This window comes from Microvirga sp. KLBC 81, from assembly GCF_003075415.1.
Taxonomy (GTDB): domain Bacteria; phylum Pseudomonadota; class Alphaproteobacteria; order Rhizobiales; family Beijerinckiaceae; genus Microvirga.
On sequence record NZ_QDAH01000008.1, the window covers coordinates 56,975 to 114,645 of the forward strand.

At 60.8% G+C, this 57,671-nt stretch carries 50 protein-coding genes and 1 pseudogene (1 of these 51 cut by a window edge); 24 read left to right on the forward strand and 27 right to left on the reverse strand.

The window, feature by feature from the left end; translation table 11 throughout:
- Positions 1-804: 804 nt before the first annotated feature.
- The 10 genes from DC522_RS08115 to DC522_RS08160 form a co-directional block, all read right to left on the reverse strand.
- Complete coding sequence (locus DC522_RS08115; RefSeq protein ID WP_116528199.1) at positions 805-1,575, reverse strand: SDR family NAD(P)-dependent oxidoreductase; 771 nt, start codon at positions 1,573-1,575, stop codon at positions 805-807.
- Positions 1,576-1,620: 45 nt separating this feature from the next.
- On the reverse strand, positions 1,621-3,099 hold the full coding sequence (locus tag DC522_RS08120) for an FAD-dependent oxidoreductase (RefSeq protein ID WP_116528200.1): 1,479 nt from the start codon (positions 3,097-3,099) through the stop codon (positions 1,621-1,623).
- A 24-nt stretch (positions 3,100-3,123) separates the two neighbouring features.
- Positions 3,124-3,582 carry a nuclear transport factor 2 family protein gene (locus tag DC522_RS08125; protein WP_116528201.1) on the reverse strand — a complete coding sequence of 153 codons (459 nt, stop codon included), beginning with the start codon at positions 3,580-3,582 and terminating at the stop codon, positions 3,124-3,126.
- A 99-nt stretch (positions 3,583-3,681) separates the two neighbouring features.
- Positions 3,682-5,160 carry an aldehyde dehydrogenase gene (locus tag DC522_RS08130; protein ID WP_116528202.1) on the reverse strand — a complete coding sequence of 493 codons (1,479 nt, stop codon included), beginning with the start codon at positions 5,158-5,160 and terminating at the stop codon, positions 3,682-3,684.
- A 54-nt stretch (positions 5,161-5,214) separates the two neighbouring features.
- Complete coding sequence (locus DC522_RS08135; RefSeq protein ID WP_116528203.1) at positions 5,215-6,351, reverse strand: zinc-dependent alcohol dehydrogenase family protein; 1,137 nt, start codon at positions 6,349-6,351, stop codon at positions 5,215-5,217.
- A 30-nt stretch (positions 6,352-6,381) separates the two neighbouring features.
- Positions 6,382-7,197 (reverse strand): N-acyl homoserine lactonase family protein, encoded by an 816-nt coding sequence (locus tag DC522_RS08140; RefSeq protein ID WP_116528204.1) that lies wholly within the window; start codon positions 7,195-7,197, stop codon positions 6,382-6,384.
- 83 nt (positions 7,198-7,280) lie between these two features.
- Entirely contained in the window at positions 7,281-8,591 is a 1,311-nt protein-coding gene (locus DC522_RS08145; RefSeq protein ID WP_165820092.1) for a TRAP transporter large permease, read from the reverse strand.
- Positions 8,591-9,088: a TRAP transporter small permease gene (locus DC522_RS08150; protein ID WP_133239254.1), complete on the reverse strand. Its 498-nt coding sequence runs from the start codon at positions 9,086-9,088 to the stop codon at positions 8,591-8,593. The genes DC522_RS08145 and DC522_RS08150 overlap by 1 nt, the downstream gene beginning before the upstream one ends.
- A 113-nt stretch (positions 9,089-9,201) precedes the next feature.
- Entirely contained in the window at positions 9,202-10,242 is a 1,041-nt protein-coding gene (locus tag DC522_RS08155) for a C4-dicarboxylate TRAP transporter substrate-binding protein (RefSeq protein ID WP_116528207.1), read from the reverse strand.
- Positions 10,243-10,517: 275 nt separating this feature from the next.
- A complete protein-coding gene (locus tag DC522_RS08160; RefSeq protein ID WP_116528208.1) occupies positions 10,518-11,408 on the reverse strand; it encodes an alpha/beta fold hydrolase in 891 nt (296 codons plus the stop codon).
- Between the two features lie 127 nt (positions 11,409-11,535).
- On the opposite strand from DC522_RS08160, the gene DC522_RS08165 reads away from it, so the two are divergent.
- Complete coding sequence (locus DC522_RS08165; protein ID WP_116528209.1) at positions 11,536-12,546, forward strand: Ldh family oxidoreductase; 1,011 nt, start codon at positions 11,536-11,538, stop codon at positions 12,544-12,546.
- A 127-nt stretch (positions 12,547-12,673) separates the two neighbouring features.
- Entirely contained in the window at positions 12,674-13,861 is a 1,188-nt protein-coding gene (locus tag DC522_RS08170; RefSeq protein ID WP_116528210.1) for a 2-methylaconitate cis-trans isomerase PrpF family protein, read from the forward strand.
- A gap of 96 nt (positions 13,862-13,957) precedes the next feature.
- On the opposite strand, the gene DC522_RS08175 is transcribed toward DC522_RS08170, so the two are convergent.
- The 6 genes from DC522_RS08175 to DC522_RS08200 form a co-directional block, all read right to left on the reverse strand.
- A complete protein-coding gene (locus DC522_RS08175; protein WP_116528211.1) occupies positions 13,958-15,052 on the reverse strand; it encodes an Ldh family oxidoreductase in 1,095 nt (364 codons plus the stop codon).
- Positions 15,053-15,097: 45 nt separating this feature from the next.
- Positions 15,098-15,628: a chromate transporter gene (locus DC522_RS08180; protein WP_116528212.1), complete on the reverse strand. Its 531-nt coding sequence runs from the start codon at positions 15,626-15,628 to the stop codon at positions 15,098-15,100.
- Positions 15,625-16,194 carry a chromate transporter gene (locus DC522_RS08185; protein WP_116528213.1) on the reverse strand — a complete coding sequence of 190 codons (570 nt, stop codon included), beginning with the start codon at positions 16,192-16,194 and terminating at the stop codon, positions 15,625-15,627. The genes DC522_RS08180 and DC522_RS08185 overlap by 4 nt, the downstream gene beginning before the upstream one ends.
- A gap of 7 nt (positions 16,195-16,201) precedes the next feature.
- Positions 16,202-17,656, reverse strand: a complete 1,455-nt coding sequence (locus DC522_RS08190) for an MmgE/PrpD family protein (RefSeq protein WP_116528214.1) — start codon at positions 17,654-17,656, stop codon at positions 16,202-16,204.
- Between the two features lie 2 nt (positions 17,657-17,658).
- Entirely contained in the window at positions 17,659-18,810 is a 1,152-nt protein-coding gene (locus DC522_RS08195; RefSeq protein ID WP_116528215.1) for a 2-methylaconitate cis-trans isomerase PrpF family protein, read from the reverse strand.
- Between the two features lie 86 nt (positions 18,811-18,896).
- Entirely contained in the window at positions 18,897-19,793 is an 897-nt protein-coding gene (locus DC522_RS08200; protein ID WP_116528288.1) for an oxaloacetate decarboxylase, read from the reverse strand.
- 174 nt (positions 19,794-19,967) lie between these two features.
- Here DC522_RS08200 and DC522_RS08205 point away from each other — a divergent pair, with 174 nt between their 5' ends.
- The 6 genes from DC522_RS08205 (at position 19,968) to DC522_RS08230 (ending at position 26,744) form a co-directional block, all read left to right on the forward strand.
- Positions 19,968-21,026 carry an ABC transporter substrate-binding protein gene (locus tag DC522_RS08205; protein WP_116528216.1) on the forward strand — a complete coding sequence of 353 codons (1,059 nt, stop codon included), beginning with the start codon at positions 19,968-19,970 and terminating at the stop codon, positions 21,024-21,026.
- A 75-nt stretch (positions 21,027-21,101) separates the two neighbouring features.
- A complete protein-coding gene (locus DC522_RS08210; RefSeq protein ID WP_116528217.1) occupies positions 21,102-22,835 on the forward strand; it encodes an iron ABC transporter permease in 1,734 nt (577 codons plus the stop codon).
- Between the two features lie 20 nt (positions 22,836-22,855).
- A complete protein-coding gene (locus DC522_RS08215; RefSeq protein WP_165820093.1) occupies positions 22,856-23,953 on the forward strand; it encodes an ABC transporter ATP-binding protein in 1,098 nt (365 codons plus the stop codon).
- Positions 23,954-24,056: 103 nt separating this feature from the next.
- Positions 24,057-24,359: a DUF4387 domain-containing protein gene (locus DC522_RS08220; protein WP_116528218.1), complete on the forward strand. Its 303-nt coding sequence runs from the start codon at positions 24,057-24,059 to the stop codon at positions 24,357-24,359.
- Positions 24,356-25,753, forward strand: coding sequence for an acyclic terpene utilization AtuA family protein (locus DC522_RS08225; protein ID WP_116528219.1), 1,398 nt, complete (start codon positions 24,356-24,358; stop codon positions 25,751-25,753). The genes DC522_RS08220 and DC522_RS08225 overlap by 4 nt, the downstream gene beginning before the upstream one ends.
- 28 nt (positions 25,754-25,781) lie before the next feature.
- Entirely contained in the window at positions 25,782-26,744 is a 963-nt protein-coding gene (locus tag DC522_RS08230; RefSeq protein ID WP_116528220.1) for a D-2-hydroxyacid dehydrogenase family protein, read from the forward strand.
- 123 nt (positions 26,745-26,867) lie between these two features.
- Here DC522_RS08230 and DC522_RS08235 read toward each other — a convergent pair whose 3' ends face one another.
- Positions 26,868-28,286 carry an MmgE/PrpD family protein gene (locus DC522_RS08235; RefSeq protein WP_116528221.1) on the reverse strand — a complete coding sequence of 473 codons (1,419 nt, stop codon included), beginning with the start codon at positions 28,284-28,286 and terminating at the stop codon, positions 26,868-26,870.
- Positions 28,287-28,619: 333 nt separating this feature from the next.
- Here DC522_RS08235 and DC522_RS08240 point away from each other — a divergent pair, with 333 nt between their 5' ends.
- The 6 genes from DC522_RS08240 (at position 28,620) to tam (ending at position 35,680) form a co-directional block, all read left to right on the forward strand.
- Positions 28,620-29,384, forward strand: coding sequence for a GntR family transcriptional regulator (locus DC522_RS08240; protein WP_116528222.1), 765 nt, complete (start codon positions 28,620-28,622; stop codon positions 29,382-29,384).
- A gap of 288 nt (positions 29,385-29,672) precedes the next feature.
- Positions 29,673-31,157, forward strand: a complete 1,485-nt coding sequence (gene tcuA, locus DC522_RS08245; RefSeq protein ID WP_116528223.1) for an FAD-dependent tricarballylate dehydrogenase TcuA — start codon at positions 29,673-29,675, stop codon at positions 31,155-31,157.
- 10 nt (positions 31,158-31,167) lie between these two features.
- Positions 31,168-32,649 (forward strand): MmgE/PrpD family protein, encoded by a 1,482-nt coding sequence (locus DC522_RS08250; protein WP_116528224.1) that lies wholly within the window; start codon positions 31,168-31,170, stop codon positions 32,647-32,649.
- 403 nt (positions 32,650-33,052) lie between these two features.
- A complete protein-coding gene (locus DC522_RS08260; protein WP_116528226.1) occupies positions 33,053-34,000 on the forward strand; it encodes a D-2-hydroxyacid dehydrogenase family protein in 948 nt (315 codons plus the stop codon).
- 59 nt (positions 34,001-34,059) lie between these two features.
- Positions 34,060-34,812 carry a transporter substrate-binding domain-containing protein gene (locus DC522_RS08265; RefSeq protein WP_165820094.1) on the forward strand — a complete coding sequence of 251 codons (753 nt, stop codon included), beginning with the start codon at positions 34,060-34,062 and terminating at the stop codon, positions 34,810-34,812.
- Between the two features lie 94 nt (positions 34,813-34,906).
- Positions 34,907-35,680, forward strand: a complete 774-nt coding sequence (gene tam / locus DC522_RS08270; protein WP_116528228.1) for a trans-aconitate 2-methyltransferase — start codon at positions 34,907-34,909, stop codon at positions 35,678-35,680.
- A gap of 146 nt (positions 35,681-35,826) precedes the next feature.
- Here the strand turns inward: tam and DC522_RS08275 are convergent, their stop codons facing one another.
- Positions 35,827-36,930 (reverse strand): hypothetical protein, encoded by a 1,104-nt coding sequence (locus DC522_RS08275; protein ID WP_245444047.1) that lies wholly within the window; start codon positions 36,928-36,930, stop codon positions 35,827-35,829.
- Between the two features lie 200 nt (positions 36,931-37,130).
- On the opposite strand from DC522_RS08275, the gene DC522_RS08280 reads away from it, so the two are divergent.
- Together DC522_RS08280 and DC522_RS37195 are read left to right on the forward strand one after the other, a co-directional pair.
- Positions 37,131-37,484, forward strand: coding sequence for a carboxymuconolactone decarboxylase family protein (locus tag DC522_RS08280; protein WP_116528229.1), 354 nt, complete (start codon positions 37,131-37,133; stop codon positions 37,482-37,484).
- Between the two features lie 241 nt (positions 37,485-37,725).
- The gene (locus DC522_RS37195; RefSeq protein ID WP_371679126.1) at positions 37,726-38,064 is read left to right on the forward strand and encodes a hypothetical protein; all 339 of its coding nucleotides are present in this window, start codon (positions 37,726-37,728) and stop codon (positions 38,062-38,064) included.
- Between the two features lie 61 nt (positions 38,065-38,125).
- On the opposite strand, the gene DC522_RS08290 is transcribed toward DC522_RS37195, so the two are convergent.
- Together DC522_RS08290 and DC522_RS08295 are read right to left on the reverse strand one after the other, a co-directional pair.
- Positions 38,126-40,579: a type IA DNA topoisomerase gene (locus DC522_RS08290; RefSeq protein WP_116528230.1), complete on the reverse strand. Its 2,454-nt coding sequence runs from the start codon at positions 40,577-40,579 to the stop codon at positions 38,126-38,128.
- A 332-nt stretch (positions 40,580-40,911) separates the two neighbouring features.
- Positions 40,912-41,217 (reverse strand): hypothetical protein, encoded by a 306-nt coding sequence (locus DC522_RS08295; protein WP_116528231.1) that lies wholly within the window; start codon positions 41,215-41,217, stop codon positions 40,912-40,914.
- A 303-nt stretch (positions 41,218-41,520) separates the two neighbouring features.
- Between DC522_RS08295 and DC522_RS08300 the strand changes: the two genes are divergently transcribed.
- Both DC522_RS08300 and DC522_RS36825 read left to right on the forward strand, forming a co-directional pair.
- Complete coding sequence (locus tag DC522_RS08300; protein ID WP_116528232.1) at positions 41,521-42,330, forward strand: hypothetical protein; 810 nt, start codon at positions 41,521-41,523, stop codon at positions 42,328-42,330.
- 425 nt (positions 42,331-42,755) lie between these two features.
- A pseudogene (locus DC522_RS36825) lies at positions 42,756-43,142 on the forward strand (PilZ domain-containing protein); the annotation flags it as partial.
- A gap of 586 nt (positions 43,143-43,728) precedes the next feature.
- Here DC522_RS36825 and DC522_RS08315 read toward each other — a convergent pair.
- Complete coding sequence (locus DC522_RS08315) at positions 43,729-44,022, reverse strand: hypothetical protein (RefSeq protein WP_205769542.1); 294 nt, start codon at positions 44,020-44,022, stop codon at positions 43,729-43,731.
- Between the two features lie 161 nt (positions 44,023-44,183).
- Here DC522_RS08315 and DC522_RS08320 point away from each other — a divergent pair, with 161 nt between their 5' ends.
- Complete coding sequence (locus DC522_RS08320; RefSeq protein ID WP_116528236.1) at positions 44,184-44,846, forward strand: response regulator transcription factor; 663 nt, start codon at positions 44,184-44,186, stop codon at positions 44,844-44,846.
- 422 nt (positions 44,847-45,268) lie between these two features.
- Entirely contained in the window at positions 45,269-45,487 is a 219-nt protein-coding gene (locus tag DC522_RS08325; RefSeq protein ID WP_116528237.1) for a dodecin, read from the forward strand.
- Positions 45,488-46,220: 733 nt separating this feature from the next.
- On the opposite strand, the gene DC522_RS08335 is transcribed toward DC522_RS08325, so the two are convergent.
- The 5 genes from DC522_RS08335 to hutI are packed head-to-tail and all read right to left on the reverse strand — an operon-like array spanning position 46,221 to position 52,061.
- A complete protein-coding gene (locus tag DC522_RS08335; RefSeq protein WP_116528239.1) occupies positions 46,221-46,802 on the reverse strand; it encodes a HutD family protein in 582 nt (193 codons plus the stop codon).
- Positions 46,802-48,466 carry a urocanate hydratase gene (hutU, locus tag DC522_RS08340; protein ID WP_116528240.1) on the reverse strand — a complete coding sequence of 555 codons (1,665 nt, stop codon included), beginning with the start codon at positions 48,464-48,466 and terminating at the stop codon, positions 46,802-46,804. The genes DC522_RS08335 and hutU overlap by 1 nt, the downstream gene beginning before the upstream one ends.
- 15 nt (positions 48,467-48,481) lie before the next feature.
- Positions 48,482-49,315, reverse strand: coding sequence for an N-formylglutamate deformylase (gene hutG / locus DC522_RS08345; protein WP_116528241.1), 834 nt, complete (start codon positions 49,313-49,315; stop codon positions 48,482-48,484).
- On the reverse strand, positions 49,312-50,847 hold the full coding sequence (gene hutH, locus DC522_RS08350) for a histidine ammonia-lyase (protein ID WP_116528242.1): 1,536 nt from the start codon (positions 50,845-50,847) through the stop codon (positions 49,312-49,314). Before hutH ends, hutG begins: the two co-directional genes overlap by 4 nt.
- Positions 50,848-50,858: 11 nt before the next feature.
- A complete protein-coding gene (hutI, locus tag DC522_RS08355) occupies positions 50,859-52,061 on the reverse strand; it encodes an imidazolonepropionase (protein ID WP_116528243.1) in 1,203 nt (400 codons plus the stop codon).
- Positions 52,062-52,224: 163 nt separating this feature from the next.
- Here hutI and DC522_RS08360 point away from each other — a divergent pair, with 163 nt between their 5' ends.
- Both DC522_RS08360 and hutC read left to right on the forward strand, forming a co-directional pair.
- Entirely contained in the window at positions 52,225-53,583 is a 1,359-nt protein-coding gene (locus DC522_RS08360; RefSeq protein ID WP_116528244.1) for a formimidoylglutamate deiminase, read from the forward strand.
- Positions 53,584-53,600: 17 nt separating this feature from the next.
- Entirely contained in the window at positions 53,601-54,335 is a 735-nt protein-coding gene (gene hutC / locus DC522_RS08365) for a histidine utilization repressor (protein WP_116528245.1), read from the forward strand.
- 209 nt (positions 54,336-54,544) lie between these two features.
- Here the strand turns inward: hutC and DC522_RS08370 are convergent, their stop codons facing one another.
- The gene (locus tag DC522_RS08370) at positions 54,545-55,444 is read right to left on the reverse strand and encodes a LysR family transcriptional regulator (RefSeq protein WP_116528246.1); all 900 of its coding nucleotides are present in this window, start codon (positions 55,442-55,444) and stop codon (positions 54,545-54,547) included.
- 128 nt (positions 55,445-55,572) lie between these two features.
- On the opposite strand from DC522_RS08370, the gene DC522_RS08375 reads away from it, so the two are divergent.
- On the forward strand, positions 55,573-56,970 hold the full coding sequence (locus DC522_RS08375) for a VOC family protein (protein WP_116528247.1): 1,398 nt from the start codon (positions 55,573-55,575) through the stop codon (positions 56,968-56,970).
- 32 nt (positions 56,971-57,002) lie between these two features.
- A protein-coding gene (locus DC522_RS08380) for an FAD-binding oxidoreductase (RefSeq protein WP_116528248.1) crosses the window boundary here: on the forward strand, positions 57,003-57,671 show its 5' portion. 615 nt of this gene lie beyond the right edge of the window; 669 of the gene's 1,284 nt are visible here — the first part of the coding sequence; its start codon is at positions 57,003-57,005; its stop codon lies off the right edge, out of view.

The following is a 57,671-nucleotide window of genomic DNA, read 5'->3' on the forward strand; positions in this document are numbered from 1 at the left end:
CTAAAACTCCCCTGACAGACCCACAGATCAGTCAACCCTCTCAGATGCGGTCGCTAGTTTCCGAGAGGGTAGCAAAGGGTCTAGCCCTGATCTTCTGCGCCTATCCTGGGCCTACTTCTGCCCCATCATAATTTGGAACGTCAGTAGGTGGCGGCTCAATAGGGCTTGGATAGCCGTACTGCGGAGGCGCTCGGCGCGACCAAGGCTCTGCGGTTGATACTTCGCCCGTAGGACCACAAATGCGATCGCGCCTCACAACCTCATCGCCATAGGTGTTGACCCGCCGTCTGACAACGGTTCGACACCTCTCGCTTTCAATCCCATGGGCAGGGTCTGAGTAGATGTTATGCTCATAGCTACGCTCAGTCCCGCCATAACGGTCATATTGATACTCACTGTATGAGACTTCGGTACCTGTGACGCAGCCGCCAAGCGAACTTGCAAGAGCTATCAAAGCGGCAGTGGAGCTTACTCGTTTGGACCAGCCCAACATGGGGAGCCTCCTGTGCTGACTGGCGACGCAGAAAGCATCGTCCAGCATGACAAGAAGGTTCCGGCGGTACGATTGAACCGTATCTGAACGGTTCGCTGGCCGTGGCAGATTAGGCATCTTGACCTGTGGATGGAGATAGGCGTCAAGAACCTTTATCGGGATAGCCGCTATCTCACCCTTCGAGCGTGCCGAGGCGCCTCAGCGGCCCTCTGAGAATTAACTGAGGCCGATCTCAACAAGCTGGGAGTGCTTCCGGATGAAACTTCCGTAGCAGGTCGCTTTAGTTTCGGCTTTGAGCAGGCAAGCCTCAATCAGCGGAATCCTCCCCCGCCACTGACATAGACCGTATCGGCTGTCATGAATTGACATGCATCCGAGCACAGGAAGAGGACCAGTTCACCGATTTCGTCCGCTTCGGCGTTCCTCTTCATCGGAATGTCGTTCATCAGCCGCTCGGCCATCTCCTTCGACGTTCCCGATGCGGCTTGAAAACCCGTGTTGACCGCTGCCGGCGAGATTGAAAGGCACCGGATCCCGCGATCCGCGAACTCGCGCGCCACGCCCATGGTCATCGTTACCACGGCGCCCTTTGCCGAGGCGTAATGGACCGATGTTCCCGGGCCGCCCCGCTTGTGCGCCATGCTAGCCACATTCACGATGGTACCGCCGCCATTCTCCAGCATGTGCGGAAGCACCTCCTGCATGCCGTAGAAAGTGCCTTTCACGTTCAGGTCAAAGCTTAGATCAAACAGCTCGTCGTCGATCTCAAGGAAGCCGCAGCGCTTCAATGCCGATCCGGCCGAGTTGAAGAGGAAGTGAATGCGCCCGAAGCGTTCCACGCCCGCTTGAACGAAGTTTCGGACGTCCGTGCGCCTGGTTACGTCGGTCTTGACGAAAATCGCCTCGCTTCCTTCGGCCTCGACAGCCCGCACGGTCTCAGCGCCGCCCGCATCATCGATATCGCCGCAAACGACCCGTGCGCCCTCGCGAGCGAAGATCACAGCCGCAGCCCGGCCGAGGCCACTTGCGGCTCCCGTTATCGCGATTGTCTTTCCTTTGAAATAGTTCGGTGTTCTCGCCATCTTGTTCTCTTGAAGAAGCTGTTTGTTGCCACTCCCGCCGCACGCTTACGGAAGGGCTTCAGGAATCGCCGCGCTTTGGGCTTTGCAGTTCTCAGCCGCGTGAATGCCCGCGATGCGACCATAGACGGCACCGCGCAATACCGAAGTGGCGCCCGTGTACCGGCCGTAGTAGATGCCCATGGTCTCGCCGGCTGCATACAGGCCGGGTATCGCACGCCCATCATGGTCAACGACCTGCGCCGAGGTGTTGCAGCGAAGTCCGCCGAATGTGAAGCAGTTGGCGGAGCTGATCGGCCATGCGCGGTAGGGCGGCCTCGCGATGGGACGGGCCCAGTTGGATTTGGGCGGCTGTAGGCCGCGGGTCGCAAGCCCATCCTTCTCCAGCGGCTTGAATTCGCCTGGCGCGGTCGCGGCGTTGAACTCGGCTACCGTTCGTTCCAGGCTGTCGGCAGACACGCCGATCTGCTCAGCGAGTTGAGCCAGCGTATCCGCCTGATAGGGTTTCTCGTCCGTTCTGACCGTCCGCTGCCAGTTCGGCACATCGTCGAGACCCGCGTCGGAGATTGCGTACGCGATACCGCCCGGCAGGCGATTGATGACCCGTGAGATGTTCTCGTAAATCGCGTCGACGGCGTCCGAGGCTTCGTCGATGAAGCGCCTGCCGTTCTGATCGACGAGAATGCCGTAGGGAAACATGAACACGATCGGCTCGGAAACGCCGGACCGCGGATCGATCGGCTCCGCGTGGTACTCGGTGAAGTCACCGCACGGTGCAGCGCCGACCGCCAGCCCCATCCGTATTCCTTCGCCCCTGTTGTAGTACCCGCCGCGCGCCACCGGCCGAACATAGCGCGACGCCGGGCCCAGATAACGGGCCTGCATCTCGGCGTTACCCTCGAAGCCGCCGCACGCAAGCACGACGGCTCCCATGAAGCGGTGATTGCGGCTCTCGCGCGATGTTGCACGCAAACCTACAATTCGACCGTCCTCGTTCTGAAGCAGTTCCTCCGCCGTCGTTTCGTAGAAGAACTCGACCCCGAGCTCGTCGGCTCCTTTTGCAAGTGCCTCCAGCAGTGCCCATCCGCCGCCGACCGGGCTGATGCGTGTCGTTGACTGCGTGATCAGGTAGCTCGCCATGTCCGAATAGGTGATGCCGAACTGCTTCATCCATTGCAGTGTCGGCCCTGCTTGCGCGGCAAGGGTCGCGATGATCTCGGGATCGGTGAACGACAGCGATTTTACAATGGACGGCCATTGTTCATAAGGGCCCGCCGTTTCCTGAACCAAGCTCGGATCGAGGTGGAAGCCCGAGTTCGCCATGAAGTGCTCCTCGAAGTCGTCCGACACCTCATTCTCGTTTTTCATCCGCAAGAATGCCTCGGTCCACCGCGTATTGCCGCCACGCTCTTCGAAAGGCGCGCGCTCAAGCACCGCGACCTTCGCGCCTGCTTGGGCTGCCGAGACCGCCGCTGACAGGCCGGCGATTCCGCAACCAGCAACAACGACATCATATGTCCGTATCATGGTGTCCTCTGTGATAAAGCTTGCTCACGCTTTCGTTTCCCAGCGGGTGAAGCCGAGCTGGGACGGATCAGGCCGCATGTCCGCGTTCGACTGGCGCTCTTGAAGGACCCAGCGGCCTTCCTCCTGGATCAGCTTGTCGGTATAGACGGTTTGCAGGTATAGTTTCGGGGCTTCCCCCTTGCTTACTCCTGCCAGCAGGAGATAAACGGAGCTGGAAACCGTTCCATCGCCGTTGCGTTCGACAAGCACTTGGTTGTTCCAGTGTCGTGTCTGGATTCCCTTGTCGCTCCAACGCTTGAAATGGTCCGATGCGAAGACCTCCAGTTCGGCCCGGCCATTGCACTCGCCAAACGTGGACGAGAGATACCGCCCATCCTTCGCATAGCATTGTGCCCAGCCGCGGCCATCGCCCGAGTCGATCGCCCTCGCGTAGCGTGCGTAGAGTTGCATGATTTCAAAATAGTCGTTGGCCGATATGTCCATTGGACGCCCTCCCGCGCCGCGTCGTTGTTCTGGCGTTTTTCCTTTCGCAGTGCCCGAACTGCGTCCGGGCACTGCCTTTTCGGGGTGAAGTGCTGGGAATCAGACCTTGATGGCGAACGGGTCGCGCTCCTCGTCCGAAAAGTCGATCATGACGTTCTTCGTCTGGAGGAACTCTTCCAACGCAATAACGCCGCGTTCCTTTCCATAGCCGGAGTCCTTGAACCCGCCGAATGGCGCCATGACCGATGCCGCACGATAGGTGTTCACCCAAACCGTTCCGGCATGGATCGCGCGGGACATGCGCAGCGCACGTGAAAGGTTCGTTGTCCAGACGCCTGATGCGAGACCGTACTTCGTGTCGTTTGCAATGCTGATTGCCTCTTCTTCCGTGTCGAACGGAATGATCGAGAGCACCGGACCGAACACCTCCTCTTGAGCTAGCGTCATGGAGTTGTGGACATCGGTGAATATCGTCGGCTCGATAAAGAAGCCTTTCGCGAGATTTTCGCCGGTCGCAGCCTTTCCTCCGCAGGTGAGGGTCGCGCCCTCTTTTACGGCGTTGTCGATCGAGCCGAGGATCCGCTTGAACTGGGGCTCATTGGCGGCAGTGCCCATTTCAGTGCTCTTGTCGAGCGGGTTGCCCAGCTTGATCTTTCTCGCCCGCTCGACAAGCCGTTCAGAGACCTGCTTATAGACGCCACGCTGTACGAGGAGTCGTGACCCGGCGATGCAGGTCTGCCCCGTTGCGGCAAAGATTCCAGCCAGTGCACCGACAACAGCCCGGTCGAGTTCGGCATCGTCGAAGATGATGTTCGGGGACTTGCCGCCCAGCTCCAGAGTCACCGGCACCAGGGCTCTTCCCGCATCGGATGCGATCTGCCGACCGACAGCCGGACTTCCGGTGAAACTTACGCGGTCGACGCGGCCGCTCGTCAGAAGTGCCTGGCCCGCACGGTAATCGCCCGTGACGACGTTAACGACACCCGGTGGAAATCCGGCTTCCTTGATGAAGTTAGCGAATTCGAGCGTGGTGACTGAAGCGTGCTCAGATGGCTTGATGACCACGCAGTTGCCTGCGGCGAGCGCCGGTGCAAGCTTGTTGGACAGAAGGCCCATCGGCGAATTCCACGCCGTAATGAGCACGGCGACTCCCACCGGCTCGCGACGGGTGAAGTCGAATACATTCCGCTGGTCGAGCGGAATGGTATCACCGAAGATCTTGTCGGCGCAGCCGGCGAAGAAACGGTACGCACGCGCCGCAAAGCCCATCTGGCTGTAGGTTTCACGGATCACCTTTCCGTTGTCGGTGGTTTCCATGATGGCCATGCGTTCGGCATTCGCATCCAGAATGTCGGCGAGCCTGTGAAGAAGCTTGGCGCGATCATAGCCGGAGGTCTTGCTCCAGACGGTGTCATAGGCATGACGCGCGGCGGCAATGGCATCAGCCACCTGGGCAGTGCTCGCCTGTGGGATCGATGCCCACTCTTCGCGCGTGTACGGATTGATGGCGGGGAAATACTCCTGGTTCTCGGTCCTCACCCGTTCGTTGTTGATGAAGAGATCATAAGTCGTAGCCATGGCCGTTGCCTTCCTGGGTCAAGATCTAAGCGTGGATGGAGCCTGATGACGTGTTCAGGCCGCGATTCTCGGCCGCAAGGTCTGACGAACGACCTTTCCGGCTGAGAGGAGATCGAATCCCTTGTTGAGGGTAGAAAAACTGACATCGCCGCTACGGAGTCGGTCGACGGGAAGGCGTCCCGCCAGATAAAGCTCCATGAACCGGGGGATATCGCGCTGCGGAACACAACTCCCCATGTAGCTGCCCTTGATGGTCCGCTCGTCAGACACCATCGGTGCATGCGCGTAGGCGACTGTCTTCGTCGGATTGGGCAGACCGGCGCTGATGGTCGTGCCGCCTCGGCCCGTGATGGCATAGGCGGTCTCCATTGCCGGGATCGAGCCCGCCATTTCGAAGGCGAAATCGACGCCTCCGTCGGTTAGATTGCGCACCTCGTCCACCGTCCTGTCCGTGCCGGCGAGGACGGCGTGAGTGGCGCCGAGCGATATGGCCAACTCCAGCTTCTCGGTGCTGAGGTCTACGGCAATGATCGGATAGGCTCCGGAGGCGACAAGGCCGATCAATGCGTTCAAACCGACACCTCCGAGCCCCACCACCGCCGCGCTATCACCCGGACGGACCCTGCCCGTGTTCATCACGGCGCCGACGCCCGTCACTACGGCACAACCGAACAGGGCTGCCACTTCCAACGGAACGCCCTTGTCGATCTTGACAAGCGAATTTTCCGCGACGACTGCATATTCCGCGAAGGTCGATAGTCCAGAGTAATGATGGATTTCGGCACCGTCGCACGAGATGCGCCGCGCCCCGGACTGGAGCGTTCCTTCCGCGCGCGCCTGCCAGGACCGTGTGCAGAGATTGGGGCGGCTGTTGGAGCAGTGGCGGCACTCGCCGCAACTGGCGACAAAGACAGCCACGACATGATCGCCAGGGCTGAACCGGCGCACACCTGCCCCGACTTCCCGCACGATGCCGGCCGCTTCGTGCCCCATCACAGTCGGAACCCTGCGCGGGCGCAGCCCCTCAATGGTCGACAGGTCGGAATGGCAGAGTCCGGCCGCCTCCACCTCGATCAGAACTTCGCCCTCGCCGGGAGGATCGAGCTTGACCTCCTGGATGCGGAGTGGGAGCGATCTTTCATAGGGTTGCGGCAATCCTTGCTCGAAGAGAACAGCAGCTTTCATCAGCATGGTACTTGCATCCTGTTGATCTTACGGTGGTCAGGCGGCAGCGGGATCGACATCAAGACGCACGACATCTCCCTCGAGACTGCTGGACATCGCGGGATAGCGCTTGAGAACCAGCGGATCGTGTCCTGGAATGACATGATCTGGGCTATCGGCAAGCGAGAGGCACATCTGGTAGCCACGCACCGTGTCCTGGAAATTGTAGAGCACTGGGAAAGGGTTGTTCTGCTGGAAGTTGACGTAGAAATGCGAGGCATCGGACGCCAGCACGACCCAGCCGCGCCGGGTGTAGACACGCACCACTTGCATGCCGGCAGAATGACCCCCGACCTCATGAATGCTGACGCCTGGCGCGATCTCGCTCGACTTCTCATGGAAGGTGACGCTACCTTCGAACAAGCGCTTCACGACCGTGCAGACGTCGTCGACCAGGAAAAAGTTATTTAGCGCAGGTATGCCCATGTCCTGGCTAGTGACATTGCGCATCTCGGCGACCTGCAGATGCACCTTGGCATTGACGAACTTGTCTATGTTGCCGGCATGGTCCCAGTGCATGTGAGTGATGACGACGTCCTCCACGCCCGCAGGATCGATTCCGATTGCCTTCAAGCCGTCAGTGGGGCAGCGGATAAACTCATGCCCGCGCTGCTTGCATTTCCAATCGCGCGATCCGGTGTCGACGACAATGATCCGCTGCTTATTGCGGATCACCCACACGAAGAAATCCATTGGCATGAGAGCATCATGCGCATCCTTGCCATGGCAGAACAGGCAGTTGTGGAACCGCATCCGATAGGGGCTCGTGGCGTAGCGTATCGCATAGATTTCATAAGGCTCTGGCGTGCTCATTGGCCCATCTTCCTTGTCTCGTTACTCTGCGGAAGTGATGTGCGCAGCCGGATCTGCGTCTTGTGAGCGGATCCGGCTGGTCATCAGCGCATCATGACGGTCGGTAGCCATAGGGTGATCTCCGGGTAGGCCAGCAGGAGGCCTAGCGTGATCAGCTCCAGGAAAACGAATGGAATTGCGCCCGTATAGACCTGTCTCGTGGTCACCTTTCCTCGTCCTGCCCCGGCAACCACGAAGAGGTTGAGCCCCACCGGCGGCGTAATGCAGGACAGCTCGATCAGTTTCACCATGATGATGGCGAACCAGATCGCGTCGTATCCGAGCCCGGTGACGATGGGATGCACCACCGGCACGGTCATGACCATCATGGAGATCGGGTCCATCAGCATGCCGAGCACGATGTAAAGCGCGACCAGAGCCATCAGCAGCACCCAGGCCGGCAGCCCGAGGTCCTGGATCACGCCCAATGTGTCACCGATGAAACCGGTAACCAGCAGCAGCCGGGAAAAGGCAAGACCGCCGATCACGATGAAGAACATCACCGCAGTGGTCGTGGCGGCCTCGGACATGCTGCTGGTGATCGTGTGTCGGCTCATGCGACCCGTCACCATGATGACGACGATGGCTCCGACTGCGCCGACCGCGCCAGCCGCCGAAGGAGACACCAGTCCGGAATAGATGCCGCCGACAACGATGAGTGCGATAAAGGCAATTGGCCAGACGGACTTCAGGCTTGCAATCCGCGTCTTGAGCGGAAAATGACGCTGTGTCGGCGGTGCCCAATCGGGCCAAATACGCACGAAGATAGCGATTCCCACGAGATAGACCAAGGCAGTGAGAATGCCTGGGACAATACCCGCGATCAGGATCTGTCCGATCGACTCGCTCGTGAGCACGCCGTAGAGCACCATGGTGATTGACGGCGGGATCATGGCCGCGAAGGTGCCGGCGGCCGCGATGCAGCCAGCCGAGGCTGCCTTATCATAGCCAAGCTTGATCATCTCGGGTAAGGCGATGCGCGTGAACAGCGCCGCACCGACGATTGTGGAGCCATTGACGGCGCCGAATGCCGCCGAGGCGCAGGTGGTCGCCATGTAGAGACCGCCCCTCACTCGGGCAAGCCACATGTCGGCCGAGCGATAGACGTCAGCAACGATACCGGACGATCCGGCAATCACGCCCATGGCCACGAACATCGGGACGGCCGCGAAGGTGTAGGAACTGGCAGTGGCGAAAGGCAGTGTACGGAAGGTGGTGAGCGTGAAGCCAGAGCCGGCGGTGAGATACATCCCCACTGCGGATGCGGTGATCATCGCGACCGCGACAGGCAGTCCGATGGCGATCATCAGGAGCATTCCGACGATACACAGGCAGGCGATTGTAAAAGGATCCATCAGTCTTGCTCCAGATGAACCGCTTCTGCGCTCGCAGCGCCGCGGTGCGACAGGGCATCTTTCGGCCAGAGGATCGTCCAAACGATCTGACGAGCGGTTTCGAGGACTGCGATGATCAAGCCAGCAGCCGACAGGAGCTTGGCGAGCCAAATGGGCACGGGCACGTAACCGGCGGATACCTCCGACGCCAACCATGCGGAGTGAGCACCATCGACGGCCTCAATCGCGAGCAACAGGAAAGACAAGAAGGTGAGTACGAGCGCGAAGAAGAAAGCGATGAGCTGCCACCGTGTGGAGAAACTATGAACGATGATGTCGACGACGACATGCTGGGCATGTCGCTGCGCATGCGGCAGCGCGAGAAAGATGGTCGTTGCCAACAAGGACTCGGTCAGCTCGACCGCGCCCATCAGCGGACTGTTCATGACGGCGCGGCCGAAAGTGTCGACGGTGCCGATAATAATGATGAGCGCGACGCAGATGCTGGCGATCACCATGGCAATGAAGCACAATCCACCAGATACGTGGTCGATCACGGCTGCTAGTCCCTGCGGCCTTGAAGCCGCAGGGACGATGTTGTGGTCAAGATGATGAGAGCCGGAGGCATTGCTCACTTGGCAGCCTCCATGACCTTGCGAGTGTCGGCGACCACGCTCTTGGCCTGCTCGCAGAGATTCTTGCTGCACATCGTTTCTTCCCAGGTCTTGAGCATGTCCGGGAAGGTTGCGTTAAGTTTGTCCTGCTCTTCGAAATGGATGACCTTGGCGCCGGCCTTTTCGGCGTCGGCCAGATGCTTCTTCTCAGCCACTTCGAAGTTCTCCTTCTCCCAAGCAACCGCAACGTCATAGGCCTCCTTGAAGATCTTCTTCAGGCTTTCCGGATAAGCCGCGAACTTTTCTGCATTGGCGAAGGACGAATAGGCGGCGATCGCACCGAAGTTGATGTCGCTCCAGTTCTTGGCGACCTCATAGAGCTTCAGGAAGCCCGAGTTTTCAATGGGATTGTAGCCACAGTCGAGACTGCCGCGCTGCAGGCCCTCGTAAATCTCGCCGAGCGGGACGTTGACCGGCACGGCGCCGATCTTCTGCATCACATAAGGAGGCCAGTCGCCGAAGGTGCGGATACGCTTGCCCTTCAGGTCCTCCATGGTCTTGATAGGCGTGGTGCACTGAAGCCTGTAGGGAGGAAGCCCGTGTATCAGGACGACCTTCAGCTTGTTCTTAGCCAGCTCGTCCTGGATCGCCTTGTTGTTCGCGATCTGATATTCCTGGATGTCCATCGCGAGCTTCGGATCCTGCCAAGTCATGGGCAAGCTGTTGATCAGGCCCATCATCGGCCACTGCGCTGGATAGTAGGTGGGCGGGAAACTGGCGAAATCGACCGCGCCGCTTGCGACAAGGTCCATCAATTCGCTTGGCCCGCCGAGAGCGCCGGACCAGAAGAACTGGATCTTGACCTTGCCGTTCGTACGCTTCTCGATTTCTTTGGCGAAGAGCTGTTCAGCCTGCGCTGACCCCCATGCTGGCGGTGCGAAATGCGCCCACCGCAGGTTCATCCTCTTGATATCGTCCTGCGCACTCGCGGTGCCAGAAAAGGCGACAGCGGTCATGGTCAGCGCGAATGCACCGGATACTAGTTTCGAAAGTTTCATTTCGTTCCTCCTGATCGTTATTTCGATGCCTGAAGCCGTCGCATATCTGCGTTGATGGCTGGCATCTCCAGCGTTCTGGCGCTTTTTTGATCTCGCTCTCTGGCGCCGGATGTCAGAGGAGCGAGTTCTCGATCAACCGCAGCCTGCTCCGAAGCGCAGCTGGGGCAGCCAATCAACGACAATCGCCGCTCGGAATCGTATCGTCGCATCGAAACGAGGCGCGAGAAACGCGCCGGCAAGATGCGCGGATGTCGCCATGTCCAGAGTGACGGCGTTCAATGTTGGACAGCTCCTTTGATCTGCGAGGGGCGATTGTCTGAAAGAAACGGGATAAGAATTTCTCCAAGCTCGCGGGCGCGTCCTTCAAGGGTGATGCCGTCACCATCCTCGTGCTCAATCTCTGCCAACTCCGAATTTCGGATCAGGGCGCATACCGCACCGCCTTGCCTGCCGATGAGCGCATCCTCTTCAGGTGTGACGATTTCCAGGACGAGCGTCTCGACGGGGATTGCGCGGAAACCTGAAGCGAGGTCGTAATCGAGGTTGGCGGAATAGAGCTTCGCTGATCCGTCTGCTGCTTGAAGTGTGTCAAGCACCTGCGCGTAGGCAAGAGCCTCTGCATGAGACGTGGGATCGCTGAGAATCCCAGGCTGCCACCATACCGATGATATGGTGCGGTAGGTCAGAGCCCATTTCTCGAGCTTGAGAGCTCGTGCATCGCGCATCTCGGCGATCTGGCGATAGGGCCTTACAAACTTGTCAATGGCCTTGTTGCGGGCGACCTGATCCGGGATGATGCTGTGACTTTGCCCAGCCAGCACGAGGCGCTTGACTTTGTCCGGGTGGCGTCCGGCGAGGGCCGTCGCTATCTTGTTTCCCGAATGATGTCCATAGACATGGGCTGCGCCTGCGCCGAGCGCAACGATGACCTCTGCGCAAAGATCAGCGAGGTCATCGATGGTGATGCCGTCCTCCGCGGGCGCGGAGTTTCCGAAGCCTGGAAGATCGATGGCAACGGCCCGGAAGCGATCGCTCAGCACGCCAACAAGATCCAGAAACATCCGCGATGAGCGGCCGGATTGATGGATCAGCAGGACGATATCGCCATCTCCACCGGCAGTGTAGTGGATTTGGCCGAACCGCGTTGAAAGGTATCCCCGTTCCAAGACAGCGCCTCCAGTCAACGTGACAACTGTAGACAGTTAATCGATTTACAGTCAACATATGTTTTCGGAAAAGGGCTGGCACCGCTCTGTCGCCTCTTTGCCGCATCGAGCCGATCAAGGACATCCTATGAAACTGACCGTTAGAGGGGCCTACGCTCTCGCTTTCCAGGCGATGAGGGCCGTGGGCCATTCGGAAGAAGACGCAGGAATCATTGCCGATCATCTGATCGATTGTGAACTGCGGGGGATCGGGTATGGAGGGCTTGCCAGGGCGCTGTCGGTCGTCGAGCGTATCCGAAAACGTCCCGAGGGTCGCCGCCCAATTTCCGTCGTCAGGGAAACCCCCGTCTCGGTGCTCCTCGATGGTGGCGATCAGGCAGGTTATCTCGTTGGATACCGCGCAACAGTGATGGGGATCGAGAAGGCGAAGGCAAATGGCATTGCCGTCGCGGGAATGCACAACACGTGGTATACGGGGATGTTCGCCTATTACATGGAGATGGCGACAAAGGAGGGGCTGGTCGGCATGGCGGCTGGCGCCTCTGATTGGCGGGTCGCCCCTGCCGGCAGCAATCAGGCGCGGTTCGGCACGAACCCTATTGCCTTCGGATTTCCCTCGTCAGGAGACCCGATCATCATTGATGCGGGCCTCTCGTCTGTGATGATCAGCGAGGCGACGCTGGCGAAGCGTCTTGGGCAGGAATTGGCTGATGGTGTCGCCTATGATGCCGATGGGTTCCCCACGAAGGATCCTGCAAAAGGACTCGAAGGGGCGTTCACCGTGTGGGGAGGGCACAAGGGCTCTGCCTTAGCCACCGCCGTTCAGATGTTCGGACTCCTATGCGGCAGTGCTCTCAAACCGGATCCTCTCTCCGATTGCGCCCTGTTCCTCATGTTCATGAGGCCGGATCTCCTCATTGAGGAAGACATTCTGCGCAGCCAGATTTCAGCCTATGCGGAAGCCGTTCGCTCCGCGCAGTCCATCGATGCACTTGATCCGCCGAGAATGCCCTTCGACCGCTCCGCAGACGAGCGTCGCCGTCGTCTCGCTGAGGATTCCATAGACGTTTCCGATCACGTTGTTCAGAGCCTTGAGGCTATCGTCACGGAATCGGAGCGTATGGACGCCGCAATTTGAAGCCTGTGGCTGCGTCTCCCTGATGACAAGGTCTAGGAAATCGAGGTTGACGGCGGCTACTAGAGCATCGGACGTGGAAGTGGATTTGCACTTTTAGGATTCATCCGATGCTTTTGGGAGGAAGAGAATGGATCGTGCAATCCGTTGTGTTCTCATGCGGGGTGGGACGAGCAAAGCCGTCATCCTCAAGGAGGCCGACCTGCCAGTGGATCCGGCCGAGAGAGACCGGACCATCCTGTCCATTTTCGGATCTCCGGACCGCCGTCAGATCAATGGGCTCGGCGGAGCCGATCCCTTGACGAGCAAGGTCGCGCTCATCGGTCCTCCACGGGCTGGCGTGCCCAGCGCTGCCGGCGCACATATCACCTACACATTCGGCCAGGTTGGAATCGCACATCCTGAAATCGATTGGCTCAGTCTTTGCGGCAACATATCGGCCGCGGTTGGCGCCTTTGCCATTTACGAGGGGTATGTCGAGCCGGCTTCACCGATCACGCAGGTCAGAGTCTACAATTCCAATCTCGACCGGATTCTCTCAATCGAGGTTCCGGTCAAGGACGGGCGCCCGATCGAGAAGGGTACTTATATCGTGCCAGGGGTTCCGGGATCCGGCGCCAGGATCGTGGTCGATTTCGCCCAGACGGCAGGGGCCACGACAGGTGCATTGCTGCCGACCGGAAACCCGATCGATTGCCTGGAGGTGGAAGGCTTCGGCAATCTTGCGGTCTCTCTCGTCGATATCGGCAACGCGCATGTCTTCGTGAGAGCGCGGGACCTCGGCCTCAAAGGCACTGAGACGGCGGCCGAGATCGATCGAGACACGGAGCTTGCAACGGTCCTTGAGCGAATCCGAGGCGCCGCCGCCGCCCGCATGGGCATGGTTTCGACTCCTCATCTGGCGCGCGAGGAGAGCCCGGCGACGCCTTTGCTCGCCATCATAAGCCCGCCGGCATATTATCGTGACGTAATAGGGGACAGGAACATCTCCGCTGGCGATGTCGATCTTGTCTCCCGACTCATGTTCATGCAGCAGATGCACAAGACCTACGCGGCGACGAGTACGGCCTGCACTGGTGTGGCGAGCCAGATTCCGGGATCGATCGTCCATGAGGCGACCCGGCCGGAGGCCCGCACGGCACTGCGCAACAGGCGTGAGGTGAGGATCGGACATCCGGCCGGCGTCATCGAGACGGAGGTCGAACTGGAGTACGCCAACGACACCTATTCGGTGCAGCGTGCGACAGTTGGCCGGACAGCCCGGCGGATCATGGAAGGATACGTCTTCGTGCCGGAAGCTGACGGGCAACTGGCTTGATCCGTTTAGGATTCGCGTCCAGAGGCTCAGTGCTCCCCCAATGATCCGTCCGGTTCCGCAGGAGAGGTGCTGAACCCGGTTTTCACGCCTATCATGTTATTGAAACGGCAGGGTGGAGGTCGTCAGAGGTTCGACGTGGACCGCCTGCGCTTCCTTCAGCAAAGGATCCAGATCAGCCCTGTGATAGGGAATGCCCGTCGCCAAACGTAGTTTCTCCTGTCGTGCCTCAGGCTCGCCCGGCATCAGGACCTCATCGAAACCTTCTGCGCGTGGAGTGGAATGAATGCGCTCGCCGAGCACATCCATGCGAGCCCGATATTCGTCGATGCCGATGAAGAGGTCCGGCCTCATGGCCAGGAAGAAGTGACCGACGTTCTGGGGCTTCTCGAAATTCTTGTATTGATCCTCCACGTCTCCTGCGAACGCAGCGCCTGATATGACGCCGCTGAGGATATCCATCAACATCGAGAGACCCGATCCCTTGGGACCTCCCATCGGCAGGACGACGCCCGCGAGCGCGCGCGCCGGATCGGTTGTCGGCCGGCCCTTTGCATCCAGGGCATAATCCGGTGGGATCGGCTGTCCCAGCCGGAGAGCCTTGCGGATCTTGCCGCGAGCCGCGACGCTCGGAGCCATATCCAGAATGAACGGGCCATGGTCACCGCCTGGGGCGCCGGCTCCGAACGGACTCGTTCCCAGCAACGCTTCACGACCACCCCATGGGGGCATGGACCGGGATGCATTTGTGAAGACCAGCGCGATGAACCCGGCCTCCACCGCCTGAAGGAGGTAGTTCGCGGCCATGCCGAAATGAGTGCTCCGCTTGACGGAGACCAGCCCAAGGCCTGTTGCCCGTGCGATCTCCATGGCCTCCTGCATCGCGCGTGTGGCCACCACGAAACCGAATCCGTTGTCACCGTCGAGATGAGACGCGACAGGAGAGACCCGTTTCGGCTGAAGCACGGGACGCGGATTGATCAGATTTCGTCGGACACGATCAAGATAACCTGGCAGTCGTGCAATGCCATGAGTATCGACACCGCGGAGATCAGATCTCACGAGACACTCCGCGACGATCCGGGCATCATCTGGAGGAACACCATTGCCGGCAATCAGCGCCGTGACGAAACGCCGAACGTCCTCGGCTCTCGCATAAACTGTTCCTTCATGGGCTGACATATCGCTTGGCATGTTTCGTCCTGTGAAACGATTGATTGCAGATATCAAGGTCGTGGCTCAGATCATTCCGGTGAGGCCCAGCAGAGCCGCTCCCGAGAGGGCGATCAGCGGGTTTATCCGTGTGAACAGAACACAGGCCACCGTCGCCGCCGTGATGAGATAGTTCACCAGGCTGAATCCCGATGCGCTTGTCAGGAGCCACCCGCTCGCAGCGATGAGCCCGACCGTGATCGGTACGACACCGCGCTCGAAGGTCTTGTACCATTGAACCCTGTGCCATCGCTCCCAGACCTGCGCGGCTCCATAGGCAACAATGAAAGCGGGTCCTGTCATGGCGGTTGTCGCCACCAATGCACCTGGAACGCCGGCCACATGCCAGCCGATCAGGGTGACGACGATCACATTGGGGCCGGGTGCCGCTTGAGCCAGAGCGAACAGGTTCGCAAAGGTCTCGCTCGACATCCAGCCATGAACGTCGACCACGGCTCTGTGCATCTCGGGCAAGACCGCGGCGGCACCGCCGATGCTGACCAAGGAGATCAGCGCAAACTGGATCGCAAGCTCGGTCAGAATGCCACGTTCGTTCATCGGCGCATCATCCAGGCAACGACGATGCTTGGCGGCACCAGCACCAGGAGGATCCAGATGAGCGGCAACTTCAAGACCAGAACCGCCCCGATGGTAAGGGCCATGAACGTTATGGCGCGAAAACTGCGGCGCATAGGATAGGCCATCTTGATGGCCATGCCGACGATCAGGCCCGCAGCTGCCGAGGATATGCCGCGAAATGCATCCTGAACCGGCTTGATGTGCCCATAAGCGTCATACAGCATGGCCAGCAGAATGACGATGATGACCGGCACGGCGAGAATGCCGGAAAGAGCCGAAAGGGATCCGCGGAATCCGGCGAAACGGGCCCCGACGCAAATCGACACGTTGGTGATGTTGGGGCCCGGAAGAAACTGGCAGAGGGACACGATATTGGTGAACTCCTCATCCGTCAGCCAGCGTCTTTGTTCCACCAGCATGCGCCTCGCCCACGGCAGGACGCCTCCGAAGCCTGAAAGCCCGACTGAGCAGAACGCCATAAAGAGTTCAAGGCATTCGACGTGAAGCTTGAGAGGGGCCGCTTCGGAGGAGGGGACTTGCAGCATCGCTATTCTACGTTTTACGTCCAGCCGGGGTTGCCAGGATGTCGAGCATCGACAGAACATCGTCGATGGCCAGTTCGTCGAAGCGGCTCGCCTTCTCGATGATTGTTTCAACCTGGTCGGGGTCGAGGACGGCGCTGAGGCAATCCCGTGCCTTGCCGACGAGGCGCTCGGGCTCGGCGGGGCGCCCCCAAATTCCCGGAGGGCCATCGCAGAAGCCGCTGACGGTCCGACCATCGTCGAGCTCAACCTCGACATCGAGACTCATCTGGTCGAAGCGTCCCTTCCGATCAGGGTCGACCTGGATCTCAACCCGTTCGAGCAACGCGCAGACGTCAGGCGAGAAGCGACGTTCATCGGTGAAGCTGCGGACGGTCACGGATCCATCGAGGATCGCCACCACGGCCGTGTATTGAAAACTGAATTTTCCAGCGAGGCCCGTGGCAGGTGCCGAGCGGTGTACGTAGGGCATCGGCGGCGAGATGATGCGAATGCGCTTGATGGCGGCATCCGGTGGCAGCATCTTGCGCGCGTTCAATGCGGCCGTGATGACGAAGTGAGTGCCATACTGACTGGGATAGAACTTGAATGCCGGCCCAGGCTCCACGATGTGGAGCCTGCTCGCTGGCTTCGTCAGCCATTCAGGCGCAAAGGAACTGCCGAAAAAGGCCTTGCCGAAGCCACGCGCACCTGACAACGCATCTGCATCCGCCGTGAAACCTCGAGCTGCCAGAACCGCCGCCTCAAGCCCTGCCGCCGTAGCGCCGCCGCAATGAAGTGCCTTGGTCATGCTCCCGACATTGGCCAGGATGCCCCCCGCCCGCGAGGCAGCGATGCCGATAGCGTTTGATAGGCCGAGGGCATCGAGTCCCAGCAGCATCCCGCACGCAACCGCACTTCCAATGGGGCCGACCGCACCAGGCGGGTGAAACTGCAGATGCGCGGGTTCGAATTGCCCTGAGGCAAGACGCAACCTTGCCTGTGCCTCGATTCCGACGGAGAGGGCGGTGAGGAGATCGACCGCGCGAGGAACCCGGCCCTCGACGCCTGTGTGCCGACGGGCCAGCATCTCCGTAAGAGCAAGAATGGCAGGAAGGGTTGTGGACAAGGCATGGTTCGCCGGATTCCACATGGGCTCATAGTCGAGGACATGCATTGCTGCGCCATTGGCGCGCGCGGCATCCGTTCCAGCTACGCGAGCCGAATGTCCGATCAGCGTGGCGACCGGCGTGCTTCCTGTCTCGACAGCCAGTTGTGCCAGAATCTGAGGTCCGCGTTCCCGTGCACCGAGGGCGGCAACCGCGAGCCCATCAAGAAGAAGCTCCCGCGCAGCCTTGCTCGCGGCATCGTCAAGGCCTTGGCGCCAGAGTTCGAGAAGAGACTCGGCGAAGAGCAGGGTCATGTTCGAGCCGGCAGGATCATGATCCTCGTGCGCTCTGGCCCCCTGACGCGCTGCGGATGCCATGGTTACCGACCTTGCCTGTAGAGAACAGCTCCCTCAAAGAGGCGGCGAGCCGTTCGATAAACCGCACCATATTCCGCATGCAGACTTTCCGCCGAATCGGTGCCGCTTACCTTGGCGTCCACAACTGTAACGCCTGACGGATGAGCAATTCGGATCGGTTCATCCGTTGCGTGCGCAAGAATATTCGGAACACTGCCTGGAATGCGGGCCGCAACGGCAAGGCAAAGCGCGCCCGTTATCGGCACGGCTCTGTGAGGCTGCCCTATGGAGATCATGCGCACGAGAATGGACATATCCGAAGGCGTGAGTGAACGACCGGACAGAGTCGTCATGGCTCGCGGAGCCGCTACGATGGCGACTTTGGGAATGCTTGGCACCCGGCCGGCCTCATCAATGTCCTTGGCAATCCCCATGTGCACCGATGCGGCGCGGCGGATGGCCTCCATCCTCTCAAGGAAGATCGGATCGGCCTCCAGCGCGTCGGGGAGTTCGTCGCCGCGTTTGCCGAGGTCGGCCGCATTGACGAACACGCAAGGATTGGCGGCGTCGACCAGGGATGCATCGATCACGCCGATCCCCGGAACTTCAAGCCTGTTAAGCGCGGATCCAGACGGAAGAAGGCGGCCGGTCTTCGCTCCGCCGGGATCAGTAAACTCGAGGCGGATCGGGGCGGCGGAGCCCGCCACGCCGTCGATGGACAGGTCACCATCGACAACGGCTGCGCCGTTTTCGACGCGGAATCGCGAAACGATGATTTTGGATGTGTTGGTATTATGGATGCGGACCACGGCTTCCCCATCTCCCGTGATCGGCACAAGGCCCTCCTCGACAGCAAACGGCCCGATGGCAGATGACATGTTCCCGCAATTGGCGCTGAAGTCCACCGAGGCATCGCGCACCGAGATCTGGGCGAATGTGTAATCAACATCCGCGTCGGGCCGGGTGGAGGGGCCCACGACACAGACCTTGGAGAGCGACGAAATTCCTCCCCCCATTCCATCCAGCTGACGGCCATTCGGATCCGGCGAGCCCATCACAGCCAGGAAGATGGCGTCCCATTCTCTGCGATCCGCCGGAAGGTCTTCTTGCCGGAAGACAACTGCCTTGGACGTGCCACCACGCATGAAGGATGCTCGAATCCGTGCCTGTGTCACGTTAAAACCTCATGGCTTCATCATGTTGAGAATAGGTTTGCCTTGATGTGCGCTCATGAAGGGCGCCCGACGGTATGAAGGACGGGTCAGCTGCCGGTATAGCGGGCTTCCAGCGCATCGAACGCTTCCTTGGCGACAACTCGCTGGCGCTCGGAAAAGCTCGCCAGCTTCTCTTCAGCGCCCGATAAGGAGCCCTGTTCCTTTAGATGCCCGAGGACGTCCTGCACCGCACGGATGGTCGCTTGAAGTGCGGCGTTCGCATAAAGCGCAACAGCAAAGCCAAGTTCTCGCAATTCGTCGATCGTCAGAAGAGGCGTCCGGCCGCCGATGACCAAGTTCGCCAGCTGCGGAGCCGGTAGTTGAGCGATGGCTCGCAGTTCCTCTACCGATTCCGGGGCTTCAACGAAGATGATGTCAGCTCCCGCTTCCGTCATGGCATGCGCCCGCTCAAGCGCCCGCTCGAAACCTTCGACGGCTCTCGCGTCGGTTCTTGCGATCAGAAGGAGATTTTCATCCTGCCTTGCGTCGAGTGCCGCGTGGATTTTGCCGATCATTTCCGGCAGAGGCACGACTCCCTTTCCGGAGAAGTGGCCGCACTTCTTCGGAAAGATCTGGTCCTCGAGCTGGAGCGCCGCCGCTCCGCTGCGCTCCAGAAGTTTCACGGTGCGGTGCACATTCAACGAATTGCCAAAGCCCGTATCGATGTCGACGATCAGCGGCAGAGAGCACACATCTGCGATTCTCGCCGCAGTCTCGGCGAGCTCCGTCACGGTGACGAGGCCGAGATCGGGCATGCCGAGATGAGTGTTGGCCAAGCCGGCGCCGGTCAGATAGGCTGCCTCGAAGCCTAGATCCTCGATGATCCGCGCGTTGAGAGCATTCGCCGCGCCGGGAACGAGAAGGGCGTTCCGCTGCTCGACCAACTGCTTCAGGCGAACTCTGGCTCCAGAGGGTGATTGCGACGTCGTTCCTTGGTGGATCATGCTGCCTGCCATTCTGTCCGCTAAGCTCGCCTGGCCGCGGGTTCACTGCTCGGTCTGTCATATATAAGGACCCCGTTTTTTAGTCAACTGTTGACAGTTCGCTGTACGCTGCTAGCCTACCCCTAGGGCACTTAAGAAAAACAATGATGCTCAGTATCACGGAGGAACGCTCTAATGATGAAATCAAGCTGGTATTCAAAAGCCAAGTCATGGCTCATGAGCGGGGCCATTGCAGCCACTGCTCTGGCGGCGGCCCTGTCCTCGCCGGTCAAGGCTCAGTCTTGGGACGACACCGTGGCTGCCGCCAAGAAAGAGGGGAAGGTCGTCTTCTATAACAACCTGCAACCTAACGGCATCGAGCCATTGCTGCAGAAGTTCCGTGATAAATATCCCGAGATCCAGACGGAGCATATCCGGCTTGGCAGCAATCCGCTCATCGAGCGTTTCCAGACCGAGTTCAACTCCGGCCGTCACATTGCCGACGTTTTCATCACCTTCCCGGACGAGCGCGTCACCGAGGGCATGAAGCAGGGTTGGATGGCGCAGTGGACGCCACCGGAACTGTCCAACTTCCCCGCCAACGTGAACCAGAACAACATGCTCTTCACGCTGCAATATGCGCGTGAGGCGATTATTTGGAACAAGGGCCTCGTGAAGGATTCCGAGGCTCCCAAGGAGTGGGCTGATCTTTTTGATCCCAAATGGAAGGGCAAAGTGGGCATGAATCCGCCTTGGCGGTCAGTGTCGATCCAGCAGATCGTAGCCTTCTGGGAGGATAAGGGCTTCCCTGATGCAGCCGAGAAGCTGAAGGCAAACGACGTTCGCTTCTTCGAAGGCTCGGGCGGTATCATCCAGGCGGTGATCCGCGGTGACGTGCGTGTCGCAGAATTGACCGATCTTCCTCTCAATCCACTGCTCGAAGACGGTGCTCCTATCGGGTATGTCTACCCGAAGTCCGGCACGACCTCCTCGGCCAACGTGGCATTCGTTGCGAAAAACGCCCCTCATCCGAATGCAGCCCGTGTCTTCCTCAACTGGCTCATGTCCAAGGAGGGGCAGGAGGCTCTTCAGCAATATGGCGGTCTGTCCGTCACCCGGAACGGCATCCCGCCGCTTTCCAAGCTCCCTGCAACCTCTCAGCTCTCGAATGTCGTGAGCGGTGAAGAAATTCTGACCCCTGAACGGCAGAAGAAGATCGTCGAGCATTGGCGCACTGTTTTCGGCGTCCGCTAAGATGAAAAGATCGATGGCCGCATGGCAGACATGCGGCCATTTCCATCATTGGCGAGTAGAGTTGGGAACTGAACAATGACCGATAAGGCGATCACCGCGACCGCCGATGAGTTCGTGGCCGGGAAGGTCAAACGACGGCAATCACACGACCGTGTGCTCAAAGCCGTATACGTTGCGACATATGCCATTGTGATACTGCTTGTCACAATTCCCATTGCGGCCCTCATTTACGGCAGCCTGCGCACCAGCGCTCCGGGAATCGAAGGTGAATGGACCCTTCGCAATTATGCGGGCCTCTTTTCCGGAGGTGTTCTGTCGACCATCGCCACGACCCTTTGGATCGGGCTTTTGTCCTCCGCTCTCTGCATCGTTATCGGAACGGCGATCGCCCTTGTGGTTCATCGCACGGACTTCAAATACGGCAATATCATCACGGCACTGATCGGGCTTGCCTTCTACTTCCCTTCATTCATCCTCGCGATGGCCTGGATCATCATCGGTGCGCCCGGTGGCATCTTCAACGCGGTCGTGGACGATGTGTTGGGAATGCCATGGCTTCGGATCGACATCTATACGGCCCTCGGCATCGTCATCGTCATGGTGCTGCATCAGGTGCCATTCGTCTATCTGACGATGCGCGGCCCGATCATCAGCATGGATGCGATCTATGAGGAGGCTGCCCGTACCTCAGGTGCGAAGCCCCATGCGGTCCTGTTCCGGGTGACTCTGCCGCTTCTGAGCTATTCCCTGATTTCGAGCTTCATTCTCACCTTCATCATCACCATTGAGCAGTTCGCGATTCCCGCTCTCATCGGCATTCCGGGCCAGGTGACCATGCTGGCAACCCAGCTCTATCTTCTCGTCCGGTTCTCGCCGGCGGATTATGGACTGGCCGCCGCCGTGGGCCTGGCTCTCAGCGCCATTACAGGAAGTGCGATCTGGGCTCAGCGACGGGTCACGCGCTCCGGGCGCCTGACCACAATTACCGGCAAGGCCGGGCGGGCGACACCCATCCCGCTCGGACGCTGGAAGTGGGCCGCCTACATCCTTTGCTTCGGCTTCGTGTTCCTCGGCCTTCTCCTGCCGATGGTGATCCTCGTCTACACGTCTTTGCTGAAATGGTTCACCGCGAATCCCATGAACGGCATGTACACCTTGCGGAACTACATGTTCATTTGGGAAAGCGCTTCGACCATGCGCAGCTTCTGGAACACGCTGATCGTCTCGGGAGTGGGCGCGGCCGTCGGCGTCGTTCTGGGCCTTCTCTGCTCATACTTCACCCTGAGGCTGAGGCCGACGGGGTACAGAGGGCTCGATTTTGTCGCGAGCCTCCCGTTCGGAGTGCCGGGCATCGTTCTGGGCCTCGGACTTCTGTGGGCCTACGCCTATCTGCCGATTCCGCTTTACGGCACGCTTGCCCTGATGATCATGGCCTTCATCACGCGCTTCCTGCCGTATGCGACCGAAACAATCGGTGGGCAGCTGGTCCAGATCGACAAGAGCCTGGAAGAGGCAGCCTGGGTGGGCGGAGCAACGCGGCTCGGATCGGTTTTCAAGATCCTGCTGCCTCTTGCGCGCCCGTCGGTGCAGGGAGCCTACTTCCTGCTGTTCATGGCTTTCTTCCGTGAAATCTCGTCCGCGATCCTCCTCTACTCGGCGACTACATCCGTGGTGTCCATTTCGATCTGGTCGTTCTTCGAGCAGGCGAATTGGGGCCTCGCGAGCGCATTGTCCGTGGTCGCAACCGTCATCATCTTCGTAGCAATGTCGCTCATCATCTGGCTGATGCCATCCGCACGACGCGGCTGAGAGAAAGTGTAGGTAACGCTATGAGCATCGTCGTTCAGAATCTCGTCAAGCGTTATGGCGCCTTGACCGTGGTCCACGGCATCTCGTTCCAGGTTGCCAAAGGGGAGTTCGTGAGTCTGCTCGGCCCGTCTGGTTGCGGCAAGACAACGACCCTCAGGTGTATCGCTGGATTGGAGGATGCCAATGGCGGCGTGATCAGGATCGGGGATGAGGTCGTCTCCGCACCTGAGCAGGGTGTTCTGATCCCTCCCCACGAGCGCAACATCGGTATGGTGTTCCAGTCCTACGCGATCTGGCCCCATATGTCGGTGGCTCAGAACGTCGGATTCCCGCTCACGATCCGCAAGGTCCCGGCAGCCGATGTCGCCAAGCAGGTCGATGAAGCGTTGGAAGTCGTCGGGATGCGCCACCTCAAGGACCGCCAGCCATCTCAATTGTCGGGCGGGCAGCAGCAGCGCGTCGCGCTGGCGCGAGCGATCGTGGGCCAACCGAAGGTTCTCCTCTTCGACGAGCCGCTCTCCAATCTGGACGCCAAGCTGCGCGAAGGAACGCGATCCGAGATCCGTCGCCTTCAGCGTGAACTCGGGGTCGCGGCCGTCTATGTGACCCACGATCAGGAGGAGGCGTTATCCATGTCGGATCGCGTCATCGTGATGGAATCCGGCAGGATCATGCAGGCCGGCGAACCCAAGGATCTCTATCGTCGGCCGGTGAACCGCTTCGTTGCCGACTTCGTCGGGCGGGCGAGCTTCATCGACGTGACTCCGAGCCCGGATGGCCGGACCTGGGTCACGCCTGACGGCACGCAGATCCAGCTTGAAGCTTCCAATTTCAGGGCCAATGGTGAGTACCAGGCGATGTTGCGCCCCGAGGCCGTCCACTTGTCGGATGCAAGCCGGGAGGCGGCGCATCATGAGTCGGCGAACCGGCTGAGAGGACGCGTGGAGGAGGGACACTACATGGGGGCCTACACGGAATACTTCGTAAGGGCCGGCGGGACCATCGTGAAGGTGCATTCCGCGCTCGACTTCACCCCCGGAGCAGACGTGATGATCAGCTTTGCGCCAGCAGACTGCCATCTTGTGGCCGTGCCTGAGAAGACCGCCAAGGCGGCCTGACGCCATTCTCCAATGGCGTCACGACCATCAGTTTCACGAATTCCATCATCGAAGTGCTCCGGCCAGATGCCGCGCGCTCGATGGCTTCAGCATGAGCCCGCCGATGCAACTTCAAGAGATTGCTCGTGTTCTGCGCAGCAAGAACGCCGGTCCCTGTCTCGTCACCTTCGATCTGATCTTCGATCGTCCTGAGGATTTCGAACGCGTCCGTTCGCAAGTGGCTCGCTTGCGGTCCGAGGTTGCCGCCCGCTATGGGCGTTCGGAAAACGAGGTCCGGGTGATCGATTATGCGCCTGCCCAGGCAGTCAAGATTACGATCCCCCGTGATATCATGTCAGGGGATCCTGGAGATCGCGATGTCTATGGCGCGCAGCAGCATGCGCCGTTGCTGGAGATTGAAGTATGAGCGCTATCGAACGCCTCATGAATGAGTTCTCCGGTGGACGCCGCCGGCCGCTCCGCATCCTCGGAGCCTCAGGGCAACTGGGCTATGGAATTCCGACGCCGGCGTTCAATGAAGGTTTGCGCCGCAATCCCGATATGATCGGGTGCGACATGGGCTCCATCGACATAGGCCCGCACTATCTGGGGAGCGGTACGATGGCGCCGACGCGCGTGGGCGCCAAGCGGGACCTGCGGAAGGTGCTGAAAGCCGCGCGACAGCTCAACATTCCCCTGATTATCGGCTCTGCCGGCTCCGCAGGAGCCGCCCCGCATCTCCAGCAGACCGTCGATCTCGTGCGGGAGATTGCCCGCGAAGAGGATCTTCACTTCAGGCTGGCGGTCATTCCGGCGGACATTCCGCGGGAGGCGGTAAAAGCCGCAATCAGGGCAGGGCGCGTTCATCCTCTGGATACGATGCCGGATCTCACCGAAGAAGAAGTCGACGCCACAACCAATCTTGTGGGCCAAATGGGCGTTGAGGCGTTCCGCAGAGCCTTGGAGGCCGGAGCCGATGTGGTCATTGCGGGACGGGCCTGCGACACCGGCATTTTCGCGGCCATTCCGATCATGCTGGGCTTCCCGGCCGGCATTGCAACCCATATGGCCAAGATCGTCGAATGCGCGTCGCTCTGCTGTGTTCCAGGCGGGCGTGACACCATTCTGGCGACCTTGGACGATGAGGGGTTCGATCTGGAAAGCATGGCGCCCAACCGTGCGGCGACGCCGAGTTCCGTGGCCGCCCACAGTCTCTATGAACAGGCCGATCCTTACGAGATCCGCGAGCCAGCCGGCCGCATCGATTTGAGAAACGTCACTTATACCGCACTCGATCCGCGAAGGACTCGGGTCTCCGGGGCTGTCTTCGAACCAGCCCAGCAGCTGACCATCAAGCTCGAGGGCGCACGATCGGTGGGATATCGAGCGCTTCTGCTGTGTGGCGCCGCGGATCCACGCTTCATTGCACGCCACGGGACGCTGCTGGAGAGCGTGAAGGCGGTCGTCCGCGATCTTGTCTGCGAGGATACCGACGAGGATTACAAGCTGTTCTTCCGCGTATATGGGGCGGATGGCGTTCGGGACTGGGGGGCGGCTCCAGACCCGCTGCCTCGCGAGGTTTTCATCCTGGGCGAATGCATTGCCCCCAGTGCGCAGAGAGCCGAGGAGGTCGTCAGAACGACCAAGCAATACCTTCTCCATCACGGATACGAGGGGCGCATCTCAACGGCCGGCAATCTGGCGTTCCCTTTCACTCCGCCCGAGGTCGTGACGGGCTCAGCTTATCGTTTCAATGTGTTCCACCTGATGGAGGTCGACGACATGGTCAGCCTCTTCCCTGTCGAGATCGAGGAGTTGTAGGAACAGTTCAATCTCCGTGGAGATATCAATGCGCATTGCGATCCTCGACGACTACCAGCGTATCGCGCTCCAGTATGCAGACTGGGACACGCTCGGGCGGGACTGCGACATTCAAGTGTTCGCTCGCAACCTCTCGTCCATCGATGAGGCCGCGGACGCGCTGGCGGACTTCGATGTCTTGTGCCTCATGCGTGAGCGGATGCCGTTGCCGCGAGAGCTGATCGAGCGCTTGCCTCGTCTCAAGCTCGTGATCGTGACCGGTGCCCGAACCCGCACCATTGACTTGGAGGCGGCCGCCAAGCACGGAGTGACCGTGTGCCATACCCATCCGGGAGAATCGCAATATGCGACGCCTGAGCTCGCATGGGGGCTCATTCTCTCCTGCGCCCGCTCAATTCCGGAGGAGCATCGCCACGTCCGGGAGGGAAGATGGCAGGAAACCATCGGTCTCTCCCTGGGCGGCAAGACGCTCGGTCTCCTTGGCCTCGGCAAGCTGGGGAGTCGCATGGTGCCCATCGCGCGGGCCTTCGGCATGGATGTCGTGGCATGGAGCCAAAATCTCACTGAGGAAAAGGCCGCGTCTCTTCAAGCCAAACGCGTCGAGAAGGACGAACTGTTTCGCATCTCGGACGTGGTTTCGATCCATCTGATCCTGAGCGAGAGAACCCGCGGGCTCGTGGGCGCTCACGAGTTCGGCTTGATGAAGCCGTCCGCCATCCTCGTGAATACCTCCCGCGGCCCGATCATCGATGAGGAAGCGATGATCCAGGCCTTGCAGACCCGGCGAATTCGTGCGGCGGGCCTCGATGTGTTCGACCAGGAGCCACTCCCTCCTGACCATCCCTTGCGCACAATCCCGAACGCCGTGCTGACGCCCCATCTCGGATACGTCACGGAGGGTGCCTACCGGGCATTTTTTGAAGACACCGTCGAGGGCATTGCCGCTTGGCGGGCAGGCAATCCGGTGCGCGTGCTCGCAGCACCTGCCTAGACCAAGCCAGACGAGCCCGAAGCATTTCACGCATTCTAATTGGCTATTCCTGTACGCTGGTGAGACACGACGGGACTCGACCAGCGTACACACGTCAGCTTGTTGGTGAATAGCGCACTGGAATCAGGCGCGCCGATCGTAGCGAAGGGCATTCGCGAGTTGTTCGACCGAGATTGTGTCGAGCTGCAAAACGGCATCCCGGATTTCTTCCGCCTTCGAGCGCGACACCGCCAGCGACGCCGAGGCCATGAATTTCGCCACGACGCCTTCAAGCGGCAGAGACCGCTCTCCGGCGCCGCTGTTGACTCTGACGTGCCGTGTCAGCTGGCGCCCGTCCCGGGTTGTCACCCGTACGCCTCCCGAGAAAAATTTCGGGAAGGCGGTATCCGGATCCGCCTGGCAGCGTACCCTCGTGGCCAGATCCCGAACCTGCGGATCGGCGAGTGCATCGGCCTGGAGTTCGGGCAGGCCGAACCTGCCCTTGATGAGGCATGTCGCGACAACGAATTGCGCACTGAACTTGGCCTCGTAATCGGAAGTCGGACGCTCCTTCGAGTTTGCCGGCTCGGCGATGATGTGAAGTGTCTCCTTCGGCAAAAAGGCCTCGACCTCCGCAATGTCCTCCGGATCGATTTCCTGATGAAGCTCGATTGCGGCATCCGCGCAGCCATGAATGAAGTGGCAGACCGGATAGGGTTTGATGGCGGTGTCGGCGAAATGCCAATACTCACCGAGCCGGTCGCTCATCCAGCTCAGGTCCACGTCCTTTGCATGTTCGTGAAGGTGGGTCTGGAAGAGACCGAACTTGCCTTCGTAAGGGCGCGACGGACCAACGAAACCGTTCTCCGACAAACGCGCCGCCGTGATGCCCGCGACGGCGGCCCAGCCTGGATGAAAGCGTTTGGTCCATGCGCCCTCTTCGAGGAAAACCTGGATCCCTGCGGCAGTGCTGGCCGCAATTCCCTGGGCGGCCACGATACGCTCGGCAGGCAAGCCGAGGAGCTTTGAGGCAATGATGCTTGAGCTGAAATGGGCGACAACTCCCGTCGCATGGAATCCGACATGGTGGAACCCGCCTTTGACAGATCCGCCGATTCGAACCGCAGCCTCCATACCGGCGGCATAGGCCGTGAGCAGCGATTGACCACTTGCCTTCAGGGACTCTGCGAAAGTCAGAGCGCAAGGCAAGCATGCAGCTGTCGGATGAACGATGCTGGTAAGATGCGTATCATCGAAATCCAGCCCATGGATGAGGACTCCGTTCGCCAGAGCCGCGTCGCGGACAGGCAGGCGTTCAGAGCGTCCGATCACGGAGCAGGGGCCGCTCCCGCCCAGCGCAACGGCCCCGGCAACGGCCCGTTCAGCATAGTCATAGGCATTCGACGCGAGGCCCACGCCCAATGCATCGAGAATAAGCATCTTGGCTCGACTGATGGCAGAGGCGGGAATGTCGCCGTACTGCAGGTCCGCCGTGAACCGCGCCAAGCTGCGCGCTGGCCCGAGGGGTGTGGCGACTTCGGCATTGTGACCGTCATGGAGCATGGGCCATCCAATCTTTGTGACTTTCGGGTGCTGCATTGACAGCACCCGACGTGTCGAATGTCAACAGTTTACGAAAACTTGCAATTCGGAGTCGCCCATGCTACAAATTTATGGAGTTCAGATTGACGTCATGGTGAGAAGGCTCGAGTGAGGCCATCGCTCCAATACGGGGTGTTGATCCCGAACAGCGCGCCCGATCAGGCGCCAAAAGCATGTAACGCGTTGATGTAGCGGTTGTTTGTCGGCTCCTATTGCCAGAAAGGTCCGGCGCCCATAGGAGTGGGCGCAATCCACGGCTTCCACTCGGCAGTCTATTAAGGTAATAGAATTTCTATGAGCGATCTTTTGAACAGCAGGGTTCAGGCCCAATCCTTGGTAGACGTCGTCGCGGAACGACTTGAGGCCGCTGTCATCAGTGGAGAGCTTGCTCCAGGCAGCAAGATCAGCGAGCAAGCGCTTGCGAAATCCCTCGGGGTGAGCCGCGGACCTTTACGGGAGGCAATCCGTCGGCTCGAGGGACGCAAGCTCCTTCAGAGAACGCCGAACATCGGCGTACGCGTGGCGGCCCTGTCGGTCTCGGATCTGTCTGATATCCTTGTCGTTCGCGAGGCCCTGGAGGGAATCGCTTGTGGCTTGGCGGCTCAGCGAATGACTGATGAAGAAATTGCTGGCCTTGAAGCCCTGCTGAAGGAGCATGGCTCTCGCAAGAGTATCCAGGTTGGGACGGGCTATTATCAGGAAAGCAAGGATTTCGACTTCCATTTCCGGATCGTGAAGGGAAGCCGCAACGAGCGCCTGATTCAAATGCTGTGCGGTGATCTGTACGATCTGCTGCGTGTCTACCGCTATAAATCCAGCACCCTGCGGGGGCGCGCGAGAAACGCCTTTGAGGAGCATAAGGAAATCGTCGCTGCTCTCGTCAAACGGGATCCAGAACTCGCAGAACAGAAGATGCGCGAGCATATCCGCAATGCACGGCTTCACGTTGAGGCGCAACTCGGAGCCTCCTCTGAGGCGAATGGACCATCCTCATCCGCAGAAATGCCGACCGCTTCAAAGAAAACCGCACGGCGCAATTCTAGAACGACAGCGACCTAGCGCCCAGCTTCGCAGAGAGCGGGCTTAGAGATATCTGCCATCTGAATGCATCGAGCCGCGCCAGTCCCGGGCGCGGCTCGATGCATTTTGGCGTATGCTGCCAATGCATTTCCGTCTGCCCTGATCCGTCCTTGGTGCAATGCAGGAAGCATTGCATTGCTAGAACCTTTCCTGTAGAAAACTGACAACTGTCTACAGTTGGCGGCAAGCTCCCGGTGGAGCGACAATAGAAAGATGACCGGTTGCTAGACCCTTGTCCAGCAGGCCAGGCGCGGAGGAAACTAGACCATGGAAGAATATGATGTCGTCGTCGTTGGTGCCGGTAATGCTGCATTGGCAGCCTCCGTATCTGCCAAGGAGAATGGTGCAGAACGGGTTCTGGTGCTCGAGAAGGCGCCTCGTGAAATGCGAGGCGGAAATACCCATTGGAGTGGCGGAGTGCTGCGCTTCGCCTTCGACGATCCCCGAGAGATCGCACCCCTTGTCCCCGGCGCGGATGAGAAATACGAGAACTTCTACGAAGGCATTTCGCCTTATACAAAGGAAGATTATCACGGAGACCTGATGAGGGTGACGAACGGGCGGACGGATCCCGTGCTCTCGAAGGTCCTCGTCAACAATTCCAAGGACACGGTCTTCTGGATGAACAAGACCGGCCGCGTGAAGATGGAGCCGGCGATTACCCTGTCCGCCGTCAGAAAAGACAACGTGATGATCTGGGCGCGTGGCCTTGTTGTTCGGGCGGAGCATGAGGGCGTCGGTCTGTCCCGGAGTTGGTTTGCGACGGCGGAACGGATGGGAATTGACATCCAGTATGGTGCCGCTGCGATCGAACTTTGCCTTGACGAAAAAGGGCGCGTCAGCGGCGTAAAAGTCCGTGACAACGAAGGCATCCGTACGATCCGCGCGAAATCGGTCGTGCTCGGCTGCGGTGGGTTCGAAGCCAACGTGCAGATGCGCACTCAGCACATCGGGCCTCTGGTCGGGGCCGCCAAAGTGCGTGGAACGCCCCACAATCAAGGCGATGGCCTACGCATGGCCATGGCGATCGGTGCGATGCCGTGGGGACAGTGGAGCGGCTGCCATGCAACGCCCATCAGCGCAGATTGGGGCGAGTTCGCTCCTCGCGAGTTGACGGATCGCAGCAACCGCTTGAGCTATGTCTATGGTGTGATGCTCAACCGTCGCGGACGTCGCTTCGTGGACGAGGGTGAAGACGGGGCGCTCTTCACTTATGCGAAGTTCGGGCGGGCGATCCTCGCCGAGCCCGGCGGAAAGGCCTATCAGATCTTCGATTCGAAAGTCGTCCATCTTCTTGAGCCGCGCTACGAAACCAGCACGCCGATCGTATCCGATACGCTTGAAGGGCTTTTGGAGCAGCTCGATATCGACGATAAGGAGCAGGCGCTGAAAACACTGCTCGAGTATAATGCGGGCGCCCGTGATCCCCAGGATGGATACGATCCGACCCGCAAGGACGGGCTGCGGTCCCGTGGCCTCAATCCCGAGAAGACAAACTGGGCGCTGCGGATCGATAAGCCGCCATACTATGCCTACAGCGCGACCGGCGGCATCACGTTCACCTTCGGCGGCCTGAAGGTCGACGAGAATGCGCAGGTGATCGGGACCGATTGGCGGCCTATCCCGGGGCTCTTCGCCTGCGGCGAAATGGTCGGTGGTCTGTTCTATGACAACTACCCGGCTGGAACCGGTCTTGTCTCCGGAGCCACATTCGGCCGCATCGCCGGCCGGAATGCTGCCACACAATCATGAGGAGGCGCTCATGAGCGACGTAAACCAACCGGCACAGGTATCCCTCGCGGCGCGCCTCGCCGAGAAAATCTGCAGCTTCAATAAGCAGCAGGTGACGAAAAAGGCCCTTCAGCAGGCCAAGACATGCTTTCTCGATACCGTGGGCGTGACTTTGGCGGGCATTCCGGAGGACTGCACCCAGATCCTGCTGCGAACGCCTGGTGTGGCCGAGGCTCCCGGCAACTCCCTGATCGTCGGTACGGATCGACGCACGAGTGCGCTCGATGCAGCTCTGATCAACGGAACGGCCTCGCACGCGCTTGACTACGACGATTTCAACAGCGTCTTCGGCGGGCATCATTCGGTACCCCTCGTGGCGGCTCTCCTGGCGGTTGCCGAGGAGCGGAAGTATTCCGGCGAGCAGGTCCTTCTTGCTTACATCGTCGGGGTGGAAACCGAGCTCAAGCTCGCCCGCGCCGTCCACTACCACCACTACGACAAGGGGTGGCACCCCACCGCGACGCTCGGAACCTTCGGGGCCGCGGCTGCCGTGTCCTATCTGATCGGGCTGGACCAGCAGAAGACCACGATGGCTCTCGCCATCGCTGCTTCGCTCGCAAGCGGTATCAAAGCCAATTTCGGCACCATGACGAAGCCGCTTCATGTCGGGCAATGCGGGCGCAACGGCCTGCTCGCAGCGTTGCTTGCCGAAAACGGGTTCGACGCCAATCCCTCGGTTCTTGAGCACCACCAGGGCTTCCTGAACGTGTTCAACGGACCTGGGACATTCGATGTCGAGAAACTCTTTGCCGGCTGGGCGGAGCCACTCGAGATCGAGAGTTCGGATGTTGGCTTGAAACAGTTTCCATGCTGCGGAAGCACGCATCCTGCCATCATGATGATGCTGACCTTGGTCCGTGAGGAGGGGATCACGGCAGACGATGTTGCACGGATCGAGGTTCTCCCTCACGGACGTCGGCTCCGTCATACCAACACGCCACATCCGAAAACTCCCATCGAGGCGAAGTTCAGCGTTCAATATGTTGTGGCGCGCGCCCTGCTGGATGGAGCTGTTCGTCTCAAAGATTTCGAGGGAGAGGCTCACAATGAGCCCGCCATCCGCCATCTTCTTCAGATCACGGAGGCGCGTCCACATCCCGAAATGGCCGACGATGCCGCGGAGCAGTGGGGCGCTGAAGTGATCGTGGAGCTGAAGGACGGACGCAGGCTGTCGAGGCGGGTGGACAATCTTGTCGGGCGCGGCGGCGATAATCCCATGAGTTCGGATGAACTCTGGGAGAAGTTCGAGGATTGTGCGAGCCGCTCATTGCCGCGGGAGCAGATTGCTCCGCTCTTCGAGCGGCTGGAGACCCTCGAGTCCGTCGCGGACATCGGCCAATTGACTCGCTTGCTTCAGGTGAGCAGCCTTCGGGGGGCTCGGAAGGTCGAAGCGCCGGTTTCCTTCGCAAGCCGAACGGAGCAGGAAGCACCCGAGACAACCTGGGTGCCGTAAGAAGCGATTGCATGCGCCAGGACCGACGTTCTCGGAGATGTCTCCGAGAACGTCGGCGGAATGGATCAGCCACAGCCTCGTGGCTGAGCAAAAGATGGGAGGTCATCAAGGATCTCATGGTTGCGATTCATGAGGATACTCAGGACCAGACCGGCTATGGGCCTTGGCGGCCCATGGAAACCGCCCCGAAGGATGGCACGGAAATTTTGTGCTTCACGAAATATGGAGATTACGAGATTTCCCATTGGCGGGCGGTCACCCAATGCTGGGTCAGCAAGCGCGGTTTCTTCGTTGAGGCGAGCTGTTGGTGCCCGCTGCCGGAACCGCCTGTTCACGCGCGGGCGCAAACAGCCGCTTCTTGATTCAGGAACAAAGAAACCTCTTCAACATAAAGGTCCAGCCTATGCGCGTAGCGATCCTTGATGATTACCAGGCTTCAGCTCTCAAACTAGCGGATTGGGGCAGCATTCCCAATGCTGTTGTCGTGCCGTTTACGGACCACGTCCATGAGGAGAAGCAACTCATCGACCGCCTGAGCGAATTCGAGGTCGTTCTCAGGATTCGGGAGCGGACGGAGTTTCCCCGTTCGACGCTGGAGCGGTTGCCCAAGTTGAAGCTTCTCTTGGCGACCGGCATGCGCAATGCGCGCTCCATCGATCTTCCGGCGGCCCGGGATCTCGGCATCACGGTCTGCACGACGGAGGCCTATCACCAAACCACCGTGGAGATCACCTGGGGCTTGATCCTGATGCTCATGCGCCGGATGTCCCTGGAGGCGGCTTCGTTGCGGAACGGCGGCTGGCAGCTGGGCCTCGGGCTGGGCTTGGCCGGCAGGACACTCGGAATCCTCGGCCTAGGAAATATGGGTCAGCCCGTCGCCCGCATCGGGCAGGGCTTCGGCATGCGGGTCGTCGCCTGGAGTCCCAATCTGACGCCTGAGAGAACCGCACCACACGGGGTCGAATGCGTGTCCAAGGAGGAGTTGTTTGCCAACTCGGACGTGATCACGATTCATATTCCTCATAGCGACACGACGGAGGGCATCGTATCGGCTGCCGATATCGCCAGGATGAAGCGCTCCGCTTTTCTCATCAATACGTCGCGCCCGAGGCTGGTCGACCAATCTGCGCTCCTTGACGCCTTGTTCCACCACCGGATCGCAGGTGCGGGTCTTGATGTCTTCGACGTCGAGCCCTTGCCGCTTGAACATCCCTACCGCTATCTGCAGAATGTCATTGCGACGCCGCATATCGGATTCGTGACCGAGGAGAACTATCGGCTGTTCTTCAACCAATCGATTGAGAACCTCAAAGCCTTCCTCGACGGAAAGCCCATCCGGGTCATAAGCTAGCGCAATGATCCGGAATGGTTCGATGTGCTCTGGTGAATACGAAACTTCGAGGGGGCTGCATGAAGACGGATATCAATGAAAGCCTCAAGGTTCTAGCCCCTGTCGGAAGCCTGCGTGTTGCAATCGCAGTGGGCAGCGCAGTCTCGGCGGTCTGGACCACCCGCGATGCTGAAACGGGCGAACCTCGTGGCCCGACGGTAGACCTCGCAAGGCTGATTGCTGCACGCATTGGAGCCCCCCTGACACTGGTCGAGTATCCAAGTTCCGGTGCGATCATCGCGGCCGCGTCAACGGGAGCGTGGGATGTTTCGTTCACGCCTGTGGACGCTGAGAGAAAGCAGGTCGTCGACTTCGGCCCGAATTACTTCCTCGGCGAGAGCACCTATATGGTTCCGGCCGGATCCTCGATCCGCGGCATCGAGGATGTGGATCGTGAAGGCGTGCGGGTCTACGGGGTCGAGAACACCGCCACGATCCGCAGCGCGCGGAAATCGCTCACGAATACGACTGCTGTTGGCCTTTCGAACCTTGAGGATGCTCTCGAGAGGTTTCGCAACGGCGAGGTCGATGCGCTTGCGCTCGGCAAGGAGTCTCTCCAGAGTCTTCTTTCACAATTCCCTGGTGCCAGAATGTTGGACGGCCATTTCCATGCCACCGGCACTGCGGTGGCCGTACCAAAGGGCCACACCAAAGCGCTAGAGGTCTTCAGCAGTATTATCGAAGAGCTGAAGAGCGACGGGATCATCAGAAAGATCTTCAATGCTCACGGCATGGAGGCCGCGACGGTTGCACCTGTCGGATCACGTTCGTAAAAGAAAAGGAGCCCAACATCGCTTCAGGGGGCAGATCTGAGTTCATCAGGCGCATGGGATATTGCCAACAGAGTTCGATGAGGAGGAACCCGCAGTGGCGGACTGGAATGCAGGGCAATATCTCAGGTTCGAGGACGAGCGCACACGCCCGTCAGTCGATCTGCTCCGGAGGGTCCCGCTGCCGGACCCGCAACATTGCGTGGATCTTGGCTGTGGTCCCGGAAACAGCACCGAATTGTTGGTCAGGCGCTTTCAAAGCGCACGGGTGAGCGGCCTCGACAACTCTCCCGGAATGCTCGCCAAGGCGCGAGAGCGCCTGCCGGGTCTGACGTTCGAGGCGGCTGACATTGCGACATGGCAGCCGGACGAGCGTTTCGATCTGATCTTCGCCAATGCCGTTCTGCAATGGATCCCTGACCACCCGGGCCTCCTGACCCGTCTCGTCTCGTTCCTTAAGAATGGCGGCTGCTTGGCCGTGCAGATGCCTAACAACTTGAATGAGCCGTCACACCGCCTCATGGAGCAGGTTGCCAATGAAGGTCCATGGGCAACGAAATTGACATCGGCCTCCGGGTCAAAGGAGAAGATCGGCTCGTTTGAGGATTATTACGCGTGTCTGCAGCAGGCTGGATGCACGGTCGATATCTGGCAGACGATCTACGTTCATCCTCTTGATGGTGCCGGAGCCATCGTCGAATGGTTCAAGAGCACCGGCCTGAAGCCGTATCTCGACCCGCTATCGCCGGAAGAACAGGCCGAGTATCTCGGTCGCTACGAAGCAGAAATCACCAAAGCCTATCCGACTCAGGCCGATGGGAAAGTTCTTCTGCGTTTCCCTCGGTTGTTTTTTGTCGCGCAACGGCTGTGATCCAAGGAGCCGATGATGCGTAAGATCGGCAATTGGCACGAAGCAGAAGTAACTTAGCGCATCGTGCGGAACCGGAGGTCCGCGTCAGCGACCCGAAGGGCCACGGCAGTGAAAAGTGGATCCGGTTTTCCGCTCTCAACGAGGCTCTAGAAGCGCTTAGCTGCTTGGCGTCCACGGGTTGTGCCAGCGGTCTGCTGCCAAAGAATCCATCGATCTCCGGCTCCGGCTGGAAGAAGAATGCCGAGCCGTGACAGAGTGGTTGCCCAGGCTGCGACTGCATTGGCCGGGTGGTCAAAGGGCGTTCCGTCCGCCCGAATGGCGGCGGCTTCCGCATCCGTGAGCCCGCTGAACCGGCGGCGCAGCCAGCCCCGTTGCCGGATCTTCCGCAAGGCACCGGCGGTGGTGATGAGAGGTTTGCCGCCCGAAGCCGCGAGATCCACCGCATCTGCCAGAATAACGGCCTGCCAGTCGCGCGGCGGAACCGTGAAGCAGCCGATCCCGGGCACCTCGATGCCAACGGCATGGGCCAGGTGGCGGGCGGCGATCCGGTCATATGCCAGACAGGAGGTTCGCATTGAGCGGACCTCCGCACAGGCCGCCAGGTAGGCTTTCCGTAAGGAAGTTGCCGCCCGGTCCAAGACCTGATCCCGCTCCCGGCCTCGTCTTTCCAATTCAACTTGCGCTGCGCGGAGTTTCGGGTTGTGCAGCCATTTCCGTGGGGCCGTGGTGAGGATGGCCTTCTCGAGATCTGCGCGGGCGGTGTCGCGAGGAAGCCCAGACAAGTCAATCTCAATAGCGGCGATATCCATAGCCACGATCCGGGCGATCTTCGCTTCGTCACAGGTATGCGTGACCTGAAATTCGACCAGGAGGTGGCGCTCGCCCTTGCGGACAATCACATCGGGGATGATCTCGCCCAATCTGCTCTCCAGGAAGGCAGCGTCGAAACCATAGATCCCTCCTGGGTATCCGATCCATTTGCCTGGCCCCTCGCCGATCACCAGGGGCGGGAGCTCGAGCTCAAGACGGCGGGCGAGCACCTCCTTGGCAAATCTGTGCAGGGCTGTTTCCGGACCGGTCTGGCAGGGCCGACCATCCTCGACCCCATAGTGCCCGAAGTGATGGTCGTTCTTATCGCCCTTGCGAGCCACGAGACGGGTCCCGCATCCCGGGCAGAGACAGTTGCACTCGAGACCTGAGGAGACCTCTGAGATGTGAGCCATGGTGCCGTCTGTCCGCTCTCCAAACACGAGGCTCTCCCGCCCGTCACGACAAGCGAATCCGGTCAGAGGCGATACCTTGGGAGACGCTGATGACTGCTCTGGGTTCATTGGGCGTGAAGCAAGCTCACAGATCTTAGAGGCGATGAGCGGAAACGTAGCGATCGACGAAACAGTGCTGGACTCTAGCTGTTCAGGATACCTGGTGTCGATTGCTCAAGGAGGAGTCCATGGCGGAAACATCCGAGAACCTGCCCACCGGCGCCAGCAGGGTCGCACAGACCTATCCCGATCTCTGGAATGCCTTCGCCGCCCTTGGGCAGGCCTGTTCCGAGGCCGGTCCGATCGAAGGCCATACGCTTCGCCTCGTGAAGCTTGCGCTGGCTATCGGAGCCCTGTCTGAGGGTGCCGTCCACTCGCACACCCGCCGCGCTCTTGCTGAGGGCATCTCCAAGGACGAGCTCAAGCAGGTGGCGCTGCTTGCCATTCCGACGCTCGGGTTCCCGCAGGGTGTCAAGGCACTGACATGGATCGAGGACATCACCGGTCCGTCACCGGCCGAGAGAGCAAGCCGGGAAGTTTAGGTTGCTAGTTCCTTCCAGCCCCCAAGGATCGGTCGCCGATGGTGGACGTCACCGGGAACCTTTTTGAGCACATCCTCAGCGAGACAGTCGATGAGGAGTTCACGGAACTCTTAGAGCATCGTGCGGAACCGAAGGTCCGCGTCAGCAAAAAGCGGACCCGGTTTTCCGCGCAAACGATGCGCTCCTGCAGAGAGTGAGCATCGGCTTCTGGTACGACCAGGCATGATCGGAGTGGGTGCTCGTGCTCTCTGGATCGGCTGGCCTCCTGTTTGAGGACGAATCTACGCCCAAAGAGCTGAAGAGAGGGGATTATCTGCTTGTCCCGGCGGGTCGACGCCACCGCGTGGAGTGGACAGACGGGACGGAGCCGACAATCTGGCTTGCTGTTCACTTCGGCTTGTCCTGCAGGAGGGCGGCTGAGGCCGACAATGCATCGTCTGAACCTGGCCTCAGGTCCGGTTCCTCACTCGTGAAGTCCGATGCTCATTCTTCTCACTCAGCGCATCGGTGGAGCGGAAAACCGGGCCTCTTTTCGCTGACGCGGACCTCCGGTTCCGCACAAGGCGCCAAAGCACCTTGAAGCATCGACTGACACAGGGCTTAACCCTTCTGCTGCGTCGGCTTGAGCCTTGTTGTCGGATTTATCGCGTTGGCGGAGCAGAATTTGCGGGATGCGCACGAGTACGGCCACGGGTCGATCCGGCCTTGGCTGCCGGAGACCGCTTTGCGGCAGGAGTCTTGCCGCGGCTGTCGCCATGGCCGGCGCTCGCGGTTGCAGGCGACCGGCTCTTGCGGATTGTCGCCCCGTTCGTGTCCTCTGATCTCGCTGCCCTGCGAGAAGCGTGTGCATCGAGAAAAGCCCTGCACGCTGCAAAGTCCGTCGTGATCTCTGGTGGGCACTCCATGCCGTGTTCTTCGGCCAAGGCCCGCGCATAGCGCACCATCGCTTCACTCGGGGGGCGAGGGCCATTCCGAGGCCGGTGTTCTACGGGTTCGGACGATCGGGCTGGCGCATGCTGGTCCAGGAAAGCCCGGCAGATGGCGCTATTGCTCTTCAGGCCACGAGGTAGTTTCACCCCTTTCCGTGCTGCAAGCGCGGTGGCGAAGGCAATCATGGCCTTGGTTGGCGGCTTCCCGACCGGGGCAGTACTCGCCGGGAACGTCGTTGGATCTACGGCAACAGTCTGCGACTGTGCAACGGCCCCGATCAGCTCCTGCACACGGGAGCGGGTCCGCTCCTGATAGGCTGCGGCTCGACGAATGGCCTCTTCCCGTGTGGTGGCGCGCCCGATCTCGGCGAGATCGGCCTCGAACATCGCCCGGCCGACAGGATCGCCATAGTTGGGAAAGACACGACGCACGGCTGCGATGAAGGCGAGCCCGATTTCCGTCACTTGGATCGGTGGATCCTTGCCCTTCAGCAACTCGACGTACCGGCTCTTCTGGAGCTTGGGCAGGATCGTGTCGCGGGTTGCCGCGGTCCCGAGACCTTTAGGCTCGTTCGGGTTCGCCGGATTCTCGAGAGCGGCCTTGAGTGTCGGGTCTTCCACCTGATCGACGAGTCGGCCCATGACGACCGGCAACTCGCCGCGGGTAATCCGACGCGGTGGCTCGGTCTTGGCCGTTTCGATCCGGGCGTCGGTTGCTTTCCCGGGCTCGTTATCCTGGACGGGCGGCAGGCGCCCCGTGGTGGGCTCTTCCTCCGCCTTGGCTTTGCCCGGAACAGCTTCGGTATCCTCGTCAGCCTCCGCCCCGTAGACAGCGCGCCAGCCAGGGGACTTGATCACGCTCCCGCTGATCGAGAACCGTTTCGGGCCGTGTGGCGTCGGCACCTGAACGACGACGGTGGTCCGAGCATCAATGCCGTCCGGCAGATGCGCCGCCAGGAAGCTTTTGGCCACCAATTCCCAGAGACGGAGGTGATCGCTGCCGATGCTCCCCGGCTGGGGCACCTTGCGCAGCGGCACGATCGCGTGGTGCTCGCCTGGATCCTTGACGTAATGGCCCTTGTTACCCTTGCGGAATACGAGGTCAGCCTCGGCCGGTATGAAGCTCGCGAGATCGGTCAGGATGCCGACAACGCTCCCGATCACGGCGCGGGCATCGCCTGTCTGGCTCTCCGGCAGGTGCTCGGACTCAGTGCGGGGATAGGTCAGGTATCCCTGATCGTAGAGGTCCTGGGCGAGTTTCGCCGTATGCTGCGGATCCCAGCCGAACCGCTTGGCGCAGCGGCGGGCGAGGGTGTCTTTCGAGAACAGGCGAGGGGGCGACCGACGAACGTCCTTCTGCTCGACGCCGAGGGGACCCGACCAGGAGATAGCTGCCTGCTGGATCGTCTCTGCGAACTGCTTGTCCAGGATCTTGTCTTTCGGAGCGTGCCAGAGGGTGATCTCGGCACCGCTGTCCGCCATCACTTTCAGAGCAATCTTGAAATAGTCCTGCGGAACGAAGTCGCGGATGCGTTGCTCAAGGTCGGCCAGGATGGCAAGCGTCGGGGTCTGCACCCCGCCAAAACGCCAGGGCTCCCGGAACGCTGGCGGGCGAAGCCGCAGGGACATGGCCCGGGTGCCGTTGAGACCGAGGTGATAGTCCTCATACTGGCGGCAGAGGGCCTCGAGATAAGCCGCATAGTCGCGCTCGCCGGAATCCGGTTCCTTGGCCATCACTGCAAAGGCACGGCGGATCGAGACCTCATCAAGTGCCCCTAGCTTGAGACGATCCACGCGTCCTCTGTACCCGAGATGCTCGAGCACCTCCCAGGCGATCATCGAGCCTTCCCGGCCCGGGTCGGTGGCGATGATGACCCGCTCCACGCCTTTAAGCGCCTGCTTGATCGCCTCGATCTTCGGCTTGTGCGACTGGCCGGAGCGGTTGGTGCCGTAGGTGACCGGAATACGCTCGAGCACGATCGGAAGGGCGTCGAAGCGCCAGGGCTTCCACTCTTCTCGGATACTGCCAGGCTCTTCCGCTGCCAGGAGGTGACCCTCGGCCGAGACGCAGATTGTGCTTGGTGACTTGAAGAACCTCTGCAGCTGGCGCATGGCCGAGGGCTTCTCGAAGAAGAACAGCGTGCGCGATGCTGATTGAGCGGTCATGACTCAAGTGGCTTTGAGCGGAACATAAAAGGAACATTAGTCGTGCAGCCTCACCCGGTCAATGACTGGGGGTCGCTGTGGCGAAATGGCCAGACGAGAGGCTCTTAATTTTGAAAAGGAGTGGCGCCATATCAACGATCGGGCGGAGCTAGCGACCCACGGTACCTTGGAAGACTAGGGGAAAAACAGCTGCCGGGGCTCTGATTCCGCGGTGTTCTAGACTCCACTGCGGATCATCCCTTGGACAGGTCTGCTCTGGCCCAAGCCGGAGCAGGCCTTTATTGTTTTTAGGGAACTTTAGTCTGGCGTTCCCTGTGGGCTTGGACGGCCATCTACGCTCCACGGCTTTCAAGATAGGCCCGGGCCGTTTTGATGGCGCTTTCGCACTGCGGCGATGTGCTTAGCACATCTTCGGGGGCCGCCCTGCCGGTCCAGACGTCGAGGGCGGTTGTCACCACCCAGACAGGCTCCGCCATGGCTCGTTCCGCAAGTCTCGGCAGCGAACCCTCGGCACATGCTCTCACATCCGCAATGATAGCCTGAGGCGCTCGCACTTCCGCGAGTCGCTTGTTCATCTCATCCTGGAGAGGATCAACAACGAGCAGGTTGATGACGAAAGCGAGAATGTCCTGGAGCATGCCTACCTCTTTGCTGGCCGTCAGATCAGTGGGGATCCGACATCACGTAAGTGCCAGCTGGCTCACGTCAGAGGGGTCCGGATCAAGGGTCTCCCGTGAGGTAAGCGTAACCGGGAAGGGTTCAAGGCCTCTTTTCTGAAAACCGGGCAGGGTTCTGCTGATTGAATGGCCGAGGCTCCAACTCGACAAGACAAATATACCTCGTGATTACCCACTCTTGAGAATTTATCGGAACCTTCCGCGAATTTTCCTACTTCCTTTGGAGAGGGGGCTCTTGAACCGCTTGTCCAAGGGAGAGTGGAAATGAGTTCATCTGGATTGCTGCGCCGACATCGCAAGGAAACACTGACAGGTGCAGCTCTGTTGCTTGTGTCGTGCTTGGCTTGGCAGCCTTCTGTTGCCCAGGTCGGTGTCGGAGGCGGGGCCGGCATCGGCGGCTCCGGCGGGATCGGTGCTGGTGTCGGTGCGAGCATCGGTGGATCTGATGGTGTAAGCGCTGGAGCAGGTGCCAGCATTGGCGGTTCGGGCGGGATCTCTGCAGGTGCGGGGGCAAGCCTTGGCGGCTCCAGCGGCACCAATGCAGGAGTTGGCGCCAGCGTGGGCGACTCAGGTGGCGTGACGGCTGGGGGTGGCGCCAGTCTAGGCGGTTCCAATGGAGTCAACGCTGGTGCGGGAGCCAATATCGGTGGATCTGATGGCGTCAGTGCTGGTCTGGGTGCCAGCATCGGAGACTCGAACGGGATCAGCGCTGGCGGCGCTGCGAATGTCGGCGGCTCGAGCGGCGTGAATGTCGGAGTAGGTGCCAGCATTGGCGGCAGCTCCGGGGGCGGGGTTTCGCCGGGCAGTCCCGGTGGGGGCGGCTCCTCTCCTCCCGTGCAGCCTGGAAACATTCGGAATCCCGCCACAACAGGCAGCATCAATCCAGACCTGGCCGCACCGGGAACGGTCGATCGTGCAACAACGGCCCGCCTTGCGGCCGAACTCAACCGCATGAGCGAAAACCAACGTCAGCAGTTGCGGCGAAGCTGTGCAACGGTGCTTGCTTCCCCCAACAATTACGAGGCGGATATGACGGCTTTGTGCAACCTGATGAGCCGGATGTCCTCACGGTAAGAGGCGCAAAGAGGGTGGAGAGGGGGCCTCCACCCACTTCCTTTTGCCCACCTCCTTTTGCGACCAAGCGCGACAGTATGCTTTGAGCGAACATCGCTTCCCTTGAAGCGCCTCTTGATCGTCAGTCTGATCTTCGAACGAGGTTCCTCATGTTCACACACGAGCAGATTTGGGCTGCATTCGAAGTCATTGCGGAGAGGTGCGGAATGTCATTATCCGCCCTCAGCAAGAGCGCTGGCTTGGACCCGACATCGTTTAACCTGTCAAAACGGTATGGTCCTGGCGGCCGGAAGCGATGGCCATCAACCGAAACCCTCGCAAGGGTTCTCCAGGTCGCCAACCTGGATATGAGAGCTTTTGCTGAGATTCTCGGTACTGAGGCAGAAAACTGAGCACATGGATCTCCGTCATCGCATCGCAGGTGCAAGCGTTTCCCGACCATTCTGGAAGGGTGCGTCAGGCTTGAGGCTCAGGCACATTCTATCCCATGCCGCATCCGTGACCTTTCGGCGACTGGAGCACGGATTGGACTGGCCGCAGATGTTGAACTCCCAGGCGAATTCGAGCTGAACATCCCCAGGCTCCAACTATCCCTGAAGGTTCGTTTGGTCTGGTCCAGAGCTAAGAGCCATGGCGTGATGTTCCTCGAGGATCTCGGCCAGACATCAAACGGCGATGTGATGAGCTTTCTCAACGCGCTCGCAGCTCCAGACGACGGAAACTATTCAGATGCCGTCTCGGAAAGATCCACTCCGCCATTCAAAGGAGCACGCGAGAAGCAGTTGCCGCTCCTGTCGCGAAAATCAGGTTGAACTACCGCGTTTCATGCGTCTCACATGTCCTCAAGGCGTATGTGAGCGGCGACGACAAAAACCCGCCAACAGACCTGAACGGTGCCTGTCGTCGAGGCTATGGCATGAAGGGATGAAGTCGGGTTAGGAGCGCCATGCTCAATAAGGCTGGATTCTCGTTCGGTTATCCGTCGGCGGTTGGCTCATGCTCGCCGATCGGGCCGACAGCAAAAACCCCTCTGCCAGGACAAGTGCTTCATCAGGGATCATAGCTATGAGACGCCGCTGCCGGCGCCCAACCACGAAATCCTGTGGTGTTTCGGCATCCTCAAGAACCGTCAGCACATCCTGCCTGTCGAGAGTTCCTGCGGAGAAACTGTCGAAGGCTTGATCTGATCGCGGGCAAGGGGATCGTCAGGCATGATGAGTATGATCCCGATCGGAAGGATATGGTCACCTGCGTATCAGGCAGGCATGGCTTCTCGTGTGCACGGCAGAGCGCCCTTGCGGCTAGCGCATCGTGCGGAACCGGAGGTCCGCGTCAGCGACCCGAAGGGCCACGCCAGTGAAAAGTGGATCCGGTTTTCCACTTTTCACGTCCGAGGCTCTAGTGAACGCCTCCTGTCGTAACCGACATGCTCGCGAGCAGGTCCCAAATCTCAGCACTCTGCTGCACAGGGGTCACCAGAACCGTCCGCCCGTCCGCGTCGGTCACTTCGAAGCGCATCTTCGGCTGAACGGTCGTCTCTCTCGCGAATTCGTCTGCGCTCTGAATGACTTCCATCAGCAATGCGACGCGATCGGGCAGTTCGATCCCATCCTGATCCTCGATCAGGCCGAATTCGTCCCGGATATGGAAATAGTAGATCCCCATCTGGGTCCCTGCCGTCTGATGTTTCATTGCTGCGCCGTGCCTTTGGTAGGCCGATAGAGCTCCGCTGCCTATCCGGCTAAATGGCCTAATCCGATTCCTCTCCTCCGGTTATCTGTCCTAAGGAACCCGCGCGCCTCCGCATGCATTCCTAACTATGGCTTTATGGGTACTCCCAAAGGAGAAAGGCAATGGACAAGGCTGACCAAGTCGCGTTGGTCGCCGGCAGGAACGAATACCTCCGGCTGGCTCTTAAGACGATTTTGACGGATCAGCTTGGATTTACCGACATTGTTCAAGCCGCCTCTCTTGACGAGGCCATGGAGCAACTCTCTCACAAGCCCAAGAAATCGCTCGCGCTGTTTGATGATGCGCTGCCTGGAATCAAGAGTGTTGCCTGCCTGACGGCAGTGCGGGACTGCTTCCCGAATCTTCGGCTGGCGGTCCTGTCGAAGTCGCACGAGAAGCAGGATGTCCTTGCAGCCCTGGAAGCCGGTGTTCACGGCTATGTGCCGAAGGCGATCGGCCCAGCTCAACTGACAGCGGCGCTGAGGCTGATCATGGATGGCCACATTTATGTTCCGCCAATTGTTGCTTCGATCCGACCTGCCTCGGAGGGCGTGCAGGTGCTGCAATCCGTGCCGCCGGTGAAGCCCCCGATCGACAACCTGACCCCGCGCCAGAGGGAGGTTCTTGAGCTTCTGATGCAAGGCAAATCAAACAAGGAAATTGCCCGCGACCTGAAACTCGGCGAAGGAACGGTCAAGATACACATGGCGGCGCTGTTTCGGGTGTTCGGTGCCAGGTCACGGGCCGCCGTGGCAGCGGCGGGATCACAATTACTATCCAGCTGATGGAAGTGACAGTCGCACCCGGTTCCGAATGGATCATCCCGTCATGTTGGCCAACGAGAGCATCTGGAGCAGAAGACTTTATACACCAGCTCCAATTGCATATGCGGATCTCATGGCTCACCTCGGGCGAGAGTTGGCCCTCGTATATGACGTCAGCGTACAAGAACCTCTACCGGAGCGGTGGTCGCAACTCCTCAATCGGCTACCGTGACCTGCAGAGAGCCGAGACATGGAGGGGTTACGAGCCGATCCGCTCTCGTCATTAAGTGGACTGGAGCTGTTTCCATTGGCCTGGAATCGGCTCTCGTCTTTGCCGGGCCGCATTTTTGACGGTGAACCGGAGCCACTTCACCGAAAAAGGCTCTAGTGGGCCTCAGGCAGCGCCCTACCTTCTCCCGGTAGGAACAGCCGGGAGCATCCAGATGTCTGACCATATCTATAAGGTGGTTGAACTCGTTGGTTCATCTGAGACCAGCATCGAGGATGCCATCCAAACCGCTATCAAGCGCGCGGATCAGACTCTCAGGAACCTGCGCTGGTTCGAGGTCGTGCAGACCCGGGGCCAGGTCGAGAACGGTGAGGTCCGCCATTATCAGGTCGTGTTGAAGGCTGGCTTTACGCTGGAGGGTGAGTACCCGTAGCACGAGGGTCACGGGAGCACATCACTCCAGCATCAGACGACAGGCCCAGCCCCTGCCGAAGCCCCATCTGCGGCTTCCGGTTCGATCAATCGGGAATGATCTTGATGTCCCTGCTCCCGCACCTGGAGCACTTGAGCTTCAACCCAATGTCGGGAACGGATATCTCATCCGGCCGTCCATCCATGTTCACGATAGCCTCTTGGCCACAACCGAGCGTCTGGCAGGTGGCTTCAACCGAGCGGGCTCCGTATTCTCGCATGCTGGCGAGGTCCATGGGCACAATCTCGTTGCCGTCCTTGTCATAGGAACGGCGAGGATTGCGAGGCGCGAGACTTCAGGCAAGGAGTGCCGAACTCAACGGCGCTTTTTGTCGGTCACGTCAATCGTGACCTGATTCCCGGAGATTGGATCGAGAATGGTCATGAACTGTCTCCTTCCGTTCAGGCACGAGGGAAGCGCCGTTCGCCTGGAAAAGGGTCAGGTGCTGCTGCAATCGTGGTTAGGGAGCATTTAACGCACTGAAGCAATCGCCTCCCCAAAGCAGAACGAGACGGTACATCCGCGCCTCGGCTGCCTTGTGGGAGTGTGCCGGTCCACTCAACCGGATCAGAAAGTCCATGCTCAGGCCAACATGGTTAACATACGATTAACAGGGCTCGCCAGCTTGAAGGGCCCTGCCGCCGTGAAACACATTCGGGTGCTGTTTTGAGTATCCTGCCCCAGAATCTATCTTTTAGGGCGAAGCGTCAGGTGCGATCTCGATAAGGATCATGCGTCCGTTCCCGGAGAGCAGAATGAGATCATGTGTCGCTTCCAGGGCAAGGGTGTCGAGACGCTGGAGCGAATGGATCGTTGAACCGAGCGTCACGTCAAGGGAGCCATCAAGCACAACAAGGAATGCTGTCACGGTCTGTTCCGACAGCAGCGCCACACCGGATTCCACAAACCGTGTGTGGTGCCGGAACTGTTCACGCCGCGTCATGACGTTAAGATCGCGGATCGGTCCTGAGGAGAGCCGACCGCAGGTCATGTCATCGCCGGAGAAGGAGAGCTTGGGCGACGTTCCGTCGAGCGTATAGACTATGCCTTCCACCTCGAGCTCGAGGTCGCCACCTTCGACCAAGATCAACGTGCGGTCGATCCCTGGAAAGACCGAAAACGGCCCGTCCGATGCCACATCCGCCATGCTGATGCGCCAGCTGAAGTTCTCGAAGCTCGAGCCTTCCGGAAAAGCGGCGACCTCCGCGGTGGTGCCGCCGCCATTCTTCCACGGAACGCGGACGAGATCGCGATGACGGATGACGCGTGCTTTCATCACCGCAGGCTCGGCATGTTGAGACCGAACTCGCGGGCGCAGTCGACGGCGATATCGTAGCCCGCATCCGCATGGCGCATCACGCCGGTGGCCGGGTCGTTCCAGAGCACGCGCTCGATGCGCTTGGCGGCTTCGGGGGTGCCGTCGCAGACGATCACCATGCCCGAATGCTGCGAGAAGCCAATGCCGACGCCGCCGCCGTGGTGCAGCGACACCCAGGTGGCGCCGGAAGCGCAGTTGAGAAGCGCGTTGAGCAGCGGCCAGTCGGAGACCGCGTCCGAGCCGTCCTTCATGGCTTCCGTCTCGCGGTTCGGGCTCGCAACCGAACCGGAATCGAGATGATCGCGGCCGATCACGATGGGTGCCTTCAGCTCGCCTTTAGCGACCATCTCGTTGAAGGCGAGGCCGAGGCGGTGGCGGTCGCCGAGGCCGACCCAGCAGATGCGGGCCGGCAGGCCCTGGAACTTGATGCGCTCCTTCGCCATGTCGAGCCAGTTGTGCAGATGCTTGTTGTCGGGCAGCAGTTCCTTCACCTTGGCGTCGGTCTTGAAGATATCCTCCGGATCGCCCGAGAGCGCAGCCCAGCGGAATGGCCCGATGCCGCGGCAGAAAAGCGGGCGGATATAGGCCGGCACGAAACCCGGGAAGTCGAACGCGTTCTCGACGCCTTCCTCCTTCGCCATCTGGCGGATGTTGTTGCCGTAATCGAGCGTCGGCACGCCCGCCTTGTAGAAGTCCAGCATGGCGCGCACATGCTCGGCCATGGATTGCTTGGCGGCATGCTCCACGGCCTTGGGATCGGTCTCGCGCTTGGCCTCCCATTCCGCGAGCGTCCAGCCCCTCGGCAGGTAGCCGTTGATGGGATCGTGCGCGGAGGTCTGGTCGGTCACCGCATCGGGGCGAATGCCGCGCCGGTAGATCTCGGGAAAGATCTCGGCGGCATTGCCGAGGAGGCCGACGGAGACCGGCTTCCTGTCGCGGCAGGATTGCTCAATGATGGCGAGCGCCTCGTCGAGGGTATCGGCTCGCCGGTCGAGATAGCCAGTGCGCAGGCGCATCTCGATGCGGCTCGGCTGGCACTCGACCGCAAGGCAGGAGGCGCCGGCCATGGTGGCGGCGAGCGGCTGCGCGCCGCCCATTCCGCCGAGGCCTCCGGTGAGAATCCAGCGGCCGGAGAGATCGCCGTTGTAGTGCTGGCGGCCCACCTCCACGAAGGTCTCGTAGGTGCCCTGCACGATGCCCTGCGTGCCGATGTAGATCCAGGATCCGGCCGTCATCTGGCCATACATCATGAGCCCCTTGCGATCGAGCTCATGGAACTTGTCCCAGGTGGCCCAGTGCGGCACGAGATTGGAATTGGCGATCAGCACGCGCGGGGCATCTGGATGCGTGCGGAAGACGCCGACGGGCTTGCCCGATTGTACGAGCAGCGTCTCGTCCGCTTCCAGGTTCTTCAGCGCGGCCACGATGCGGTCGAAACTCTCCCAGTCGCGGGCGGCACGGCCGATGCCGCCATAAACGACGAGTTCGCCGGGCTTCTCGGCAACGTTGGGATCAAGATTGTTCATCAACATGCGAAGTGGCGCCTCCGTCAACCAGCTTTTGGCCGACAGTTCGGTGCCATGGGGAGCGCGGATCACGCGGGCGTTGTCGATGCGGGTCATGGGACGGATCCTCGATCAGGCTTTGGAATGGGCAAAGGTGAGACAGGTTTGGAGAATGCGGGTCAGTGCTGCACGCATGGGAGCGGCATAGGCCTCGTCGTACGGCGTTGGCCACTGGCCCTCGGTGACGGAGCCCAGCGGCTCCTTCATGTAGCCGCGGCAGGCAAGCTCCATCTGGACGGCATGAACTCCGGCTTCAGGCCGGCCGAGGCTGCGTGTGATGTAGCCGCCCTTGAAGCGTCCGTTGACCACATGACTGAATCCGCTGCTCGCGCAGATCGTTTCGATCGCTTCACTCAAGGGATGCGCGCAGGTGGTGCCGCCATTGGTGCCGATGTTGAAGTGGGGCAGCGTGCCGTCGAACAGGCGCGGAATGACCGAGCGGATCGAGTGGCAGTCATAGACCACCACGTTGGCGTGCTGCGTCCGCAGCCGCTCGATCTCGGATCGCAAACTCGTGTGATACGGATCGAAGAAGCGGGCGCGGCGTACGGCGATATCATCCGCACTCGGCTCCGCTCCCGGCTCGTAGAGCGGCTCACCGTCGAAGGTGGTGGTGGGGCAGAGTTCCGTCGTCGCCTGTCCGGGATAGAGAGACACGCCGGAGGGGTCGCGGTTCACGTCGATCACGGTGCGGGAGATCGCAGTGCGGATCACGGTCGCACCAAGACCGGCAGCGAAATCGTAAAGCCGCTCGATCCACCAATCCGCATCCTTGCGCGCGAGCCAGGGTAAGACGAGTCCGCGCTCATATTCGGGCGGAATCTCGGTGCCCGTATGCGGCAGGCTCACCACGAGAGGTGCCTCGCCGCGGATCACGGTGAGCCAGTCGGGATGCTCGCTGCTCATGACAGAGCCTCATCCGTCACAAGCGGCAGCACATCGCCGCCCACGGCTTCGGCCAGTGCACCGGATGCGACGAGCGCCGTGGCTCGTTCCATGTCGGGAGCCATGTGCCGGTCGTCATCGAGATGCGGAACCTTCGAGCGCAGCAGGGTGCGGGCACGCTCCAGGCGCTCGCTGGACTTCATGGGAGCATGGAAGTCGCAGCCCTGGACAGCAGCCAGCAGCTCGATGCCGATGACATTCGCGGTATTCGCCGCCATCGGCAGGAGACGCCGCGCGCCATGAGTTGCCATGGACACGTGATCCTCCTGATTGGCCGAGGTCGGGATCGAGTCGACGCTCGCCGGATAGGCGCGCTGCTTGTTCTCCGAGACGAGAGCGGCGGCCGTGACCTGCGGGATCATGAAGCCGGAGTTAAGTCCCGGCTTCGGCGTGAGGAACGCGGGCAGCCCTGAGAGGGTCGGATCGACCAGCATGGCGATGCGCCGCTCGGCGAGAGAGCCGACCTCGCACAGCGCCATCGCGATCATATCGGCCGCGAAAGCGACGGGCTCTGCATGGAAGTTGCCGCCTGAGATAACCTCCCCGGTTTCGGAGAAGACGAGCGGGTTGTCGGAGACGCCGTTTGCTTCCGTAGCGAGCGTCTCGCCGGCCTGACGCAGCAGGTCGAGCACCGCGCCCATCACCTGGGGCTGGCAGCGTAGGCAATAGGGGTCCTGCACACGATCGTCGTTCGTCAAATGCGAGGCGCGAATGGCGCTGCCCTGCATCAAAGCCCGCAGGGACGTGGCGACCTCGATCTGCCCACGATGGCGCCGCAGCTTCTGGATGCGTTCGTCGAACGGTCCGTCGGAGCCTTTGGCGGCATCGGTCGCGAGCGCTCCCGTGACGAGTGCAGCGCGGAATACGCGCTCGGCTTCGAAGAGACCTGCCAGCGCCAGAGCGGTCGAGACCTGTGTGCCGTTGAGAAGCGCCAGCCCTTCCTTGGGGCCGAGCGTCAGCGGTGTAAGCCCTGCCCGTGCGAGTGCAGCCTCCGCCAGCATGCGCGCACCATCAACGAAGAACTCGCCGACACCCATGAGCGCCGCCGTCATATGGGCCAGGGGAGCAAGGTCGCCCGAGGCGCCGACAGATCCCTGGCCGGGAATGACGGGAATGAGATTTGCCTTAAGGCAGGCCGTCAGATGCTCGATGGTGGACCAGCGTACGCCCGACGCGCCCTGTGCGAGGCTCGCGAGCTTGAGAGACATGACGAGCCGCACCACTGAAACCGGTAGTGGCTCGCCGACGCCCGCCGCATGGGAGAGCACGATGTTGCGCTGGAGTGTCGCGAGATCCTCGGAGCCGATGCGCACGCTCGCGAGCTTTCCGAAGCCCGTGTTGATGCCATAGACCGGATCGCCTTTGGCGACGATGACCTCGATGGTCTTGGCTCCTGCTTCGACGGAAGCGCGGCAATCCTGATCGAGGGCAACGTCAGCGCCGAAATAGACGCGGCGCCAGTCGGTCAGGGCAACGGAGCCGGGGTGAAGCATTACGGGTTGTGTCACTGTCCCCTCCAGATGCGGGCATGAAGCGGATTGAAGCCGATGCGGTAGACGAGCTCCGCCGGCCGTTCGATGTTCCAGATTGCGAGATCGCAGGACTTTCCGGGTTCCAGGGTGCCGATGGTGTCGAGGCGACCAAGGGCGCGCGCCGCCTCGCGCGTTACGCCGGCAATGCATTCCTCGACCGTCAGGCGGAACAGGGTCGCACCCATGTTCATGGTGAGCAGGAGCGAGGTCAGCGGCGAGGTGCCGGGATTGCAATCGGTCGCCAGCGCCATATGGGTGCCATGCCTGCGGAAGGCGGCGACCGGTGGAACCTGTGTCTCTCGCAGCATGTAGAACGCACCCGGCAGCAGCACCGCGACCGTGCCGGCCTTCGCCATCGCGGTGGCGCCTTCCTCATCCGTGAATTCGAGATGATCGGCAGAAAGAGCTCCATAATCGGCAGCGAGCTTCGCGCCGTGCAGATTGGAAAGCTGGTCGGCATGAAGTTTGATCTTCAACCCGAGCGCCTTTGCCGCATCGAAAACGCGCGCGGTCTGTTCGGGAGAAAACGCAATGCCTTCGCAGAAGGCATCGACTGCATCAGCCAATCCTTCGCGAGCAAGAACGGGCAGCATCTCGGTGCAGATCTTCTCGATGAATGCATCCTTGTCGCCATTCGCCTCCGGCGGCAGGGCGTGGGCGCCGAGGAAGGAGGTGGTGACGGAAACGGGGCGCTCCTCGGCAAGGCGCCGCGCTGCGCGCAGGCACCGGGCCTCCGTCTCAAGGTCGAGACCGTAGCCCGACTTGATCTCAATGGTGGTGCAGCCTTCGGCGATAAGATGGTCGAGGCGGGGCAGGGCGCTCGAAACAAGCTCGTCCTCGCTCGCCGCACGGGTCGCCTTCACGGTGGAGACGATGCCGCCGCCGGCGCGGGCGATCTCCTCATAGCTCGCGCCCTTCAGACGCAGCTCGAATTCATGCGCCCGGTCGCCGCCGAAGACGAGGTGGGTGTGGCAGTCGACGAGACCGGGGGTGATCCAGCGCCCGTCACAGTCGATCCGCTCGACCGCATCCTCATCGGTCGGGAGATCATGGGCCGGTCCGGCAAAGGCGATGCGGCCATCCTTGGCGGCAACGGCTCCGTTTTCGATGATGCCAAGGTCGTCGCCGACCAGCGTGGCGAGGCGAGCGTTGAACCAGACCCGGTCGAAGCGCATGTCTCTGCTCCGGTGTGTTCGCGATAATGTCTATACATAATCGCAGAAGATCGATATTGTCTAGACGTATTCGATCGGCTCTGATGGTTGGGCGTCGGCATGGCTTTTTGGCGGCTGCAGGCGTCCTGGGTTCAGGGGCCGCTTCACAGCAAAGGTGTCAGCGATGCGCAGGCTCATCCTCGATCATGCCCTCCTTCCTGAAGGCTGGGCCCGGAATGTCGGTCTTGATATCGAGGACGGCGTGATTGCTGGCGTGCATCGGGATTCCCCTCGCGAGGACCGCGAGCGCGTCACCGGCATCGCGTTGCCCGGATTGCCGAACCTGCACAGCCACACTTTCCAACGTGGCATGGCGGGGCTTGCCGAAACCCGAGGGCCGGAAGGGGACAGCTTCTGGACCTGGCGGCAGGTGATGTACCGCTTCCTCGGGAGGCTCACGCCGGACGATATAGAGGCTATCGCGGCCTTCGCGATGATGGAGATGTTGGAAGGCGGGTTCACCTCGCTCGCCGAGTTCCACTACCTCCACCACGATACGGACGGCCGGCCCTATGCCGATATCGCGGAGCTCTCCGGGCGCATTGCAGCCGCGGCGCAGGAGACCGGCATGGGCCTGACCCTTCTTCCGGTCTTCTACGCACAGGGTGGATTCGGCGGGGCCGCACCTGCCGAAGGACAGCGGCGGTTCATCAACGATGTCGAGAGCTATTCACGCCTTCTGGAGGGGGCTCGCAAGGCTGTGACCAATCTCCACGATGCTGTCGTCGGCATCGCGCCGCACAGCCTGCGCGCCGTCACTCCCGAGAGCCTGAGCGAAGTCGTCGCGAGGACAGGCGAGGGGCCAATTCATATCCATGTCGCCGAGCAGGTGAAGGAGGTGGAAGATTGCCTTGCATGGTCGGGCCGCCGCCCGGTCGCGTGGCTGCTCGATCATGCGCCTGTGGATCAACGCTGGTGCCTGATCCATGCCACGCATCTTGATGCGCAGGAGATCAAGGGCATTGTTATGAGCGGTGCGGTGGTTGGCCTGTGCCCCATCACCGAAGCCAATCTGGGCGACGGAACCTTCGAAGGCATCGATTACCTCGCTGGCGGAGGGCATTTCGGCATCGGATCCGATTCCAACATCGAGATTTCGGCTCCGGCAGAACTCAAGCAGTTCGAGTACAGCCAGCGCCTCAAGCACCGCGCCCGCAACGTCCTCGCCGAACGCGAGGGCCAATCGACAGGGCGCAGCCTCTACGAAAAAGCGCTGTCGGGCGGAGCCCAGGCTCTTGGCCGCCGCATCGGTGCGATTGCCGCAGGGCATCGCGCCGATCTCGTGGTGCTCGACGCAGATCACCCCGATCTTGCCGCTGTTTCCGGAGATCGCTGGATCGACTCTTACGTCTTCGTCGCAGGCAAGGCTGTGATCGATACAGTGCTCGTTGCAGGCCAAGCCATGGTAAGGAGAGGCCGGCATGTAAATCGCGACGCGATCCGCGCCCGCTATACGCGAGCGATCGGCCGCATCCTGGCATGAGAGAAGAGCCGTCCGGCATGAAACATCTGCATCAGCGCATCCGCGAAGATCTCGAGGCCCGGATCATGTCCGGCGAGTGGCCTCCGGGCCATCGCATCCCCTTCGAGCATGAGCTGATGGCCGAATATGGCTGCTCGCGCATGACCGTGAACAAGGTGATGTCGACACTGGCTGCCAACGGTCTCATCACCCGCCGGCGCCGGGCAGGCTCGGTCGTGGCGGAGCCGAGCAGCCAGCAGGCGGTGCTGCAGATCCAGGATTTCGCTCTCGAAGCGGCCCGCGCGGGCACCGAATATCGCTTCAAGATCCTGCACCGCTCCATCAAGCCCATCGATGCTGCCGCCGCGCAGCGCACAGGGCTGCCGGCGGGCACCGAGATGCTCTGCCTCTCCACGCTTCACGTGATGAATGACGTGGCGCAGGCTTTCGAGCAGCGCCTGATCAATCTCGCTACCGTGCCCGAGGCGGACGAGGAGCCTTTCAAGGCCGACCCGCCCGGCACCTGGCTTCTGCGGCGCGTGCCATGGACGGATGCGGAGCACATCGTGCGCGCAGTCAATGCCGACAGCGCGATGGCGAAGAGACTTCAGATTCAAACGGGAGCGGCGTGTCTCGTGCTGGAGCGGCGGACCTGGCAGGCAGGCGCCTTCGTGACTGAGGCGCGGATTACCTATCCCGGTGAAAGACATCACTTGATTGGACGCTTCTCCCCATCGCTTAAGGGAGGCACAATCGATCAATCCGTAACCTGACTGGAGAGATAGGTGCTGACACCAGCTAGCGCCTCGTGCGGAACCGAAGGTCCGCGTCGAACGATGCGCTCTCTATAGAAGCGAGCATCGGCACACCGTTTACGGGTTAGATTGTCGCTCGACCAAGTTAGCAGATATACCTGACCTGTTCAGGATCCTTCCGAGTGCTATCGGTGATCGGAGCTGACGTTCGTTGAGAGGCCGGAATTTCAAAGTTTGACACCTTGCGCCTCATGAACAATCCACTGCCGGAATGCCATCAGCGGCGCATAGGAGGAGCGGTTTGAGGGCCAAGCAAGGTAGTACTGCTCTGTGCTCTTCATCGGCATGTCCAAGGCCCTGACAAGATCCCCTCGCGCCAGTTCATCCCGGATCAGGAATTCAGGGAGAAGCGCCAGGCCAAGCCCTGAGATCGCCGCCTGGGCCGCCGTCGCAAACTGGTCGAACAGCATGCCATGGAGCGGTTCGGTGAGCGCTTCGTGCATCATGAACCAGCGCTCCCAGGCATCCGGCCGTGAAACGAGGTGCAGGAGCGGAGCCCTCAGAAGGTCGCTCGGCTTCTCGAATTTGTACTCTTCCAGGAGCGAGCGGTTGCAGGCCGGCACGACCGTCTCGCTCATCAGGAACTCGAGCTCGGCGCCCGGCCAGTCCGGACCTCCGAAGTGGATGGCGGCGTCTGCCTGTTCCAGGCTGAAGTCGAATGGAGCGAGACGGGTCGTCAGATTGATCGTGATCCCGGGGTTGTCCCGCAGGAATCCAGGAAGGCGAGGGGCCAGCCAGCGGGTTCCGAAGGTCGGCAGGATCGCGAGGTTGAGCGTGCCGCTCTTCGGGTTGGCGCGGAAGCTGAGCGTGGCGCTGGAGATGCGCCTGAGCGCTTCCCTGATCTCGCGGGCATAGGTTTCCCCGGCCGGGGTGAGGCGGACCGTCTGCCGCTCCCTCAGGAACAGGTCGGATCCGAGCAATTCCTCGAGTACCCGGATCTGCCGGCTGATCGCGCCTTGCGTCAGGTTGAGCTCGGCGGCTGCCGCCGTGAAGCTCTGGAGCCGGGCAGCGGCCTCGAAGGCCCGCAACAGCGACATGGACGGCAGAAAGCGGCGCGCTGTGCTCACGTCATTACCTTTGTCAATGACTCCATGACCAAAACTGGTTTGATCCCGATCAAGATCTTAGCGATCTGATTACAGGAGGGAATGAGGTCAGGATAGGCCGGACCTCACAACGGCAAGGTAGGGGCGCCATGATGCGCAGCAGGAAATTCGTCAGCTCCGATGACGTCCGCACGATGTTCTCGCGGGCCATGTCCGACATGTACCGGGCCGAGGTCCCGCAGTACGGAACCCTCATGGAGCTGGTCGCCGACGTGAATGCCGCGACCTTGGCTGCCAACCCGGACCTGAAGGAGCAACTCGCCCGGGCGGATGAGCTGGAGCGGCTGGACCTTGAGAGGCATGGAGCGATCCGGCTTGGCACGGCCGATGAGCTTGCGACCATGCGGCGCCTGTTTGCCGTCATGGGAATGGCGCCGGTCGGCTACTATGACCTCTCTGTCGCCGGAGTGCCGGTCCATTCGACGGCCTTCCGGCCCATCGATGATGCCTCCCTTGGGAGAAACCCGTTCCGCGTCTTCACCTCGCTGCTGCGTCTGGAACTCATCGAAGACGAGGCTCTGCGTAGCGAGGCGGCGGCTATCCTGGAGCGGCGGCAAATCTTTACGGACGGCGCACTCCGGCTCATCGAGAGGTTCGAGACAGCAGGCGGGCTGACGCAACCTGAGGCGGAGGAGTTCGTACGCGAGGCGCTCGAGACCTTCCGCTGGCACAGCGAGGCGACGGTCGACGCCAATACCTACAAAAAGCTTCACGATGCCCACCGCCTGATCGCGGATGTCGTGAGCTTCAAGGGGCCGCATATCAATCACCTGACCCCGCGCACCCTGGATATCGATGCCGTTCAAGCAGGCATGCCCAAGCGGGGCATCGCCGCCAAGGCGGTGATCGAGGGGCCGCCGACCCGCGCTTGTCCCATTCTCCTGCGCCAGACCAGCTTCAAGGCGCTGGAGGAGCCGATCCTGTTCAAAGGGGAGGGGGATGCCCAGAGCGGCACCCATACCGCCCGCTTCGGTGAGATCGAGCAACGCGGTATCGCGCTCACGCGCAAGGGTCGTGCGCTCTACGACGAACTGCTGGCCTCGGTTCGCGATGAAGGGAGCGCAGGCAATTCATTCTCGGACTATCCCACCCGGCTCGCCGAGGCTTTCCGGCGCTTCCCGGACAGCTATGAGGGGATCCGCGCGCGGGAGCTCGGCTTCTTCCGGTATTCATTGACGGAGTCCGGCGCCGCCGCTTCCGGCTTGGACCTGATGATCATGGACGACCTGATCGCAGCCGGTCACGTGAAGGCCGATCCGATTGTCTACGAGGACTTTCTGCCCGTCAGCGCAGCCGGCATCTTCCAGTCCAACCTCGGCGGCACGGAGCAGAAGAGCTATTCGGCCAATGCCAACCGCGATGCCTTCGAGGCGGCGCTGGGAGCGTCCGTCCTGGACGAGTTCTCCCTCTACGAGCAGGCGCAGGCACGCTCGATCGAGGCGGTTCGGGCAGCCCTGCGGGACGGGCGTCAGTCATCTGCGGCCTGACCACGTCTTCCGCATCTTGAAGGATAATCCGCATGAGAAACGATCCACGCAGCCACGGCCTCTGGGAACGCTCGGCTCCCCCGGCCCCTCCCACATCACCTCTCTCGGCCGATATGACCGCCGACGTCGTGGTGGTCGGCGCGGGTTTCACCGGCCTTTCCGCGGCGCTCCATCTCGCAGAGGCAGGTGCGTCCGTGGTGGTCCTGGAGGGCGTCGAGATCGGCTTCGGCGGTTCGGGACGCAATGTCGGCCTCGTCAATGCCGGCATGTGGGTGATGCCTGACGACCTACCGGGTGAACTGGGCGAGGTCTACGGCAACCGTCTGCTTCACCTGCTTGGCGACGCGCCAAGGCTTGTGTTCGAACTGGTCGAGAAACACGCCATTGCCTGCGAGATCGAGCGCACCGGCACGCTCCACTGCGCGGTCGGCGTCAAAGGCTTTGCCGAACTCCAGGAGCGGGCGCGGCAATGGCAGGCACGGGGCGCACCGGTGCACCTGCTCGATGCGGAGGAGACGGCTCGCAAGGTTGGTACCACCGCCTATACCGGCTCGCTGCTCGACCTTCGCGCCGGAACCATACAGCCGTTGGCCTATGCCCGCGGGCTCGCCGCGGCGGCAATCAAGGCGGGAGCCCGGATCTTCACCTCAAGCCCCGTGGTGGACGCGCAGGAGGCCGATAGCGGATGGCTGGTGCGCACC

What these genes read in the sequence shown, in the direction of transcription:
- DC522_RS08115 (WP_116528199.1), bottom strand. Translation starts at nt 1,575, where the DNA reads ATGGCGAGAACACCGAACTATTTCAAAGGAAAGACAATCGCGATAACG.
- DC522_RS08120 (WP_116528200.1), bottom strand. Translation starts at nt 3,099, where the DNA reads ATGATACGGACATATGATGTCGTTGTTGCTGGTTGCGGAATCGCCGGC.
- DC522_RS08125 (WP_116528201.1), bottom strand. Translation starts at nt 3,582, where the DNA reads ATGGACATATCGGCCAACGACTATTTTGAAATCATGCAACTCTACGCA.
- DC522_RS08130 (WP_116528202.1), bottom strand. Translation starts at nt 5,160, where the DNA reads ATGGCTACGACTTATGATCTCTTCATCAACAACGAACGGGTGAGGACC.
- DC522_RS08135 (WP_116528203.1), bottom strand. Translation starts at nt 6,351, where the DNA reads ATGCTGATGAAAGCTGCTGTTCTCTTCGAGCAAGGATTGCCGCAACCC.
- DC522_RS08140 (WP_116528204.1), bottom strand. Translation starts at nt 7,197, where the DNA reads ATGAGCACGCCAGAGCCTTATGAAATCTATGCGATACGCTACGCCACG.
- DC522_RS08145 (WP_165820092.1), bottom strand. Translation starts at nt 8,591, where the DNA reads ATGGATCCTTTTACAATCGCCTGCCTGTGTATCGTCGGAATGCTCCTG.
- DC522_RS08150 (WP_133239254.1), bottom strand. Translation starts at nt 9,088, where the DNA reads ATGGTGATCGCCAGCATCTGCGTCGCGCTCATCATTATTATCGGCACC.
- DC522_RS08155 (WP_116528207.1), bottom strand. Translation starts at nt 10,242, where the DNA reads ATGAAACTTTCGAAACTAGTATCCGGTGCATTCGCGCTGACCATGACC.
- DC522_RS08165 (WP_116528209.1), top strand. Translation starts at nt 11,536, where the DNA reads ATGAAACTGACCGTTAGAGGGGCCTACGCTCTCGCTTTCCAGGCGATG.
- DC522_RS08170 (WP_116528210.1), top strand. Translation starts at nt 12,674, where the DNA reads ATGGATCGTGCAATCCGTTGTGTTCTCATGCGGGGTGGGACGAGCAAA.
- DC522_RS08175 (WP_116528211.1), bottom strand. Translation starts at nt 15,052, where the DNA reads ATGCCAAGCGATATGTCAGCCCATGAAGGAACAGTTTATGCGAGAGCC.
- DC522_RS08180 (WP_116528212.1), bottom strand. Translation starts at nt 15,628, where the DNA reads ATGAACGAACGTGGCATTCTGACCGAGCTTGCGATCCAGTTTGCGCTG.
- DC522_RS08185 (WP_116528213.1), bottom strand. Translation starts at nt 16,194, where the DNA reads ATGCTGCAAGTCCCCTCCTCCGAAGCGGCCCCTCTCAAGCTTCACGTC.
- DC522_RS08190 (WP_116528214.1), bottom strand. Translation starts at nt 17,656, where the DNA reads ATGGCATCCGCAGCGCGTCAGGGGGCCAGAGCGCACGAGGATCATGAT.
- DC522_RS08200 (WP_116528288.1), bottom strand. Translation starts at nt 19,793, where the DNA reads ATGATCCACCAAGGAACGACGTCGCAATCACCCTCTGGAGCCAGAGTT.
- DC522_RS08205 (WP_116528216.1), top strand. Translation starts at nt 19,968, where the DNA reads ATGATGAAATCAAGCTGGTATTCAAAAGCCAAGTCATGGCTCATGAGC.
- DC522_RS08210 (WP_116528217.1), top strand. Translation starts at nt 21,102, where the DNA reads ATGACCGATAAGGCGATCACCGCGACCGCCGATGAGTTCGTGGCCGGG.
- DC522_RS08215 (WP_165820093.1), top strand. Translation starts at nt 22,856, where the DNA reads ATGAGCATCGTCGTTCAGAATCTCGTCAAGCGTTATGGCGCCTTGACC.
- DC522_RS08220 (WP_116528218.1), top strand. Translation starts at nt 24,057, where the DNA reads ATGCAACTTCAAGAGATTGCTCGTGTTCTGCGCAGCAAGAACGCCGGT.
- DC522_RS08225 (WP_116528219.1), top strand. Translation starts at nt 24,356, where the DNA reads ATGAGCGCTATCGAACGCCTCATGAATGAGTTCTCCGGTGGACGCCGC.
- DC522_RS08230 (WP_116528220.1), top strand. Translation starts at nt 25,782, where the DNA reads ATGCGCATTGCGATCCTCGACGACTACCAGCGTATCGCGCTCCAGTAT.
- DC522_RS08235 (WP_116528221.1), bottom strand. Translation starts at nt 28,286, where the DNA reads ATGCTCCATGACGGTCACAATGCCGAAGTCGCCACACCCCTCGGGCCA.
- DC522_RS08240 (WP_116528222.1), top strand. Translation starts at nt 28,620, where the DNA reads ATGAGCGATCTTTTGAACAGCAGGGTTCAGGCCCAATCCTTGGTAGAC.
- tcuA (WP_116528223.1), top strand. Translation starts at nt 29,673, where the DNA reads ATGGAAGAATATGATGTCGTCGTCGTTGGTGCCGGTAATGCTGCATTG.
- DC522_RS08250 (WP_116528224.1), top strand. Translation starts at nt 31,168, where the DNA reads ATGAGCGACGTAAACCAACCGGCACAGGTATCCCTCGCGGCGCGCCTC.
- DC522_RS08260 (WP_116528226.1), top strand. Translation starts at nt 33,053, where the DNA reads ATGCGCGTAGCGATCCTTGATGATTACCAGGCTTCAGCTCTCAAACTA.
- DC522_RS08265 (WP_165820094.1), top strand. Translation starts at nt 34,060, where the DNA reads ATGAAGACGGATATCAATGAAAGCCTCAAGGTTCTAGCCCCTGTCGGA.
- DC522_RS08280 (WP_116528229.1), top strand. Translation starts at nt 37,131, where the DNA reads ATGGCGGAAACATCCGAGAACCTGCCCACCGGCGCCAGCAGGGTCGCA.
- DC522_RS08290 (WP_116528230.1), bottom strand. Translation starts at nt 40,579, where the DNA reads ATGACCGCTCAATCAGCATCGCGCACGCTGTTCTTCTTCGAGAAGCCC.
- DC522_RS08295 (WP_116528231.1), bottom strand. Translation starts at nt 41,217, where the DNA reads ATGCTCCAGGACATTCTCGCTTTCGTCATCAACCTGCTCGTTGTTGAT.
- DC522_RS08300 (WP_116528232.1), top strand. Translation starts at nt 41,521, where the DNA reads ATGAGTTCATCTGGATTGCTGCGCCGACATCGCAAGGAAACACTGACA.
- DC522_RS08315 (WP_205769542.1), bottom strand. Translation starts at nt 44,022, where the DNA reads ATGAAACATCAGACGGCAGGGACCCAGATGGGGATCTACTATTTCCAT.
- DC522_RS08320 (WP_116528236.1), top strand. Translation starts at nt 44,184, where the DNA reads ATGGACAAGGCTGACCAAGTCGCGTTGGTCGCCGGCAGGAACGAATAC.
- DC522_RS08325 (WP_116528237.1), top strand. Translation starts at nt 45,269, where the DNA reads ATGTCTGACCATATCTATAAGGTGGTTGAACTCGTTGGTTCATCTGAG.
- DC522_RS08335 (WP_116528239.1), bottom strand. Translation starts at nt 46,802, where the DNA reads ATGAAAGCACGCGTCATCCGTCATCGCGATCTCGTCCGCGTTCCGTGG.
- hutU (WP_116528240.1), bottom strand. Translation starts at nt 48,466, where the DNA reads ATGACCCGCATCGACAACGCCCGCGTGATCCGCGCTCCCCATGGCACC.
- hutG (WP_116528241.1), bottom strand. Translation starts at nt 49,315, where the DNA reads ATGAGCAGCGAGCATCCCGACTGGCTCACCGTGATCCGCGGCGAGGCA.
- hutH (WP_116528242.1), bottom strand. Translation starts at nt 50,847, where the DNA reads ATGCTTCACCCCGGCTCCGTTGCCCTGACCGACTGGCGCCGCGTCTAT.
- hutI (WP_116528243.1), bottom strand. Translation starts at nt 52,061, where the DNA reads ATGCGCTTCGACCGGGTCTGGTTCAACGCTCGCCTCGCCACGCTGGTC.
- DC522_RS08360 (WP_116528244.1), top strand. Translation starts at nt 52,225, where the DNA reads ATGCGCAGGCTCATCCTCGATCATGCCCTCCTTCCTGAAGGCTGGGCC.
- hutC (WP_116528245.1), top strand. Translation starts at nt 53,601, where the DNA reads ATGAAACATCTGCATCAGCGCATCCGCGAAGATCTCGAGGCCCGGATC.
- DC522_RS08375 (WP_116528247.1), top strand. Translation starts at nt 55,573, where the DNA reads ATGATGCGCAGCAGGAAATTCGTCAGCTCCGATGACGTCCGCACGATG.